This is a genomic window from Thalassoglobus sp. (genome assembly GCF_048270125.1).
GTDB lineage: Bacteria > Planctomycetota > Planctomycetia > Planctomycetales > Planctomycetaceae > Thalassoglobus.
Window position 1 is genome coordinate 1 of record NZ_JBLWTN010000035.1, and the last position, 57671, is coordinate 57671.

General features: G+C 50.4%; 41 protein-coding genes. 19 read left to right on the forward strand and 22 right to left on the reverse strand.

Features of this window, described 5'->3' with window-relative positions; translation table 11 throughout:
• Positions 1 to 121: 121 nt before the first annotated feature.
• Entirely contained in the window at positions 122 to 919 is a 798-nt protein-coding gene (locus ACN0YR_RS22825) for a DUF1559 domain-containing protein (protein WP_417851521.1), read from the reverse strand.
• 74 nt (positions 920 to 993) lie between these two features.
• Between ACN0YR_RS22825 and ACN0YR_RS22830 the strand changes: the two genes are divergently transcribed.
• From ACN0YR_RS22830 to ACN0YR_RS22840, 3 genes are all read left to right on the forward strand, one after another.
• Positions 994 to 2508, forward strand: coding sequence for a sulfatase (locus ACN0YR_RS22830; protein WP_417851522.1), 1515 nt, complete (start codon positions 994 to 996; stop codon positions 2506 to 2508).
• Between the two features lie 256 nt (positions 2509 to 2764).
• The gene (hisD, locus tag ACN0YR_RS22835; RefSeq protein ID WP_417851523.1) at positions 2765 to 4135 is read left to right on the forward strand and encodes a histidinol dehydrogenase; all 1371 of its coding nucleotides are present in this window, start codon (positions 2765 to 2767) and stop codon (positions 4133 to 4135) included.
• Between the two features lie 71 nt (positions 4136 to 4206).
• Complete coding sequence (locus ACN0YR_RS22840) at positions 4207 to 6075, forward strand: biotin/lipoyl-binding protein (RefSeq protein ID WP_417851524.1); 1869 nt, start codon at positions 4207 to 4209, stop codon at positions 6073 to 6075.
• Positions 6076 to 6220: 145 nt separating this feature from the next.
• Here ACN0YR_RS22840 and argF read toward each other — a convergent pair whose 3' ends face one another.
• The 4 genes from argF to ACN0YR_RS22860 form a co-directional block, all read right to left on the reverse strand.
• Entirely contained in the window at positions 6221 to 7138 is a 918-nt protein-coding gene (argF, locus tag ACN0YR_RS22845; RefSeq protein WP_417851525.1) for an ornithine carbamoyltransferase, read from the reverse strand.
• A gap of 171 nt (positions 7139 to 7309) precedes the next feature.
• Positions 7310 to 8278, reverse strand: coding sequence for a 3'-5' exoribonuclease YhaM family protein (locus ACN0YR_RS22850; RefSeq protein ID WP_417851526.1), 969 nt, complete (start codon positions 8276 to 8278; stop codon positions 7310 to 7312).
• 484 nt (positions 8279 to 8762) lie between these two features.
• Complete coding sequence (locus ACN0YR_RS22855) at positions 8763 to 9737, reverse strand: pseudouridine synthase (protein ID WP_417851527.1); 975 nt, start codon at positions 9735 to 9737, stop codon at positions 8763 to 8765.
• A gap of 160 nt (positions 9738 to 9897) precedes the next feature.
• Positions 9898 to 12732 carry an efflux RND transporter permease subunit gene (locus ACN0YR_RS22860; protein ID WP_417851528.1) on the reverse strand — a complete coding sequence of 945 codons (2835 nt, stop codon included), beginning with the start codon at positions 12730 to 12732 and terminating at the stop codon, positions 9898 to 9900.
• A gap of 1202 nt (positions 12733 to 13934) precedes the next feature.
• Here ACN0YR_RS22860 and ACN0YR_RS22865 point away from each other — a divergent pair.
• Positions 13935 to 15674, forward strand: a complete 1740-nt coding sequence (locus ACN0YR_RS22865; RefSeq protein ID WP_417851529.1) for a DUF885 domain-containing protein — start codon at positions 13935 to 13937, stop codon at positions 15672 to 15674.
• A gap of 153 nt (positions 15675 to 15827) precedes the next feature.
• Here the strand turns inward: ACN0YR_RS22865 and ACN0YR_RS22870 are convergent, their stop codons facing one another.
• The 4 genes from ACN0YR_RS22870 to ACN0YR_RS22885 form a co-directional block, all read right to left on the reverse strand.
• Positions 15828 to 16472, reverse strand: coding sequence for a peroxiredoxin family protein (locus ACN0YR_RS22870; protein ID WP_417851530.1), 645 nt, complete (start codon positions 16470 to 16472; stop codon positions 15828 to 15830).
• 373 nt (positions 16473 to 16845) lie between these two features.
• The gene (locus tag ACN0YR_RS22875) at positions 16846 to 19542 is read right to left on the reverse strand and encodes a GDSL-type esterase/lipase family protein (protein WP_417851531.1); all 2697 of its coding nucleotides are present in this window, start codon (positions 19540 to 19542) and stop codon (positions 16846 to 16848) included.
• Between the two features lie 169 nt (positions 19543 to 19711).
• Positions 19712 to 19915 (reverse strand): hypothetical protein, encoded by a 204-nt coding sequence (locus ACN0YR_RS22880; protein ID WP_417851532.1) that lies wholly within the window; start codon positions 19913 to 19915, stop codon positions 19712 to 19714.
• Positions 19916 to 20091: 176 nt separating this feature from the next.
• On the reverse strand, positions 20092 to 21549 hold the full coding sequence (locus tag ACN0YR_RS22885; protein WP_417851533.1) for a sulfatase: 1458 nt from the start codon (positions 21547 to 21549) through the stop codon (positions 20092 to 20094).
• Positions 21550 to 21788: 239 nt separating this feature from the next.
• Here ACN0YR_RS22885 and ACN0YR_RS22890 point away from each other — a divergent pair, with 239 nt between their 5' ends.
• The 4 genes from ACN0YR_RS22890 to ACN0YR_RS22905 all read left to right on the forward strand — a co-directional run bounded on the left by ACN0YR_RS22890 (position 21789) and on the right by ACN0YR_RS22905 (position 27465).
• A complete protein-coding gene (locus tag ACN0YR_RS22890; RefSeq protein ID WP_417851534.1) occupies positions 21789 to 23234 on the forward strand; it encodes a neutral/alkaline non-lysosomal ceramidase N-terminal domain-containing protein in 1446 nt (481 codons plus the stop codon).
• Positions 23235 to 23339: 105 nt separating this feature from the next.
• A complete protein-coding gene (locus tag ACN0YR_RS22895) occupies positions 23340 to 24389 on the forward strand; it encodes a transaldolase family protein (protein WP_417851535.1) in 1050 nt (349 codons plus the stop codon).
• A gap of 290 nt (positions 24390 to 24679) precedes the next feature.
• A complete protein-coding gene (gene rnr / locus ACN0YR_RS22900) occupies positions 24680 to 26968 on the forward strand; it encodes a ribonuclease R (protein ID WP_417851536.1) in 2289 nt (762 codons plus the stop codon).
• Between the two features lie 104 nt (positions 26969 to 27072).
• Complete coding sequence (locus tag ACN0YR_RS22905; RefSeq protein ID WP_417851537.1) at positions 27073 to 27465, forward strand: hypothetical protein; 393 nt, start codon at positions 27073 to 27075, stop codon at positions 27463 to 27465.
• A gap of 165 nt (positions 27466 to 27630) precedes the next feature.
• Here ACN0YR_RS22905 and ACN0YR_RS22910 read toward each other — a convergent pair whose 3' ends face one another.
• Entirely contained in the window at positions 27631 to 28101 is a 471-nt protein-coding gene (locus ACN0YR_RS22910) for a MauE/DoxX family redox-associated membrane protein (RefSeq protein ID WP_417851538.1), read from the reverse strand.
• A gap of 962 nt (positions 28102 to 29063) precedes the next feature.
• On the opposite strand from ACN0YR_RS22910, the gene gdhA reads away from it, so the two are divergent.
• Both gdhA and ACN0YR_RS22920 read left to right on the forward strand, forming a co-directional pair.
• Positions 29064 to 30413: an NADP-specific glutamate dehydrogenase gene (gene gdhA / locus ACN0YR_RS22915; RefSeq protein WP_417851539.1), complete on the forward strand. Its 1350-nt coding sequence runs from the start codon at positions 29064 to 29066 to the stop codon at positions 30411 to 30413.
• A 250-nt stretch (positions 30414 to 30663) separates the two neighbouring features.
• Positions 30664 to 31887, forward strand: coding sequence for a threonine/serine ThrE exporter family protein (locus ACN0YR_RS22920; protein WP_417851540.1), 1224 nt, complete (start codon positions 30664 to 30666; stop codon positions 31885 to 31887).
• An 86-nt stretch (positions 31888 to 31973) separates the two neighbouring features.
• On the opposite strand, the gene ACN0YR_RS22925 is transcribed toward ACN0YR_RS22920, so the two are convergent.
• Together ACN0YR_RS22925 and ACN0YR_RS22930 are read right to left on the reverse strand one after the other, a co-directional pair.
• Positions 31974 to 34811 carry a transporter substrate-binding protein gene (locus tag ACN0YR_RS22925; protein WP_417851541.1) on the reverse strand — a complete coding sequence of 946 codons (2838 nt, stop codon included), beginning with the start codon at positions 34809 to 34811 and terminating at the stop codon, positions 31974 to 31976.
• Between the two features lie 816 nt (positions 34812 to 35627).
• Entirely contained in the window at positions 35628 to 36740 is a 1113-nt protein-coding gene (locus tag ACN0YR_RS22930; RefSeq protein ID WP_417851542.1) for a sialidase family protein, read from the reverse strand.
• Positions 36741 to 37217: 477 nt separating this feature from the next.
• On the opposite strand from ACN0YR_RS22930, the gene ACN0YR_RS22935 reads away from it, so the two are divergent.
• Positions 37218 to 38042 carry a TIGR01457 family HAD-type hydrolase gene (locus ACN0YR_RS22935; RefSeq protein ID WP_417851543.1) on the forward strand — a complete coding sequence of 275 codons (825 nt, stop codon included), beginning with the start codon at positions 37218 to 37220 and terminating at the stop codon, positions 38040 to 38042.
• Positions 38043 to 38534: 492 nt separating this feature from the next.
• Here the strand turns inward: ACN0YR_RS22935 and ACN0YR_RS22940 are convergent, their stop codons facing one another.
• Positions 38535 to 40355, reverse strand: coding sequence for an FAD-dependent oxidoreductase (locus ACN0YR_RS22940; protein ID WP_417851544.1), 1821 nt, complete (start codon positions 40353 to 40355; stop codon positions 38535 to 38537).
• 258 nt (positions 40356 to 40613) lie between these two features.
• Here ACN0YR_RS22940 and ACN0YR_RS22945 point away from each other — a divergent pair, with 258 nt between their 5' ends.
• Positions 40614 to 42653 carry a DUF2079 domain-containing protein gene (locus tag ACN0YR_RS22945; RefSeq protein WP_417851545.1) on the forward strand — a complete coding sequence of 680 codons (2040 nt, stop codon included), beginning with the start codon at positions 40614 to 40616 and terminating at the stop codon, positions 42651 to 42653.
• A 520-nt stretch (positions 42654 to 43173) separates the two neighbouring features.
• On the opposite strand, the gene ACN0YR_RS22950 is transcribed toward ACN0YR_RS22945, so the two are convergent.
• The 5 genes from ACN0YR_RS22950 to ACN0YR_RS22970 form a co-directional block, all read right to left on the reverse strand.
• Positions 43174 to 43803 carry a hypothetical protein gene (locus ACN0YR_RS22950; RefSeq protein ID WP_417851546.1) on the reverse strand — a complete coding sequence of 210 codons (630 nt, stop codon included), beginning with the start codon at positions 43801 to 43803 and terminating at the stop codon, positions 43174 to 43176.
• A 69-nt stretch (positions 43804 to 43872) separates the two neighbouring features.
• Positions 43873 to 44568, reverse strand: coding sequence for an ABC transporter ATP-binding protein (locus tag ACN0YR_RS22955; RefSeq protein WP_417851547.1), 696 nt, complete (start codon positions 44566 to 44568; stop codon positions 43873 to 43875).
• Positions 44568 to 45902: a hypothetical protein gene (locus ACN0YR_RS22960; RefSeq protein WP_417851548.1), complete on the reverse strand. Its 1335-nt coding sequence runs from the start codon at positions 45900 to 45902 to the stop codon at positions 44568 to 44570. The genes ACN0YR_RS22955 and ACN0YR_RS22960 overlap by 1 nt, the downstream gene beginning before the upstream one ends.
• Positions 45889 to 46407, reverse strand: coding sequence for an anti-sigma factor family protein (locus ACN0YR_RS22965; protein WP_417851549.1), 519 nt, complete (start codon positions 46405 to 46407; stop codon positions 45889 to 45891). Before ACN0YR_RS22965 ends, ACN0YR_RS22960 begins: the two co-directional genes overlap by 14 nt.
• 69 nt (positions 46408 to 46476) lie before the next feature.
• Entirely contained in the window at positions 46477 to 47091 is a 615-nt protein-coding gene (locus ACN0YR_RS22970) for an RNA polymerase sigma factor (protein WP_417851550.1), read from the reverse strand.
• Positions 47092 to 47613: 522 nt separating this feature from the next.
• On the opposite strand from ACN0YR_RS22970, the gene eboE reads away from it, so the two are divergent.
• Positions 47614 to 48783: a metabolite traffic protein EboE gene (eboE, locus tag ACN0YR_RS22975; RefSeq protein WP_417851551.1), complete on the forward strand. Its 1170-nt coding sequence runs from the start codon at positions 47614 to 47616 to the stop codon at positions 48781 to 48783.
• A 283-nt stretch (positions 48784 to 49066) separates the two neighbouring features.
• Here the strand turns inward: eboE and ACN0YR_RS22980 are convergent, their stop codons facing one another.
• Both ACN0YR_RS22980 and ACN0YR_RS22985 read right to left on the reverse strand, forming a co-directional pair.
• Positions 49067 to 49267 carry a small basic protein gene (locus ACN0YR_RS22980; protein ID WP_417851552.1) on the reverse strand — a complete coding sequence of 67 codons (201 nt, stop codon included), beginning with the start codon at positions 49265 to 49267 and terminating at the stop codon, positions 49067 to 49069.
• A 188-nt stretch (positions 49268 to 49455) separates the two neighbouring features.
• Positions 49456 to 50349 (reverse strand): esterase/lipase family protein, encoded by an 894-nt coding sequence (locus ACN0YR_RS22985; RefSeq protein ID WP_417851553.1) that lies wholly within the window; start codon positions 50347 to 50349, stop codon positions 49456 to 49458.
• A 321-nt stretch (positions 50350 to 50670) separates the two neighbouring features.
• Between ACN0YR_RS22985 and ACN0YR_RS22990 the strand changes: the two genes are divergently transcribed.
• The 6 genes from ACN0YR_RS22990 to ACN0YR_RS23015 all read left to right on the forward strand — a co-directional run bounded on the left by ACN0YR_RS22990 (position 50671) and on the right by ACN0YR_RS23015 (position 55752).
• Positions 50671 to 51108: a DUF2752 domain-containing protein gene (locus ACN0YR_RS22990; RefSeq protein WP_417851554.1), complete on the forward strand. Its 438-nt coding sequence runs from the start codon at positions 50671 to 50673 to the stop codon at positions 51106 to 51108.
• A 69-nt stretch (positions 51109 to 51177) separates the two neighbouring features.
• Positions 51178 to 51885 carry a hypothetical protein gene (locus ACN0YR_RS22995; RefSeq protein ID WP_417851555.1) on the forward strand — a complete coding sequence of 236 codons (708 nt, stop codon included), beginning with the start codon at positions 51178 to 51180 and terminating at the stop codon, positions 51883 to 51885.
• Positions 51886 to 51921: 36 nt separating this feature from the next.
• Positions 51922 to 52623, forward strand: a complete 702-nt coding sequence (locus tag ACN0YR_RS23000; RefSeq protein WP_417851556.1) for a hypothetical protein — start codon at positions 51922 to 51924, stop codon at positions 52621 to 52623.
• Between the two features lie 486 nt (positions 52624 to 53109).
• On the forward strand, positions 53110 to 53526 hold the full coding sequence (locus ACN0YR_RS23005; protein ID WP_417851557.1) for a hypothetical protein: 417 nt from the start codon (positions 53110 to 53112) through the stop codon (positions 53524 to 53526).
• A 430-nt stretch (positions 53527 to 53956) separates the two neighbouring features.
• Positions 53957 to 54565 (forward strand): hypothetical protein, encoded by a 609-nt coding sequence (locus ACN0YR_RS23010; protein ID WP_417851558.1) that lies wholly within the window; start codon positions 53957 to 53959, stop codon positions 54563 to 54565.
• Positions 54566 to 54624: 59 nt separating this feature from the next.
• Positions 54625 to 55752: an aminotransferase class V-fold PLP-dependent enzyme gene (locus ACN0YR_RS23015; protein ID WP_417851559.1), complete on the forward strand. Its 1128-nt coding sequence runs from the start codon at positions 54625 to 54627 to the stop codon at positions 55750 to 55752.
• A gap of 183 nt (positions 55753 to 55935) precedes the next feature.
• On the opposite strand, the gene ACN0YR_RS23020 is transcribed toward ACN0YR_RS23015, so the two are convergent.
• Together ACN0YR_RS23020 and ACN0YR_RS23025 are read right to left on the reverse strand one after the other, a co-directional pair.
• Positions 55936 to 56238: a hypothetical protein gene (locus tag ACN0YR_RS23020; protein ID WP_417851560.1), complete on the reverse strand. Its 303-nt coding sequence runs from the start codon at positions 56236 to 56238 to the stop codon at positions 55936 to 55938.
• Between the two features lie 298 nt (positions 56239 to 56536).
• Positions 56537 to 57202, reverse strand: coding sequence for a hypothetical protein (locus tag ACN0YR_RS23025; protein ID WP_417851561.1), 666 nt, complete (start codon positions 57200 to 57202; stop codon positions 56537 to 56539).
• Between the last annotated feature and the right edge of the window lie 469 nt (positions 57203 to 57671).

Here is a 57671-nt window from a genome sequence, read left to right on the forward strand (position 1 = left end):
ACAAAACCAGTCGCGACTACCCCAGAAAGAAACAAGAACACCCGCCTGGCAAACCCAAGATCGAAAAAGCCACCCAAAAACAAATCCAAACCGCTCAAAAAATCAAACAATTAAAATACGGTTAACGGCGTTGCCCGCCACCCCCAGATCCACCACCACTTCCACTTCCACCACCAGACCCGCTGGAACCGGACCCGGTATTCATTGCACCACGTGCCCAGCCTCCGAATTCAAAGGCGACTTCGCTGATCGCAATTGTGTTGGATGTTCCATCGGTCACGTCCCGGAACCGGGTTGATGAAAGAGGATACAGCATTCCGTCGTTTGCTCCGGGTGTGGTTCCGGCATTGGCTGCGTAGTGGTTTGTCCCATAAGTGTCGTCGACAGGTTCGTCATTCGGTTGCGATGGGCAGCGATAGACAGCCAATGTTTGCAGGACCACATCTTTATTGTTCGCATGGCTGAAGCGAACGTTGAAGTCGTACTGGTTGTAGAGAGCTGTCTGTTCGACTTGAGGAAGCAAGAGCGCCTGCCACGTTGTCAACACTTGATTCGCGGACGTGCTCCCGGAGTCTCCCAAAACTCCAATCGGGAAGACGTTGTGCGAGGACTGGTAGTTGTGCAACGCCAGTGCTAATTGACGGATATTGTTACGACAGGATGCGCGTCTTGCTGCTTCTCGTGCCTGTTGGACAGCGGGCAGCAGGAGTGCAACCAGAATCGCAATAATGGCAATCACCACGAGAAGTTCAATGAGCGTAAAACCACGTTGCTGGTTTCGGCCGGAAGCTGGATGCGATGGGGGCATTGAAGTCAGAGTTTTGAGGAATTTTTGTGGGGAGGAGGCGATCGTTGCCATGGAAGGCTTCGATACTATTCCATCTTTCGCAGGAAGTGAAGTTGCTGGAAAGTGAGACATGAAGTTCGTTACTCTGTACTCGATTCATGGAAATTCTTAACTGACCCATAAGAACTCAATAGGACCAGAAGCCCATGCGACGGACTGGTTTACTGCTAAGTTGTCTCGTTTTTGCACTGACATTTCAGTGTGATGCCGCCGAGAAGAATATTATCTTTTTCATCACCGATGATGAAAGTCCCACGCTGGGATGCTACGGCGATCCGGTTGCAGTGACGCCAGCTATTGATGAACTCGCTGCCGACGGAACAATGTTTTTGAATGCGTTCGCAACGACTGCGAGTTGCAGTGCGAGTCGGTCCGTGGTGATGTCCGGTCTGCACAATCATAAAAACGGCCAGTATGGGCATCAGCACTCCTATCACAAGTTCGCATCTTTCGACAATGTGGTCAGTCTGTCGCTGCCGCGAGTCCTGGCGAACGCAGGATACCGAACAGCACAGGTTGGGAAGTATCACGTCGCTCCCGAAGCGGTTTATCATTACGAGACCTATCTCAAAGGGAATGGTCGTAACGCTGTGGAAATGGCGGAGAACTGTCGCGAATTCATCAACAACAAAGAAGATGACCGTCCCTTCTTCATCTACTTTGGAACCTCTGATCCACATCGCGGTGGCGGGATCGATAAGACATCCAAGTTAAAATTGAAGCCAGACCTGTTTGGGAATCGCCCGGAGGATGGTTCTTACGAAGGGGTCGACGAGGTCTTCTACAAACCTGAAGATGTGATTATTCCCCCATTCATGACTGACACACCCGAAACCCGCGAAGAGCTGGCTCAGTATTACCAGTCATGCTCTCGTGTTGATCGCGGATTAGCCCGACTCGTTCAGGTTCTGAAAGAGGCGGACCTGTATGACAAAACGATGATTGTGTTCACCGCTGATCATGGAATGGCCTTCTCCGGTGGAAAGACAACTGTCTTCGAAGCTGGGTTGCGCGTCCCTTTCGTGGTCCGCAATCCCTACGAGAAAAACAGAGGTGTAAAATCGACAGCGATGATTTCTCATGTCGACATCACACCGAGTCTCCTTGATTTCGCTGGTGGATTAAATCCAAAGACGAATGGCCCGAAGAAGTGGGTGAATCCCGATCAGTTCTGGAAAGAACGTGGTGAGAATTTGAAAGAGAATCGCGGTCCAAAGTTTCGCAGCTATCACGGGAAGTCATGGATTCCGATCTTGGGAGATGCCGATGCAGAGCACTGGGAGACGATTTTTGCCTCGCATACATTCCATGAGATTCAGATGTATTATCCAATGCGAGTTGTTCGCGACAAAGAATATAAGCTGATTTGGAATATTGCTCACGGACTTCCGTATCCCTTCGCTTCAGACTTGTGGCGAGCTTCATCCTGGCAGGCACAATTTCAGAAAGGGATGACCGCCCCATATGGTCAAAAAACGGTCGGCGATTACATCCATCGTCCACAATTCGAACTCTATCACATTTCTGAAGATCCGAATGAGTCGAACAACCTCGCTGGGAAAACGGAATACGCCGAGATCCTGAAGAAGTACCAGGCGAAGCTCAAAGACTTTCAAAAAGAGATGGATGATCCCTGGATCATGAAATGGGATTACGAGTAAACCCTCGATTTGACTCCAAGTTACTAAGCCCCGGTCATTGAACGGGGCGAAATAATAAAGTTGACCGGGTCTAGAGCAGTTTGCTCTACCGTTTGCCCGTGAAGAACGCATTTCCCCGGTAAAAATGCTGTTCGCCACGAGGCAGAACCTGCAAACCAATTCGAAAGATGCTCTAAGTTGACCGTCAGATCCAAGAGGCGGAACGCGTTTGTCATTTCCGAACTTGCTAGAATCGTTGAACGAAAACGTTTTTAAGATGTCATTAAATATTCCAACAATTGATTGTTCACAGGGTGACGCCCAGCAACTCTTCACTGAACTTCGTGAGAAGCTCAGTCCGGGAGGAGATGTTGTGTCCGAAGCGGGACGACAGAGGACAATCGATCTCTTCGGTGAACCGCTCACGCCTCAACAGGTCGTGGAGAAAATTTGCTCGGACGTGCGAGAAGAGGGGCTCAAAGCTTTATTGCATTACACCGAGAAGCTGGACCGCAAGGAACTGTGCGCAGAAACGATTCGTGTTTCGCAAGACGAGCTTGCAGCGGCGCATGCACAAGCGGGGCCTGAATTTCTCGAAACGGTACGAAACATTCGTGACAATGTCATGGAGTTTCAGCGGGAAATCCTCTCCCAGGATGCCTCGGTGGTTCGGACAAACGGTGCCGCACTGATCGAACTGAGGCAGCGATACCTACCGTTGCGGCGTGTGGGGATTTGCGTACCTGGCGGGGCAGCGGCATATCCATCAACAGTCTTAATGACAGCAGTTCCAGCTCAGGCTGCCGGCGTCAAAGAGATCGCGATTGTTGTCCCACCGACAGAATTCGGCGGTTACAATGTCGACATGCTGGCGACCTGTCACGAGTTGGGAATCACAGAAGTCTATCGTGTTGGCGGGGCTCAGGCTGTTGCTGCTCTGGCTTATGGTGTCGAAGGGATCGAGCGTGTTGATAAGATCGTCGGTCCCGGAAATCTGTTTGTCGCACTCGCGAAACGCCATGTGTTTGGTGAAGTCGATATCGACAGCATTGCCGGACCAAGTGAAGTGATTGTTCTGGCAGACGAAACCGCGAATCCAAAATTTGTCGCCAGCGATTTGATCTCACAAGCAGAACACAGCCCCGGTTCAGGAGTTCTCATTACCTGGCATGCACCGCTGATTGATGCTGTGCGCAAGGAGCTTGAACGACAATTGAATCAGTTGAGTCGCGGTGATCTGGCAAAGCAGTCCCTTGAGGATTATGGAGCACTCATTCTGGCTCGCAGCGAACAGGAAGCAGCTGAACTGACAGATCTGATGGCGACCGAGCATTTGCACATTTCGACAAACGATCCTGAAGCGATGCTCAGCCGCGTCCAAAACGCAGGAGCGATTTTCCTCGGTCATTATACTCCGGTTGCGATAGGAGATTACGTGGCTGGGCCGTCCCATGTTTTACCGACCGGAGGGACAGCCCGTTTTGCGAATGGTCTTTGTGCGAACGACTTTCTAAAACGGTCATCAGTCATCTCTTACAACAAGGCAGCACTGGAAGCAGATGCACACAACGTTCGCGTCATGGCAGATAAAGAAGGACTGACTGCACATCGTTCCAGTGTTGATCTCAGACTTGAAGATGAATCATAAGTGTTGTTGATGCGATATCAGCAACACTCTTTCGCCGGTCACCTGTAGGCTCCGGAAACTGAAAACGGTCCATGGAAAATTCTACCTCACGCCCGGTATCGTCAAGTTCAGCGACTGAACGCTGGGATGTGTTTCTGGAAATGGCAGTCACCGTCTCTCGTGCTTCAGGTGGGGCGATTTGGAATGTTCAGCAACGACAGCCTGTTCTGGTATCACAGCATCAATTGGGCTCGCAACGACTCGATACGGTACACGAGCAGTGGCCTGGTCATGTCGAGAGTCTGGATCGAGTGATTCAAACTGGGAAGTCGCAGTCGCTCGAAGCGAAATTCGAACAGGCGAGTGGCTCCCGAACATTGCGACTGCTGTTGTTTCCAATTTTGGCAGGTCATACAGTCGAGAATATTCTCGAACTCTTCCTGCCTGAGCAAAGTGAACTGACAGATTCACAAATTGAAAGCAGTGTGCAACAGTTGCTGGTTTGGGCAACTCCATCGAGCGAGGCAAGAACGAGTTCTAACGCGATGGAATTTGCGACTTGGCTGGCGCACATCTATCAGCACCTTGATGTCGCTGCAACCTGCTACACGATTACGAACGAAACACGCCTTTGGTCAGGTTGGGATCGGCTCAGCCTGCTGGTCGCTGAAGGGAAATTGTTTCGCCTGAGATCGGTCAGCGGCGTGGATGCTCTTGATCCGAGGTCGACGACGGTCAGCACATTAGAAAGTGTAGCACAACAATCATTGAGTCAGTCTCGCAAAACGATTGTCTCAAACGAGAGTGATCCCAAGTCGTTTCTTCAAGACTATCACGACCGCACCCAAGCGAAGCAAGTTGCCCTGATTCCGCTGTTGGGGGCAGTCCACTCTTCGAATCGAGAAGTGATCGGGCTTCTGGTTTGTGATCGATTTGAAGATTCAAGCGGAAAGGTCCAAACGGTCGAGGACCTGGAAATTTCTTGCCATCATATTGCCGTCGCTTTGGAGCACGCCCTGAGATATGAGAATGTGCAAGTTAGCCCCTTGCGACGAGTCGTACGGCGCGTCTTCTCACGACGATTCGTGAAAAGCAGTTTCGTGATTGCACTATTCGTGCTGGCGGGTATCTTTTTGAGTCTTTGGCCAGCGACATTGACAGTCACTGGAGCTGGATTTCTTGAGCCGCAGCAGGCACGAGATGTCTTCGCAGTTTCAAACGGATTGATCGAAAAACTTCATGTAACACAGGGAGAGACCGTTGCAGAATCTGATGAACTTCTGACTCTCAGAAGTCCAGAACTGGACCTGGAGATCAATCGTATTCAGGGGGAATTGACAACGGTCCGGCAGCAGATTGATGACTTGGTGAAAATCCGGAGCGATCCAAGGCGAGCGAACGAGATGCGACAGTCCTCAGCAGAACTTGCTGCCCGCGGAGAAGAACTCAAAACCGTTGAGACTGGACTCCAGAGGCAGTTGGATTTGATGAAGCGACAAGCGAAAGAACTCATCTTGAGAAGTCCGATGAGTGGGGAAGTGATCAGTTCGAATTTGGAGTCAATTCTCTCATCGAATCGTCCTGTGACCCGGACGGATCGCCTGTTGCGGATCGCTGATCTTACAAGTGACTGGATTGCGAAACTGCACGTCGATCATCGAGACATTGGGCCGGTTCTGGAAGCGTATCGGTCTCAGACTGCGACGGTCACGTTCTTAACGGCGGACGCGGCAGATTCGTCAAAGGAAGCCATTTTACAAAGTGTTGCACCATCTGTTTCGACGGACGCCATCTCTGGGTCGACGCTAGTATTTGACGCTGAAGTCAAACGTTCAGTGATTCCCGATGCGAAACCGGGAACAACGATTCTGTTTCGAATTGACTGCGGAAAGGCTCCGATTGGTTACGTCTGGTTCCGAAGATTGATTGACCGTCTCCACGGATGGTGGACATTACGCTGAGCGATTCACGAAAGACTTTCGCCAGAGACTTAGCCTCTCCCATTAAAAGGGAGAGACAGCTTTTACTAGAGGTGGTCCTGAAACTTGAAATTGCTCTCTCAAACGTTGAGAAAAAGCGACGATTTCAGAGGTTTTCGGACTGGTTCTAGTTCTGCCTGAGCAACCAGAGCATCAAACCTTTGGCTAAATGCATGCGGTTTTCGGCTTGATCGAAGACGATGCTGCGAGGGTCGTTCATCGCTTCATCGGTCACTTCCAGACCCCGTCGAGCCGGCAAGCAGTGCAGGAAGAAAACATCTTTCCCGGCGGCGTCGAGGAGTTCAGTATTCACCTGGAATGCTGCAAACTCGGCAGCACGTTTTTCCTTCTCGCTTTCTTGTCCCATACTGGCCCAAACATCAGTATAGATGACATCTGCATCTTGAACGGCTGCGTGCGGGTCGTTGGTCTGGTTTAACTTCAGCGTCGGGAATTCGGCAGTTGCCTGCTGCACAAATTCTTCTTGCAACCAATAACCTTCAGGGGCAGCAATTGTGATGTTGGCACCCACATGCCCTGCGACGAGTGCGAGAGATTTCGCGACATTATTACCATCTCCAACGTAGACGATATTTTTTCCCTTGGAAGTTCCAAGATGTTCGTTGATCGTCATCACATCGGTGAGGGCCTGGCAGGGATGATAATCGTCAGAGAGAGCGTTGATGACCGAGCAGCCGCTATGTTCAGCGACCGTTTCGATCAGTTTTTGCGAGAACGTTCGCAAGATAATAATATCTGAGTATCCCCCGAGGACCTTCGAAATATCCTCCAGAGTTTCACGGCCATGCAGTCCCGCATCTTTTGCCGAGAGGAAGATGCTTGTTCCACCCAACTGGCTGATCCCGGCTTCGAAACTTACACGTGTCCGGAGCGACGGTTTTTCAAAAACCTGCGTTACGACTCGTCCCGCACAGTATGGATTTCGGGTGCCCGATTTGGTTTCTGCTTTGAGTTCGTTCGCAAGATCCAGAATCTCCTGGACTTCTTGAGAGCTTAAATCAAAAAGTGATGTGAGGTGTCTCATAAGATCGAATTCTCGTCGAAAATATCATTGAAAAAACAAGAGACAGGAACTGCGTGCCCGAGGTTCGTTGTGAAACCAGAAAGCCTCGTAGTGATTCGCCCGACAAATACTGAATCAGCCATCATCCTATCAGTGCATGATCACTGTTTCAGCGGGGAGATGACGTTGGCCTTATTCGATTTCGCCTTTGTACAACTTGCGCTGCATGTTGGGCTGATACGGCGTCCAATTGGAGGAGGCATTGGGGTCGGATTCAATGAGCGAGTGGAACTCGTTCGTTTTGGCATCCAGGTTGTCCAGGTGGTGCAGGGCAATCGCTTCCATGGTCATGGGAAGTTTCGGACTTCCATACTCGTAAACACCGTGATGGCTGAGGAGCATGTGTTTCAAGCGAAGTGAAGTCTCTTCCGGGAACGGACGACCCGTGGTCTCTTCTGTCGCACGAATCTTATCCGAGAGCATCTCAACACCCATGACAAGATGGCCGATCAACTGACCTTCATCAGTGTATTGAAAGGTCGAGTCGTAGCTGAGTTCGCGAATTTTTCCCAAGTCGTGCAGGAAAATTCCGGCGAGCAGAAGATTGATATCGACATTGGGGTACAGGTCGGCGATACGTGTCGCTGTCTCTGCGAGATTCACGATGTGGTCGAGCAACCCGCCATGGTAAGCATGGTGCAACCGGACGCCGGCGGGAGCCGATTTGAGCCCCTCAACGATTTCCTGATCAGCCAGGAATGTTTGCATCAACGATTGAATGTCTGCGTCGGTGATGCCTAGCAGGATTTGGCAAAGTTTCTCGAATTGAGCTTCGACATCAGTGCTGGACTGGGGAATGTAATCCTCAGTGTCGATTTCGTCCCCGGATGCGGAATCAATCCGTGTCAGGATCATTTGCAGGTTCCCCTGGAACTGCTGCACCTTTCCTTTAACTCGAACGTAATCACCAACGTTGATGTGATTGACCGCTGAAGCATTAACGTTCCAGAGCAGGCCGGAAATCTGACCGGTCCGGTCACGGAGTTGAGATAGGAAATAGCTGTCACCGTTACGATTTGCTCGTAATTGACGGTCCGCGAGAAGATACGTCTCTTCGACGTTGTCTCCATCTTCTAATTCATTGACGAACATCCGCGTCATGAGATCACCAAAGGCAGAAGTGGTATGCACCACAAAAAGTCAAACTGAGTCGGGTGACTTTACATCTTTTGATGTGAACGACACACAGACCAGACTGGCAGAAAATAAAAATGCCGATCATAGGACCGGCGCAGGGAAGCGAAAAATGCTAACTGTCTAGCATGAATTACTCAATACCAAACGCCTCGTGTGTAGTGATTTGAGGGAAGAATTCCAAGTTCACCGCGCGGCCTGTCAATCCGACAAATCAAGGAATTTTCAACTGAGATCGCTGATTCGAGTGGCACATGGTGAGAGATCGGGGGGAGAGGGGCAATAACTGGTTCGATACAACTCCTCGTTCAGAATCTCTGCCTGTCGGAACAATTTGGCTTGATGCTTTGCCTCATGGTTTTGATGGGGCACAGCGGCAACGGCTTCTGAAAATGACTGCAAAGTTCGATTTTGACCGGTTTGCAGTGCAGGCTGAGTTGATTACCTGCAGTTACCGTTTTCCTCGCCGAGGTTTCTTCTTGGCGTTTCGGGAATTGCGACCGACCACTTTCTTCTTCGTCGATTTTTTCCCAGCAGATTTGCCTTTCCCCGATGTTGCTGATTTCTTTCCGCTGACGTTCTTACTGCCGACGTTCTTATTGCTGCTGGACTTGCTCCCGGCAGTTTTACTTCCAGTTTTCTTGCGGTCGACGTTTTTCGTCTCGACGTTCCGGCTGCTGGATTTCTTTTTGGGAGCTGATCCGCCAGCTTTATTCCGTTCCAGAATCTCGAAAAGCTTCCCTAATTCTTCACGTCGCAGTTCACGGAACTGACCGATTGGAACGCGACCAATTCGGATCGGGCCGAATCCAATCCGCTCAAGTTTCATGACTTTATGGCCGGTTCGCGCAAGAAGACGGCGAATTTCGCGGTTTTGGCCTTCGGTCATCGTGATCTCAACCCAGGTGCTTTGTCCCTGTTTCTTGATCGGGCGAATGTCGTGAACCTTGAACTTTCCTTCGGTGAAGTAATGGCCTTCTTTCAGCTGATTAAATACTTCTCGGTCTGGGTGTCCAGCAACTTGAGCTTTGTAGAGTCTGTGAATTCGGTGCTTTGGGTGGGCCAGTTTTTGAGAGAGATCCCCATCGTTGGTGACGATGAGCAAGCCGGTCGTCGCCTCATCGAGACGGCCAACGCAAAAGAGTCTTGGCCCCTCTGGAGGGAAGAGGTCGAAAATCGTCCGTCGTCCCTGTGGGTCTTTGGAAGTACAGAGAAATCCCGGAGGTTTGTTCAGCAGGTAATACCGTTTGCGCTCAAACTTGAGGGGTTCGCCATCGAGTGTGACTGTTTGGATTGTCGGTTTGACGTTTGAGCCCAGTTTGTCGACAGTCACGCCATCGATCTCAACACGGCCGTGTTCAATTAACTCTTCGCATTCGCGACGCGATCCCAAACCACATTGCGCGAGATAGCGTTGCAGTCGCATGCTGGGAACTGGAGGAACTTCTGGATCTGGTTTAGACATCAGACAAGCAAAATGTATCTTGAGGAGAATGGACCTGACAGCGGGAAGAGAACATCTTCGCTGCGAGTCGAATACCTCATCATACCAGTGTTAAAGACAAAACGTGAGGAACACCGGTGAATCAATTCTCCGGATTTCGGAGTTCTCGGGCTCTTTGTGATTTTCGTCGTTTCGTGGTATGCAATGAAATGTGAGGCGACGGGACGACGGTGGCCCCGTTGGGTTCCTCCGATTCATCCGCAACTTCAATCTCTCCATTCAATCGAATACGGCGCTCAATTAACCGGCCCAGCGGTCCGACGAGCATGCACGGGAGCAGTACCATGTCCCCGATAAAGGCCGCTCCGATCAGGAGTGCCATCAGCCAGCCAAACCGGCTAATCAGCAAGAGATCCGCAGGAAACAACACCAGCAGCCCAATTCCGACAGCAGCACTCGTTTGCCACATCGCTGGTCCGCAATGCATCAACGCCTGTTTCACTGAGGCCTGACGAGGCATTCCCTTACGTAGGCCGTTTCGAAACCATGTCAGCAAGTGGAGAGTTCCATCGACTGCGATTCCCATTGCAACGGAAGCTGTCACCATTGTTCCGATATCGATTTTTTGACCGAACCAGGAGACCAGGCCGAAGATGGAAATGACTGGAAGGACGTTTGGAATCATGCTCCCGATCCCAGCCAGCGGATCTTTCAAAACCCAAATCATCACAGATGCGATCAACACAAAAGCAGCCACGGAACTCCACACCAAACTGTCGAGGACCGCCAGTTGTGTTCTCAAAAACAGCGGAACTGTCCCCGTAACAGTATGATCGACACCGGCATGGTATCGCGTGATTTTCCCTACGCGATCACTCAATTGTTGAGTCAGTGTGGTGTAGTCTGCATCACTGAGAACCGCTGCCTGAGCGTTGATTCTCCAAAGCTCGTCGCCATTCACCTCTGGCAGTCTGTTCATCACAATGAAGGCACTGCTCTCAGCTGCATGCTCTTCTTTAATGCGTTTCTCGGTTTCGTTTGAGCGTCGATTATAGAAAATCTTTTCTCGCATCGCTGCGTTTTCGCCGGGGCTTGTTCGCTGAGGCAAAAACGACGACATCGAAATCGCTCCGCTCACTTCGGGATGGTTGCGGATTTCTTCTTCAATTTCTCGAACAAGTTCAACACGCTCCAGAAAGCGAAGGTCAGACTGACTTTGCTTATCGAATCTGACGAGAATCTCGACGGGACTGATTCCTGCGAGGTTGTCTTCAATGGTTTGATAATCTTGAACTACCGGCGATGACTCCGGGAAGTACCGAATGACTTTCGTTTCGACATCAAAGTGGCGCAACCCGATTGAGCAAGCGATGGCCAAAACGATCGTTGAGGCTCCAATCGAGAGCCAGTGTCGGCAGATGACGTCACTGTAAGTGGACCATCGTTTCGATTTCACTTCTTCCGGAGCACTTCGGCGAAGTGGAACCATTTGAAGTAACGCAGGGAGACCATAAAGCACCATCGCGACAGAAATCATGCAACCCAATGCAGCATAAATTCCGAATTCGCGAACGGGTGCAAGATCACTGTTGATGAGCGATATCAGCCCTAAAGATGTCGTGAAGGCTGCCATCAGGCATGGCTGCCTCGCCATTTTGGTCGCTTCCGCAACAGCTGTTTTGGGGTTTTCCCAAACTGCATGCTTCCAGTAGTTGGCGATGTGAATGGCTCCTGACAACGCCAGAACCATTAACAGCGTCGGCAACACGACGAGGACCATGTTCATACTTCCGCCGGAAAGCGGGATCAAAGAGACCCCGAGAAACGCGGAGTAGTAGGAAACGAAGATAACAAGTCCACCGAGTCGCAGGCACTTCAAGGAGAAGATTGCAAACAGGATGCCGACCAAACCGGAGAATCCGATCACGGATTTCCCGAGAATGCTGGTCGCATTCGGGTTCCACGCGGCACGGATCACACCGTTATTCAACTCTGCGGCAGCGACCACGCGGCCCCCCACAATGAGTCCGTCATCTGGGATAAACGAGGCGATTGCTGCTTCGCGAATAGCTGCGATGGCCTTCGATTTCTCAGCCCCGCCCGCTTCGGATAACGTCACGACAACGGCGATTGGCGTCCCCGTTTTCTCATAGCAGCTTTCGACAAGTTGGCGTCCATCCGGTTCATCAGATGTCGCAAATGATGCCACATGATTGATGGAATCAATAACGGCTTGTTTGAGTTTTTGATTACTGCCGATCCCGGTCCAGCTGACTTGGAAATCATGCTGACCGAACTCAGAAGGTGTCAGTTCAGTCTCGGTTTCGAGAGCAGATCGATAACGTGAATACAATTTTTGGAAAGCATCTTCGTCGAGTTCTGCAGGCATCCAGGGTGAAACAGGTTCGTGGATGGTCAGTTCAAGCCCAAATTGGGATTGGATTCGCTCTTGGATCAGCTTGATCGTCTTCTCTTTCTGGTCTCGTCCAGCTTCAGTCAGTCGGACCTTCAGATGTCCGGTTCCGATGAAGGTTCCGCTGATTCGGCGAATCGCTTCGTCTTCTTCCACTCCGAACTCGACAAGTTTCGATAGAAGGTCGCCTGCATGCATGACAGAGTCGACATACGGCAAGCCGCCGCGACGTATTCCATCCTCATCAACTTGACCACTCAGCATTCCCGCCAGGACTGGCAGGCGCATATCGTCAGCTGCACTTCCTTCCCATGTCAGGATGACTTTCTCGTCCTCTGGGAAATGAGCTCGACACCACAAGTACTCTTGGGCACTGGGGTCGTTTTCGGGTAGCCAGTTCTCGACATTATTATCAAGACGGACATGTCGCAGCGAAGATCCAGCGAGGGGAGCGACAAATAGGATGAGCACCAAAACCCATATGGCGACACCTTGCCCCCAGGGATCTTGTTTCTGAAAGAAACTTCGTTTTTCTTGTGTCGATGCATCTGGGACGCGACTCACTACTGTCCTCCGACCTTAAGAAGGTGTTATCAAGTGAGCCACGGGCATCGACTGCATCTCATGCAGGCATCAGCTTGGAACACATGAATAGCAACGATACGTCCCGACACAGTGACGCGTTTACAGTGACGCGAATCACGTGTCTCACAAATTGAACTCTCAAACTTCTTGAGAAGACAGAGAGATTTGAGACTCCAAAAACTTAGATCGTCTTCTGAGCGGCTGAAACTTCGAGAACCTCCGAGACATGGCGACATCATTGTCCGAAATCCGGAGTTTTAAGGAACAGGCGGTTACGGCAATTTGCGTTGACTTTGATGCGTCGGTAATTAGCGCGCCTGTTACCCTCGAAATGCAGAGTGACTCTCCGATTTTAGGTGAAGATTTGCCTCCTGATGCACCATTTCGGGTGGCTCAGGAATCGTCGTTGTTTCTTGAAAAACGACAACTCGTTTCAATTTTGTGAGAGCATTTCCAATGCTGGTTCAGCGACTGGGGAGGCAGACTTGTTGCAGTTTCTCGAACTAAAACTGTTTGCTCGACCGAGTGCCCATGAAGAACGCATTTCATCAATCAAATTGCGGTTCGCCACGTGGCGGAACCTGTTCACCAATTCGAACGATGCTCCAGTGATCGGGTTCTGCTTCGTCGAGTACAGTTTTTTCACTGCTTTTCCCTGATGAAAGACGTTCACACGAGTATCGGAAACACGAACGTCATCTAGAGCGAATACGCCCTGAAGATGCTATAAGAACTGGTCCGGAAACCTGCCTGAACTCTCTGAAGCACTCAGTTTTATAGTCAGGGATTCGTCGAAGTTTCCTGGAATCATTGTCTGCAACCCAACTTCATAGTGGTCGACTCAATTTAAGAACGGCGAACTTTGAAAACGAAATCGTTCTGAATCATTGGGATTTCGAGATCAGATTTCGATTTGTTAAAGTCAGTCGGTTCCGTTTGAAGTTCAAGTCATTGGAATTTCGATCCACTTATTTAGAACCAGTCCGAAAACCTCTGGAATCGCCGCTTTCCTCAACGTTTGAGAGAGCAATTTCAAGTTTCAGGACCAGCTCTACTTAGAGCAGTTTGCTCTACCGTGTGCCCGTGAAGAACGTATTTCTCTACTAAAAATGCTGTTCTCCACGAGGCAGAACCTGTAAACCAATTCGAAAGATGCTCTAGTCATCCCCATCGGAGAGAAGATGAATAGCACGTTGCTCTTGGTGACCATGTGTCTCACGACCCAAGCTGTCTCGACGACTCAGACTGATCTGCTTCACGAGATCATTCAGGAAGAATGGGAACGGACAATGCGGGAGAATCCGACCTGGGCCTCCAGCCTCGGAGATCGTCGATACAATACTAAGTGGGCTGACTTGAGCCCGGAAGCGATTGAGCGATCGCACGAGAAAGATGTGCAAGTGTTGAAGAAGCTGGATGCGATTCAGGTCGATCAGCTGCCACCTGAAGAGAAAATCAATTACCGGTTATTTCGTCGAAAATACGACCTCGCTGTAAAGGCTCATCAGTATCAATGGTATCTGGTTCCGCTCAACCAACGTGGTGGAATTCAAGATGAAGGGGCACTTGCCGAAAGTTTGCGATTCGAAACGGTTCAAGACTTCGACGATTGGCTGGCACGCATGAGGGCGTTTCCAGCCTATATGGACCAGACAATCGCTCTGATGCGAGAAGGAGCGAAGTCCGGGGTGATTCACTCGCGTGTTGTGATGGAGCGGGTGAGGAGTCAGATTGACAAGCAACTCGTTGCGGAACCTCGGGCGCAGCAGTTCTTCAAACCGTTCACCCAAATCCCCGATTCGGTGAGTCTTGTCCAGAAAAGGCGTCTGCGTAATGAGGCAGTGGCCTCTGTGCAAAAAGAGATTCTGCCCAGTTACTTGAAGTTCAAAAAGTTCTTTGAGGAGGAGTACCTCCCCGCATGTTATGAGCAGGTTGGGGTCTGGCAAATTCCCAACGGTGGAGAGTTGTACGAGCTAAGGTGCCGCGAATTCACGACAACGAACTTGACTCCAACGCAAATTCATTCCATTGGCTTAGCGGAAGTCGAACGGATTCGTGGTGAGATGGATGCGGTGATTGAAGAGTTGAAATTTACCGGATCGTTTGAAGATTTTCTGGAGTTTCTCCGCACCAATCCAGCCTTTTATTACAAGGATGGTGACGACTTGCTGCGGGCGTATATGTCGGTCTGTAAGCAAATCGATCCACAACTGGTCAAACTCTTCAAAAAGCTACCGAGAGTCCCTTACGGGGTCGAACCGATTCCAACGCAGATCGCACCTGACACCACAACCGCCTACTATCGCTCTCCGTCTGCCGATGGTTCTCGTGCCGGGACATACTTTGTGAACCTGTATCGTCCCGAAGTGCGACCTCGTTATGAAATTGAAGCACTTTCACTTCATGAATCGGTCCCAGGACATCACTTGCAAATTGCACTCGCTCAGGAGCTCGACAATCTGCCTCAATTTAGACGCTACGGTGGAGACACCGTTTACATCGAAGGCTGGGCGCTGTACGCAGAAAGCTTGGGGGATGAATTAGGGATGTATCGCGATCCTTACTCTCGATTCGGCCAGTTGACCTACGAGATGTGGCGCGCAGTCCGACTGGTCGTCGATACCGGAATTCATCATCAGCGTTGGGACCGGCAGCGAGCAATTGATTACTTCGCCGCAAATACTGCGAAGTCGATCCACGATATCGAGAATGAAATTGATCGTTACATCTCCTGGCCCGGACAGGCGCTGGCCTACAAAATCGGTGAACTGAAAATTCAAGAACTTCGCAAGAAAAGTGAACAGCAATTGGGAGAGAAGTTTGACATTCGGGACTTTCACGATGTCGTCTTGCGAAACGGAGCTGTGACGCTGGAGATCTTGGAGGATCAGGTCAATGACTGGATTGAATCGCAAAAGTAGAACCAGCTCGGGATCTGGTGGAATGGTCAGCTTCATCAGTGTCTGAGAGGGTTAACCCGGTTTTCAGTCTCAGTGGATCAGTTCTCGTGAAGCGTCCACGAATCACCTTTGTGCCACGCGGCTGATGTGTGCGGCTCAGGGGTAACAGCGTGACTACTTGAGGCCGGGCCACTTTCCCTCAGCTAGAGTCTTCAAGGCAGCCGCTTCATCTTTGACTGCAATTGGTGTCCCTTCAGTGACGATCGGAAGGGTTCCGTCTCGTTCGATGAGGAAGAGTCCTGTTGACGGCTTTCCTGTCTGAAGGTCAAAGAGTCCGTACTTGCGGTGTGCCGGAGAGGGAGCCGGATCGTTGATGTCGATATCTGTCACGACTGGAAATGGAAGCTCAACCCCTAAACGTTTCTCTGCCTCTTCATTTGCGTAAGGAGTCGCTGTCCCGACAGCGATGATCTCAAATCCGGCTCGGTTGATCGCTTCGAAATTTTCAATCAGCGACTTCGTGCGAGGATCTCGATCAACGCCTAGTTCAGCATCAAAGAAGACCAGTACAACTTGATGTCGGCCGAGCATTCGTTCCAGTTTGACGACATTCCGATTGTGGTCCGCGAGGGTAAAACGCGGAGCAAGTGCTCGAATCGCGACCACCTTCCGGGTTGGATCATGCTCCCACTGCTGAAGCTGGTTCTGCCGCCAAAGTGTGACTGCAAAAATCCCGACTCCAGCTAACAGAAGCAAAATTTCACGTTTTCCCATTCCACCGACTTTCAACCATTTTCCGCGGTATTGTTCAAGCACCACGAAGAGCACCAACGACACAAATCATAGAGCAGCTTGCTCGACCGAGTGCCTGCGTAGCACACGTTTCGCTAGAGTAGTTTGCTCTACCGTGTGCCCGTGAAGTTCACATTTATGACTTCATAGACTGTTCGCCACGAGGCAGAACCCGAACATCAATTAGAAACGTACTATTAGAATAGCGTACCGAACTGTGAGTTCCATCGGTGACGTGCCGGATTCTTGACTTTGGATTTCCTTCCCCACGCTCGGGGGCTCGACAGGTCACCCAGTACAATCCCAAAGCCTCTCTGTGCTCAGTGTGGAGAGTGCGGCTCAAGAAATTCAATTCGAACTAATTCGAGAACCGGCCCAGGATTGTCTGGCACCTGACAGTTTACTCACTTTCAAGAATCATTTGAACCACTTTTTTACCCGTGAGCGGTTCGCTGCTGAGAGTGAGGTTCTCTTTGAAGTGGCTGAGGGTTTTGTTGAAGTCGTCTTTCTTCGAGGCTCCAAAGATCGCGAGTGGAGAGGGGTCGATGAGTCGTGCAAGTCCGGGAAGTCCGCCGAATTTGAGGGCACCGGGGAGGAGGTTAGGGTCGTCGATGGTTGTGACGTCCGAGAATGAGAAGCCGTTGAGGTCGACGATAGTCCTGTCGATTTTATTCGCTGGAATCGCTGACCGTGCCAATAGCTGCCATGTTCCGGCATCTCCGGTTGCAACCAGAATTCGTTTCTTGTCCTGTTGAGAACGATTTTGAATCACGCTCAGAATATCGCGGACTCGCTCAGTCAACAGGGGAGTATTGTAGCAATAAGTATAGCCGGGATAGTTCTCATCGATGGGGTAGTCCTGAGCGGATTGTGTCCGACCTTTGGAGTCTCCAGTCATGAATAAGTCTGCCGATACGACGATGTACCCGGCTTGAATGAGCTGCAGAACTTCGTCTTTGACAGTTCCATCGTTTTTGAACAGGTGCGAATATCCTGCTGAATCGAACCAGAAGACGAAACCAGCAGGTTCTTTGGTTTCACTGGAGAGTGAGACGGTTTTGATATACGCACCATCCGAGTTGGTAACGATCCCATCTGCTCTTGTGATGTTGCTGGTTGGTTCTGAATCCTGTGGGACAGTCGTGTATTCGGCTTCGATGTCAGAGACTTCCGGCTTGAGCATGACCTCGGCAGCCCCGCCAACGATGTTGCGGTAGTCTTCAATGTCTCCTTTCAGCCAGCTTTCAAACTCTTCTTGATCTTCTTTGGTCATCAGCTCTCGAAGAGGTGCAGCGGTGAGTGCGTCGTCCGGGAGTGGGTTTTTGTCATTGAAAATTGTTAGCTGTTCTCTGGTCAGCGGCCAGAAGTCAGATTGTTGAATCGGACCGTCGATTCCGAGGTCAAGGTGCTCGTTGAACCAGTTGTACATTAGCTCTCGGGCGACCTGATTGTAGTTGTGTTTAAATTGTGGGAAAGCCTTGGCTTCGATGCTGTCTGCCTTTCCAAACAGTGAATAAACCTGCTTCAACTCCGGGAGTCCTTTGGTTTCAATCTCAATCGTCCAGTCGTCAGCTCCGCTCATCGCCTGTGGTTTTGGAGCGAACAGGGCAGCGAAGGCGATGTTGTTGACCCCTTGGCGAAGGTAGCTGGCGTTCTCGCAAACACAGCCACCTTGCATTCCTGTCGAGACCATGACGGCCGGGAAGGTGACATCAACACGATCGTCGATGGCGGCCAGAATCATCGTTTGTGTTCCGCCTCCGCTTGCTCCGGTGACCGCAAGTCGATCGGTATCGACTTCTGGAAGAGACTCTAAAAAATCGAGAGATCGAATCGAGTTCCAGGTTTGCAGGCCCATGAGATTGTGCAGACGCAAAGCGGCATCGGCGTCGTTAAATCCGGTGCGATGGTCGAGTGGTTGGCTGTCGGCGTAACCGATCATGTCATAGTGGAAGACGACAGTTCCCATTCGGGCCAGTTGCACCATTCGTGCCTGCAGTGGGGAGTGGGCTCCCGATGCAAACTCTTCCGCTCCTTGATCCAGTTGTGCTTGTGAGCCACCTTCGGCATCGTAAAAACGACCATCTTTCCAGTGACCATGTGGGGAAAGAATTCCCGGAATTTTCCCTTCGATATTCTTCGGGCGATACAAACTTCCGGTAACATAATGCCCGGGTCGGCTGCGGAAGTAGACGCTTTCGACGGTGTAGTCTCCGCGATCGATTTTCTTGGAGATGACCGGTTCGAGCGGAGTTTTTTCCGGTAGAGGCCACAGGCCGTTTGAGACGAGTACTTGTCGTCGAATTCTCTCAGCTTCCTTTTCCCAGGCAGCGAGTGTGGTAGGCGGTGACCAAGGATGGTAAGTATCGCGCAGGTTTCGCAATGTTTTGAAGCGGGCATCCTTGATTGCAGGGATCGCATCGAGATGCGGCTTGAGCAAGTCTGACCAGAGTTTGTAGCCAGCATCGTTGAGGTGCAGTCCATCTTTTGCGAAGAACTCTGCCTTGGGCATTTTATCTTCGCCGATCATTGGTGTGTCGATGTCCAGGAATGTCAGCTGCTTGTCGCCCTCTGCCATCTTGATGATGAGCGAGTTTGCTTCACGGACCTTCTCAATAAGATTCCAGCGTTTGATACTTGGCTTGATGGCAACGAAAATGATCTGCGTGTCCGGGAAATCTTTGTGGACTTTGGTCACAAACTCTTTGAAATCGGCCTGAACTTGAGCGGGAGTTTTTTCTCGTGAAAGATCGTTGTCACCTGCATACATGACAATCGCCCGCGGTGCGTACGGCTTCACGATCCGGTCGTAGAAGTGCAGGGAATCCGCAACTTCCGAGCCACCAAAACCTCGGTTGATCGCGTCCAGTTCCGGAAACCATTTCTCAAGATCCCAAAGGCGGATACTGCTGCTTCCGATAAATAGAACCTGTCCCGGTTCTTTAGGGTGCTCTTTGTCGTCGGCTTCAAATGCCTTGATGTTCGATTCCCAGCGGGCAAATGGATCAGCTGTCTTCTTTTGATCTAGAGCAGAGGCATTGGCCACAATCGAGAAGATGAACCCAACAGCCGTCAGCATATGCAGAAATCGAATCATTCTCAGAGTCCTCTGTTTGTTCGTTGGTTAGCACTCAGGAGTTGTGCCAGCTTGGAGCGAAGCAATGAGTCGCGCATCCACGCGAGAGGACGCGAACATCATTCCCGAAAATGCTGCTCTCTCCAGATTACATTTTGTACGCTGATGAGCGACGAGAAACCTGCCGGTTTCAGCCTTCGTTTTTTTTACTCACATCGCCAGCTTCATTTTCTTTACGCAGGAAGAAATATAGAAAGACGCCAGTCGTGCAGGCATGCAGCAAGATGTAGAACAGCAGCAGTGGACTCTGCAAGACCGCGATACCGAGAATGGCCCAGGCGATGATGGCAATCAGCGCCCATTTTTTCATGACTCCGTCGACGTGATGTTCCACGGTAGCAACTCCTTGGTTGGATATTAATCAGTTAAATATGAAATTGAATGGCTCTAGCAAAATTCGAAAAGATGATCTGTTTCCCAGTCATCACAACGACGTAAATAAAGGAACAATTTCCTTAAGTTGGGTTATCAGGGCAGCTTACTCTTGAGGTTTCATTGGGGCGATAGGGTCTATCGCCATTCGGCGAACAAGTCCTTGGATTCGAGTTGGCTGCGCATTCGCCAATCTCGTAGCACATCGAGCAGTTCTCTTTTTTTGTCGAGATGCTCCACCGAGTTCCATAAGTTGTTGATTTCATCAGGGTCGTGAGCCAAGTCGAAGAGTTGCCCGTCGTCTTCATCGAGGAAGTGGACCAGTTTCCAGTCGCGACTGCGAACCATGGTCATGAAGTCCGTCCCGGTGAGGATTCCGTCTTTGGCTTGCTCTGCGAAAACATATTCCCGCTCTTCCCAAGTCTTTCCTTCGAGTGCTGGCAAGAGTGATTTCGCCTCCATGTTCTCAGGTGGAGTAATCCCGGCGAGTTCGAGGATCATTGGGCCTAGATCAAACTGGCTGCACAGGCCGTCGAACTTTCTGCCTGCTTCAAATCGTCTCGATTCGCCGCCATCAGGAGAACTTTGAGACGGCGACCAGACGATGGTAGGCATTCTGGTAATGATGTCGTACATCGTCCATTTTTGTGAATGCCCATGGTCCGTCAAACAATCACCATGATCGGAAGTGAAGATGACAACGGAGTTCTCCAGGTATCCTTTGTCTTCTAACGCCTGCAAAATCTCGCCAACTTTGGTGTCGATCATCGAGACATTCGCGAGGTAGTACGCCCGTTGACGATGTCGTTGCTCTTCTGTCGGATCAAGATCGAGAACAACGGAGTCGTGGTCGACCTCATTATTGTGCTGCCTCAATTCCTTGAAAGCAGCTGGCTGATTATCGAGTTCTTCCTGTGTCACTTCCAGCAGAGGAAGCTCTTTCTCCATGTACTTCGCAGCGTATTCCGGCGTCGGATCGTACGGTGGGTGCGGACCGGGAAAACCGATTTGAAGGAAGAGGGGCTCCGTTTGTGGGTAAGAGTTGATCCACCATTTTGCCATCTCGCCGACGAACATATCCGAGTGCAAATCTTCTGGCAGTTCCCAATCAAACGCTCCTAAAGCTGTTTGGTAATCATCACGTTGCCGATACTGTTCTCGCTGTTGCTTGACGAGGCCTCTGGCCCGTAGTGCTTTGTCCCATTCGTCGAAGTAGTATCGCTCTTCCAGGTATCGATCTTTGTTTTCAACAACATACCTCTCGTGAAATCCGAGAGGCGTGTGGTACGGGTATGTGTGCATCTTCCCGATATTCACACAACGATAGCCCGATTCATTCAACAGCTCGACCCAGGAATGTCGCCACAAATCCGCATTCTTAAGCACACCAGTCGTATGCGGATAATACCCGGTGAAGAGCGACGCCCGACTCGGAGCGCAACTCGCTGCGGTCACGTGACAGTTTGTGAGCGTTGTCCCTTCGCGTACCAGTCGGTCCAGGTTCGGAGTTTCCATGTAAGGAAATCCAAGTTCCGCAATCGTATCAAACCGCTGTTGGTCGGTGATGATAAAAATGATGTTCGGACGGTCGGACATGCTGGGTCGGTGAGGGGCTGGGGGTGTAGGGCAACGGGCGAGATTGAAATGATGTCGAGTCGACTTGCATTCGTCCAGTCGTAAGAAAGTATTTCACGCAGATCAAGTCGCAACTTCGCTCCGTGGGAATCACCCGAACAAAATGTCAGCATCGAATTTTTTTGCGATCGGATGAACACTCTCGTGCTTGTCGCTATGATCGAAATCAAATGGACATTACGACACATTCGGAGAATTCAATGCTCGCTCGTCTCACACTCTTAGGTGTTTTCGCACTTTCGGTCTTCTTTCAATCAACACTCATTGCACAGGATAAAGTGCTTCGCGCAGGAGCAGCTGCCAGTAATATCACTCCACCACTCGGAGAACTGATTGTCGGAGGCTGGAAACCGATCCCAGCGACGAATATTCATGACGAACTTCATGCTCGTTGTCTGCTGCTGGATGATGGTGAAACTACGATTGGATTCGTGATTTGTGACAATGTCGGGATTCCACGAGAAGTCTTCGAAGCTGCTCGCAAGCTGATTGATGCCGAAACTGATCTCGATGTCAGCAAACTGCTGATGGCATCCACGCATACGCACTCCGCTACAACGGCTCGTGGAGAGAGCAAAATTACTGAAGTTGAGGAACTGTCCGACTATCAAGCCTTTGTCGCCCGACGCATCGCCGATGGTGTCCGACGAGCTCTCAGTAACATGCAACCAGCACGAATCGCATGGGGTTCAGCACAAGAGCCGTCCGAGGTCTTTAACCGTCGCTGGTACACGACTGATCCTAAAATGCTGAGCAATCCATTTGGGGGTGTCGACAAGGTTCGCATGAATCCGCCTCGTCGAAACCCTGCACTGGTCCGCCCCGCCGGGCCTGTCGATCCAGAAGTGTCATTCATTTCAGTGCAATCGATTGAAGGTCAACCGATCGCACTGATGGGGAACTATTCGTTGCACTACGTTGGCGGTGTGAACAGTGGAGATGTTTCCGCCGATTACTTTGGCTATTTCGCGAATATGGTGAAAGACCGCCTGGGAGCGGCCAATCAGGATCCTCCGTTTGTTGGAATTCTGTCGAACGGAACCAGTGGGGACGTCAACAATATTAATTTCAATGGAGAATCTCCTCGTGTGAAAAGATACCAGAAGATGCAAATGGTCGCTGAAAAAGTGACCAACCGAGTGATGGAAGCACACGCCACACTTGAATGGCACGACTGGGTGAAACTCGATTCAGCGATGACCGATCTTGTTCTCAAGGTTCGTAAGCCTTCCAAGGAGATGCTGCAATTCTTCGCAGAACTTGAAAAACGTCCCAAAAAAGAACGACACATCCGCGAAGAGACCTACTCCGCCCGTGTGAAACAGATTCAGGAAGGTCCGGAAGAAGTGACCATCCCGTTGCAAGTGATCCGAATCGGAAGTCTTGCCATTCAGGCGATTCCATTTGAAGTGTTCACCGAAACCGGCTTGGAACTCAAAGACCGCACACCGTTCGAAGATTCCTTCACCATCGAACTCGCAAACGGTTCGTATGGGTACTTACCAACTCCCGAGCAACACAAACTTGGCGGATACGAAACCTGGCTCGGCTCAAACTTTGTGCAACTGGATGCGACCGAAAAAATCGTCGAACAGTTGCTGTATCTGTCACAGAAACTGCATGATGATGATGAAGTTAAGAAGTAATGCTGAGTCATTTTCGCCGGACACCTCAACTGTCCGGCGAATTTTCTCGTGACTTTTTTATTTTTTTGCGGCAGAGAGCAACACGACCAATTTGGGGAACTAACCATGCCGACGCCACTTGAATCACTCGTAAAGACTGGAACGAAACTTTGGCTGGATAGTGTCGATCCCGATTTAGTGAAGGATAACCTCGCCTTCGGTGCGACCGGTGCGACGTCAAATCCAGCCATTGTTTCTGATCTTATTAAATCAGGTCGGTTCGATGATGATATCGCCGAACTGGTTGCCAAAGGTCTCGATGATGAAGAGATTGCGTGGGCGCTGACAGACAGTCTGGTCTGTACCGCACAGAAAGAATTCCATGAGATCAATGAAAAGTCGAACGGTAATGATGGCTACGTGAGCTTTGAACTCGATCCGCTCCTCGAAGCTGCCGATTGCCCGCTAAGCACGGAAGAACGCTCAGCGAAGTATGTCGAACTCGGCAAAAAGTGGGCAGCCGGTCACACCAACCGCATGATCAAAGTTCCTGCAACTCCCGGAGGTTTAGGGGCGTTGGAAGAGCTCACTGCTGCAGGAGTGACTCCCAATGTGACTCTGATCTTCTCGGACCGGCAGTATCAAATTGCTCGCGATAACATCTGGAAAGGTGCGCAGCGACGTGAGGATCCGAAAACTCTGAAGTCGGTGTATAGCATCTTCATCAGCCGTATTGATGCGTACACTTCCAAAAATCTGACGGAACTTTCCAGCGATGCACAAGGCATGGTCGGTATCCTGAACGCAAAGCGGATCTGGCAACGGAATCGAGAATTCTGGAGCGACAAAGGCTTGCCGCTGCAGCAGGAGATGATCTTCGCCAGCATGGGAACGAAGCTTCCGGAAGATCCGAAAGACAAATATGTTGCTGCGCTCGCAGGCTCGGACATCCAAACGAACCCGCCTGAAGTCAACGAGACGATCCAGAAGATGGACGGAAAAACCTTCACCAGTCGCATCGAAGAAATGCCGTCTGAAGCGATTCAAAACGAGATCGACGAGAAGGTCAACTTCGCACAAATGGAATCCGATCTCATGGAAGAAGGTCTCAAAAAGTTCGCAGACCCACAGAATGCGCTGCTGAAATTGATCGCTGAGAAACGAAAGGCTGGCTAGAGCATCTTTCGAATTGGTTTGCAGGTTCTGTCTCGTGGCGAACACCATTTTTCCTGGAGAAATGTGTTCTTCACGGGCACACGGTTGAGCAAGCTGCTTTAAGTCCACTTGTTCTTTCGATCTGAAGCATAACGCACTCTTGAATATCAAACTTTACAGCTCCCGGTGAATCACCGGGAGCTGTCCGGCGACACGCTATTGGAGGTTTCTTCAATGGTGCTCTAGTAACTATTCCCGCTGAACTCGTTACACTCTCTGTACTGTGTAGAACTACAACAGAGGACGCGGTGATGACGAATCTTGCAAAGCGGATTATCGAATTTGTTCAGCGGCCGGGCTATATGCCGATGAAGCCGAAGTCGCTGGCGAAGAAGCTGGGAATTACGAAGAAGAAGCTGGCGAAGTTTGAAGCCGCTTTAGAAGAGGCGAAACTCTCAGGGGAAATTCGCTTTTCTGACGGGGGACGTATTCAGCCAAAAGCACCGCGTGGCTCTCATTTGGGGATCGTACACCGCATCAAAAGTGGGGATGCCTTCATCATTCTGCGTGAGCCAAAACCGATCGGCCTGACGGAAGATATTTTCGTTGAACGGAACGATCTCAAAGATGCTCAAAACGGAGACGAGGTCTTCGTGAAACTTCTGCAACGACGCCGCAGCCGGGGGCAACGCTGTGGGTATGTTGTCGAAGTTGTTGAACGAGCAACGAATGTTTTTGTCGGTACTTATCTGGAAGAAGACGAGTCAGGTTGGGTGCAGATCGACGGGAAGGACTATCCCGATCCGATCTGGGTCGGTGATCCGGGAGCGAAGGGAGTCAAAGAAGGAGACAAGGTTGTCATCGAAATGCTCCGTTTCCCAACTATCGGACAGAATGGGGAAGGTGTACTGACGAAGGTTCTCGGTGCTCGGGGGGAACCAGGTGTTGATACGCAGATGATCATCCATGAGTTCGGGATCCCTGACGAATTCCCGGAGGAAGTCCTCAATGAGGCGCGACTGGAAGCGGAAAACTTCAATGAGAACGATCTCACTGATCGCGAAGACTTAAGCGGGACCACGGTCGTCACCATCGATCCGAAAACAGCTCGAGATTTTGATGATGCGATCTCGCTGAAGAAGATAGAAAAAGGACACTGGCTGCTCGGAGTGCATATCGCAGATGTCTCCCATTTTGTTCAACCGGGAACCCAACTGGATCGTGAAGCAGAAACGCGTGGGACGAGTGTCTATCTCCCGACAAAAGTGATCCCGATGTTGCCGGAGATCATCTCGAACGGGTTGGCGTCACTGCAGGAAGGGCGGACGCGGTTTACGATGTCTGCATTCATTGAGTTCTCCGCAGAGGGAATTCCCATCGAGACACGGTTCTCTCGATCCGCAATCAAAGTGACGCAACGATTCGCCTACGAAGAGGTGATGCCGATCATCAAAGCGAAGCCATCCGAACCGATTGAAGGAGTCAGTGCGGAGATTCGTGAACTGCTGAATAACATGCACGAACTGGCGATGATTCTCCGGAAACGTCGGTTTGCAAAAGGTTCACTTGAACTTGATATGCCGGAAGTCCGGCTGAGCCTTGATGCAGATGGAAAGGTGACCGGAGCTTTCGAAGCTGAGCACGACGAGTCACACGAAATTATCGAAGAGTTTATGCTCGCTGCGAACATTGCAGTCGCTGTCCGTTTGAATGATGAAGGGATTGGCTTCTTACGGCGAGCACATGCAGACCCGGCAGAGGCGAAGCTGAAAGCGTTCAGCGAGTTCGTCACGATTCTGGGATTTGAGTTGGAGAAATACCAAAGCAAGAAGCATTTGCAGGCTCTCCTCCGATCTGTTCGTGGAACTCCGCAGGAGCAGGCAGTCAATTATGCCATGCTGCGAAGTTTGAAACAGGCGGAATATTCGCCGATGGAAGTCGGGCACTATGCCTTGGCTGAAGACCAATATTGCCACTTCACCAGCCCAATTCGCCGTTATCCCGATTTGCACATTCATCGTTTAGTAAGCTCACTGGTCTGCGACAACGTGACATATCGCGGAGCATCGGCGGAAGACTTGATTCGCCTGGGGCATCACTGTTCAACAACCGAACGACGAGCCGAACGAGCTGAACGCGAATTAACAAAAATGAAGCTGCTCACCTATTTTGAAGAACGCGTGGGTGAGAAAATCACAGCTGTGATTACCGGTGTCGAGCGATTCGGGTTTTTCTGTCGAGGTATCGAAATCCCGGCTGAGGGGTTGGTCCACATCAGCAACATCCCGGCAAGCGAGAGTTATGAGTTTGATCGACAGGCCATGGCCCTGGTTGGCCGGCGCACGGGAGACATGATCCGCCTCGGCGATAAGGTGATTGTCGAGATCGCCAGTGTTGACGTCGACCGCCGCGAACTCAATTTCAAACTTCTCACTCACACCGCTTCCAAGCCACCAGCGAAAAAAGGGGCATCTAAAAGCAGACCTTCCACAACAAAAAAAGATTCGAAGAAACCAAATTCCAAGCAAGGTAAACCCAGAAATCAAAAGTCGTCCACGCGGAAAAAGAAGCCAGCACAAAAACGTCGTAAGAAACGATAAGCCGAAGTGATGACCTGAAGTTAACTAGGTGGAAAATCCTCTTGGTCAATGACAGGGAGGTCCCTGTTGGTGTCGTCTAAGCTGGGTGTGGATTGGGAGCGTAGATGTCTGTGTTGAGAGTGTATGGGCAAAGCCTGGATCTTGACGCGGCGATTGCCGAGTGCGGGCTTGCGGTCTGTGCAACTCAGCGTCGAGGAGAGGCGAGAGTCTCCGGTTCCGATCGGGTGTTTTCGCAAAATGCAATCTTTGTTGAGATCAGTGCCGCCGACATCGAAGATTTTGAGCGCCAAGTTGATGACGCACTTTCATTCCTGAGTCAGTACCAAACTGAAATTGCCGATCTTGTTGGCACTCGTGGGGTTGAAGAAGCATACATTGATTTTTGTATTCCTCGACTCGATGGTGCTGCACAATCAGCAATTTTCTCGACCCAACTTGTGCGCGCTGCTGGGCGTCTGAATCTTGGTTTATGTTTGTCGTTATACGAGGTCTCATAAAGCATTTTTATGCTGGTCGTGCCCGTGAAGCTCGCTTTCATGACTTCATAGACCGCTCGCCACGAGGCAGAACGTATTGACCAATATTGGATTTGCTCCGGCCAGTTTCGCTCAAATCGATTCGCGTGCAGATCGAGTTGCGAATGCTTTCAACAGCTGGTTGTATCAGTCTGTCTTGTTTTCCCGTTGAGGAAGATTTCGATTGCCAGAATCCGCCACTGCGAACAACAGAAAAGCGGCGCTGGCAGCGGAGAGGACTGAGTAATCTAACGGCGGCTTTGGGCCGAGAGCACTCATCATCGTTATTGTGAAAATGCTCAAGAGGACTCCAGCTGCAAGCGAAAACCATCGCAACTTCCAACCGATCAGTAATCCAATCGCAATCACGATTTCGGCGATCGTGGCAGCCCATCCCAAGAAAGGAATCAATGAAGCAGGGGCAAACCAGTTCAGAAGTTGAACATATGCCTCATAGTTTTTTATGTTCCCCCAAACTACTCCTTCACTTCCGGGTGGACCCCATAGCCCAAAGCGATCTGCCACAGCTGATAAGAATGCTGCTGCCAATGCAATACGGACGAAGCATTTTGCCAATTGAAGTTGTTTTGATTGCTGGCTATGGTTGCTTGGAGTCATTTTTCTTATCACTTGCGGATTCAATCTGTACAGGGCATTTTAGAGCAAATTCAGGTTTTAGGGTCAGTTTTAAATAGTGTGAAGGAGCTCGAACTGATTTGTGGATAGTGAGTTTTGTAGCGACTCGTTGATGATAGCCGATGAGTCGGGATCGAAGTCAGTCAGAATAAAATTCACCGCTGCATCAGCGAATTGCTTCATCTCGTTATTGAACAAGAGCATTTTTTTGAAAATGCATGGGATATCCCTTGGGTGTGAGTGATTTCTCACGTGAAAGCTCTCTCTACGGAGACCAGGAGCACATTCGTGTTCTAAACAGGTCTTCACTTTATAACGCTTTTCTCTTTAGTGATGACAGGTTTTGATGGAATTCTCGTAATATCAAATACGTATCTGTTGATCTATAGGCGAGGTTTAAGCGAGAAACTCTGATTTCCGTTTTTCGTTACGATTATGGAGAATGTCGATTCTACAGCGGCGTGAGATATTCCCACGAAGAATTTACCATTAAAATCTAACATCAGGATCAGTCCTGAGATTCGCTGAGGGTTCCTTCGGTGTTGAACGCTATTCATACTTTCGCCCCTTCGTGTGGAGCGTGAGTACTGTCGTAGCTCTTCTGAGCAACGACTCCTTCGACGTCGGTTCTCGCGTGGAAACCCGAAAAAATAAACAGAATGATCCTCGACACTTTGAACAAATTCTGGAGACACATCTGACTTTCAATGATGAAATATTGATCTATGGAGACTGCTCTTGAAAGTCTTTGCACAGGTGGAGATCGACGCGCTCTATCGACGCTCTCTATCGACATTGAGTTTTGCAATGAGCGGATGAGAAAGTCAACGATTTGTATCGCAGCCAGCTAGAACGTCACCCACCACGACACCAGCGATTAACTACACCCTTTCTGAAAATCAATCTGGCACTAGCGTTTTAATGACCCCGCATTGAAGAGAATAATGGATAAAAATATGGACGAAAAACTGGAAACAACACTCTGGAACATTCAACAACGCAACCTCGGTGAACCGGAATTTATTCAAGCGGTTAAAGAGGTGTTTGGGTCGATCGGAACTGTGTTGGCGAAGTTCCCAAAGTTCACCGAACAAAAAATCATCGAACGAATCTGTGAACCTGAACGTCAGGTGATCTTTCGCGTGCCGTGGCAGGATGATCGTGGCGAAGTCCACATTAATCGTGGTTTCCGTGTCCAATTCAATAGTGCTTTGGGGCCGTTCAAGGGGGGCTTGCGATTTCATCCTTCCGTCAACTTGTCGATCGTGAAGTTTTTGGGATTTGAACAGATTTTCAAAAACGCTTTGACGGGAATGCCCATTGGCGGAGGCAAGGGGGGAAGTGACTTTGATCCGAAGGGACGCAGCGACAATGAAGTGATGCGTTTCTGCCAGAGTTTCATGATTGAACTGTCGCGTCACCTTGGGGAATACACCGATGTTCCCGCTGGCGATGTCGGTGTTGGTAAGAGAGAAGTTGGTTATCTCTTTGGGCAGTACAAAAGGATCAGCAACCGATACGAGTCAGGAGTCTTGACCGGCAAGGGACTCAGCTACGGCGGAGCATTGGTCCGTACCGAGGCCACTGGTTACGGACTTGGCTACTTTGTTCAAGAGATGCTCGCGGCGAGAGGTGAATCGCTCGAAGGCAAGACTTGTCTGGTCTCCGGAGCAGGAAACGTCGCGATCTATGCGATTGAAAAAGTGACTCAACTGGGTGGCAAAGTCGTCGCCTGTTCCGATTCCAAAGGCGTTGTCTACGATGAAGCAGGTATCGACCTGCCGACGCTGAAACGCATTAAGGAAGTCGAACGGCTCCCGATCGAATCGTATTGCCAGTCGCGAAAGCAATCGCACTATCAGGCAGGCGGGAATCTTTGGGAGATCAAATGCGATGTCGCGTTACCCTGTGCCACACAGAATGAACTCACAGGGAAAGACGCTGATGCGCTTCTTCAAGGTGGTTGCATCGCGGTCGCGGAAGGGGCCAACATGCCGACGACTCCCGAAGGGATCGAAAAGTTTATCAATGCAGGGATTGCCTACGCGCCTGGTAAGGCAGCGAACGCCGGCGGAGTTGCGACCAGTGCGTTGGAGATGCAGCAAAATGCTTCTCGGGATGCTTGGTCATTCGAATTTACTGAGAAAAAACTTGCCCATATCATGAAAGATATTCATGATCGCTGTTTGAAAACCGCTGATGAATTTGGCGTTCCCGGCAACTACGCGCAAGGAGCGAACATCGAAGCGTTCATGCGGGTCGCTGATGCGATGCAGTCGTTAGGATTGATCTGAGTCAGAGACGCAACGTGGGTGGAGTTCGACACTTTCTGCAGTCGATGATATCGCAATGACTTGTTGATGAAAGTCAGCGAGTCTAGATCTCAGTCAGTCAGAACGTCACCCACCGCGCGGAAATTCATCGATGAGTCAATTTCCGTGGGGGAAATCAGCGAAGGAGTCTCGTCACAGACAGTGAACTTGCGATAGAATCTTGTCGGTATGCAACCGCCACGTTTCTACTTAACTTCTTCTGAGGCACCACTTGTCTGATACCCACTCCGAGGAGCTGATTCTGGAGCTTGCACGCAGTCTTCACGCCAGTGGATCTCCCGCGTATGAGCTTGAGAGTCAGATGGAACAGGTTGCTACGGCGCTCGGTCGGCAAGCCACTTTCTTCTCAACGCCGACATCCCTGTTCGTGACGTTTGATGATGAGCGGTACGGAACGCGAATGCTTCGCGTCTATCCGAGTAAGACGAACCTCGGACGGTATGCTGAACTGTTTCGCTTGCAGCAGTCTATTCAGGACGAGAGCGTCACAGTTCAAGACGCTTTGGCTCAATTGCGTTCGATTCTGGCGATGCCAGGCGGGTACGTCACATCTGTGCAAATCGCATCGTACGGAATTGTTGGTGCATGTGTCGCTCTGCTTGTCGGAGGGAACAACACTGTCATTATCTCGGCAGGAGCGATTGGTCTGCTCGTCGGAGCGATGGTTCTTGGTTTGTCACGCCTTCGGTTTCCGTCGCACCTGACGAATGTCATCGCAGGTTTTACAGCCAGTGCAATTGCCTGTGTGGTTCAATCGTGGGTTACTACGAGTAACTTTGAATTGACCGCTCTGTCGGCGCTGATCGTACTCGTGCCCGGTCTGCATCTTACAATCAGTATCAACGAACTGGCGACGAAAAATCTTGCCTCCGGCTCGGCGCGATTTGCCGGAGCGATGACAACACTGCTGACTCTGATTTTTGGCGTCTACATGGGCTATGACTTTGTCGCCGCTTTGCACCCGATTCCCGATTCGGTGGCACCACATACCCCGTCGTTGATTGCATCGGTGTTTGTGGTGATTCCCATCGGGCTGTGTCTGGCGGTTTTATTTCGTACTCGATACCAAGACGTCCCGTGGCTGTTATTTTCGACACTCATTGTCTACGGAGCGCTGAGGCTGGCTGGCGATAATTTCAGTCCGTTTGCAGCGGTCTGGATTGCTTCCGTCGTCGCCGGTGTGACCAGTCGTCTGCTTTCGAACCGTTTAAGGTTACCTGCAGCCGTGATGTTGGTTCCCTCACTCATTCTGCTGGTTCCAGGAACTCTCGGCTTTACGGGTCTGGCACAGATCATGCTTCGAGAAGACCTCCCCAGCGGCCTTCGTCTGCTCACCACAATGTTGATGACCTCCGTCGCGATTGTCGCCGGACAGTTGGTCACGGATGTGATTACTCCCATTCGCAAGATGCGAACAGGAACCGGCCGCCGGTGATTAAGCCGCTTTGAATGCAGACTCACAACATTCGGCAACTGATTGAAAACTGAATCAAAACTGAATCAAACAGGCTCTGTGAAGTCTCAGACAGGAATTTGCTCGGCTGGTTTTCCTCTTCTTGGAACACTCGCGACGAGTGCGAGAACTTCGTTCATGTTCATGGGTTTTGTCAGGCAGCCGTCCATCCCAGCATCGATGCACGCGTCTTGCTCCTCCTTCATGGCATTCCCCGAGAGCGCCATGATTGGCCAGCGCGGCCAGTGATTTTCTTGCTCTCGCTGACGGATTTGTCGGGTGGCCTCCAGACCATCCATGACCGGCATTTGAACATCCATCAGAATAATGTCGAATGCGTCGGGGTGGGTCAGGGCATCGAGTGCCTGTTGCCCATTCTCAGCGATTGTGACTTCGTGTTTTCCTTTGCTCAGCATTGATATAGCAACGGTTTGATTCACCAGACTGTCTTCGGTGACAAGGACGCGACGCGGGGCGACAGGTTCCGTTGGCTGAACGTGATGTTGAGGTTGCCAGCCCGCAACTGAGATCGCAAGTTCTCGAAACAGAGTACTCCTTCTGAGTGGTTTGGGGAGTACAACTGCAAAGTGTTTCGATTCCAGCTGTTCCTCGTTATCAGCGATTGAGGAGGAGGCAAGAATCAGTGGGAGGTCTTTGCCATGCGGTTGATCGCGTATCCAGCTTGCCAGTTGCCAGCCATCAATTCCCGGCATCATTGCGTCTAAAATCATGCCGTCGTAAGTTTGCAGCAAATCCGGGTTGTGCTCGAGTTGCTGCTGTAAGTCTCGTCCGTCCTCTGCGATATCGACATGGATGCCAAAACCTTCGAGCATTCCCATTGCGACACGACGATTGACTTCGTTGTCGTCAACCAGCATCACGCGCTTGCCGACAAGCACGTCTTGAGGTGGCCCAACTTGCTGGCGTGATCGAATGACGTCGTTGCTGGTGGCGGGTGGAAGTGGAATTTTGACATAAAATGAGGTTCCTTTCCCCAGCTCACTTTCCAGAGTGAGACTCCCACCCATGAGTTCAACAAGACGCTTGCAGATCACCAAACCTAAGCCGGTGCCGCCGTACTGTCGAGTCGTTCCTGAATCCGCCTGCATGAAAGGCTTAAAGAGTCGCTGTTGTGCAGCTTCCGAAATTCCGATGCCGGTGTCCCGCACCTCCAGTTCGATGGTCTGTTCTTCCTCCGCGCTTGGCCGTACGATCACGACGATGCGTCCATCTTCAGTGAATTTGATGGCGTTGCTGACGAGATTCATCACGACCTGGCGAATTCGCGTGGGGTCACCTCTGCGTATGTCTGGCATTTCGAGATCAAAGTCCAACTCAATTTCCATCCCTCGGTTGTGTGCTTTGGGCGAGAGCAACTGCAGCGTTTCACTGAGTTGGTCCTGGAGTGAAAATCCGATTTGCTCGAGTTCAACACGCCCAGCTTTGATCTTGGAGAAGTCGAGAATATCGTTGATGATCGTCAGCAAAGATTCTCCCGAGGAGAGAATGATCGAAAGCTGTTCGGACTGCGTTGCCGAGAGTTGACCATCTCCCAAGAGTTGCGCCATTCCCAAAATTCCGTTCATGGGAGTGCGGATCTCGTGGCTCATCGCTGCCAGAAAGTCTGACTTGGCTTCGTTTGCTGCCTCTGCTGCGTCTCGGGCCTCTTCCAATTCGATCTGCTTGGCGTTCAGTTCACGAATCAGTTTCTCTTGAATTTCTTTTTCCCGCCTGAGCGTGCTATGCAAATCGACCACTGTCGGAAAGGCTTCAAGTGCCTGATGTATAATTCGACCACGCTGCAGGGTGTCGACTCCGAACCAAGGCTCGGGGTCGATCATCTCGGGGTACTGCCACGTGATTTCAAAGTCGCCAGTTGTCCGAGCTTTCCCGATAATGGCTCTTTTGCGAACATGCCGATTTTTACGAAGCTCCATCACCCCGCAAGGACCATTCACCAGAATGAAACTGTGGTTCTCTAAGTCAGCGACTTCAAAGCTGCCGACTTGCTCGACAATCGCTTTCCATAAATAGACCTGCGTATACGAATTCGCCATCGGGGATGAAACGGGACAGTTGTAACCGACGTACTCTCGAATTCTCGGCAAGAAGTGTTGATTGACTTCATTCTTGCAAGTTGAGAAATAATCCCAGCAGGCATAGTGACCAACTGCTTCTGGAACGGATGCCAATTCCGTCTCGGAAAAGCTGAATGAAATTACCGGCAGTTGCTCGCTTCCCGGTCCAAGTTTTGCAAGAAGTTGGAAGAAATCGATATTGGCAAACCCGTTGAGGGTGTTATAGATAACATCCGGCTCAGACGCCAAAAGTTGCTCGACGACAGGACGGACATCAAACTCCTCGAGAGGCAAATAACATTCTGCGAGCACTCTTCCGCCACGTTTCTCCATAACACCGTGCATTAACGTGTTCGCTGTGCGTGGGTAGACGTAATCTGATCCCACAATCGCGGCATCTTTCCAACCTTGATCCATCGCCCAGTCAATGGCGGGTTCAATTTGTTGATTGAGAGTGCTGCCAGTGTAAATCACATTGGAGCTTTCTTCGAGTCCTTCGTATTGAAGTGGATAAAACAACAATCCGTTATTACGACTCAATACTGGCAACAGGGCTTTGCGAGAGGCTGATGTCCAACAACCGAAAAGAACTGAAATTCCATCGACCTCGAGAAACTTCTCTGCCTCTCGCGCGAAGATCTCGCCGTTCGATGCTCCATCACGAGTCTTCGTGAGAATCTTTCGTCCGAGCACGCCACCTGTTGCGTTGATCTCCTGGACTGCCAGTTCCGTCGCCTTTGCCACGAGAGTTTCGCAACCCGACATGACTCCAGAAATGGAGTTTAAGATCCCGATGGTATACGTTTGCGAGGAACCCGTCTCAGACATGAAATCGCTTTCGATGTGAGATGAAAAAGTCTCAATTCAAGTCGATCACTTTGGCCAGTGAGAGCACTTTCAATGCTTGTCTCGCTTCTGATGATGACTCCCATGACTTCATAGACTGCTCTCCATCCGGCAGAACCTCATGTTCAACATTGGAATTGCGATAGAGCCCTATAAGTAGATTCTCCAAATGAGAAGCTGGAACTCGTTTCAACTCGCGGAATAATCAGTCCACCTATTCGCTGTTTCCATGTCTCCTCGGTTCGAAACTGTTTTGCTGCACTGGCTGACGGTCGTGCCGACATCTTCGCAGCCAACGAGAACAATGGTTCCGAGCAGTCTACTCTATCCTATGTTCGTACTTCTTTGCCCGCGTCCAAACCCCATTCCATGAGACTGATCACACAAGCTGTTGTTAAGAACGCTCTCGTTCAGCGAGCGCACTTCGAATCGGAACCTAAATTCTCCTTCACACTCTGCGTCGATCCGTCGTAAAGCATTTCTGAACAGCCAAGGTCGTCTCCTGCTTCACCTCTCATTTTCTGATGAACTCAGCTGTGGTCACTTAGCACGACAACTTAATAATAATCATCAGGGAAAACTCACCGATGTCTACTAATAATCCGGAAATTTTGTAGGTAAAAGCGAGCTGACACTGCCGAGAGATTCTCTGACGATTTCATTCGCTCAACCGAGTCGCCCCATCCATCTCTCAAAATTCATGTAGATTTGATGTCACGCATCCTGCTATTTCAGATGTGGCTCTATGTCGGCAAGGGTGAGGTAGAATGATTTGGTTTGCGTCGCGATATGATTGGTCTATGGCTGCTTGCTCTCAATTTTTTCCTCACTCACGAAATCCGCTTCACGGAAACTGGCTCTCACGTTGCCTTGCATGGTGGTGAGCCAGATCTGCCCCGGTGTCGGTTCGAAGGCATAGGGATAGGAGAGCCATTTGCCTTTGTGGCTGGCGATGACGGTCGGGCGTGTCCAGGTTTTTCCGTCATCATTGGAGAAGGCGAGCGAGAGTTCTTCGCGGAAGTTGCTGACGGGAACTTCCGACCACAGCCCGTCGCCGCCGCTCATTTCCCATCTGTCCTGACCTTCGGGAAAAGTGCGGTTCCAAAGCAGAATAAGTCGACCGCTATCGAGACGAGTGAGCATGCCGGGGGCGCTGCTTGCGGGAATTCCTGACGGCTGCAGAGTTTGCCAGTGACGACCACCGTTGTTTGAGTACCCCGACCAGAACTCGCCCCAGTTGGTCCGGATCAGTTGCCAGATGCGACCATCTTCAAGTTCAATCAGGGTCGGTTCGGTGACTCCTCCGTGATGGCCTTGCCCGCCGAGGTCGATCAGATTGCTGGCAGCCCAGGTGAGACCATCGTCGTTTGAAGAGTAAGTCAGAACTGTGTGTCGTCCTGGATTGTGCAGCATTTTCATGGCAGTGAAGATGATGCGTCCCTCTTGAGTTTGAATCATGTCGCGGACGCATCCGCTCCAGTCGTCATGCATCTTCTGAATGTTCTGCCAGGTCTTTCCACTGTCAGTGCTCCGCATGACGTATGTCGGCAGGACCGCTCCGGGGGCGTCGTGAAGTTCGTCTTTCCAGGTCCATTTTCGCTCATCCAGATTCATGAATCCAACAATGATTGTGCCATCCTGTGTGGTGAGAATGGCTCGTTCATTACTGACAGTCATTTTGGTTCCGAGAGCGAAGATCGGTCGCGGCTCTGACCATGTTTTCCCGTTGTCTTTTGAAAGGTAGGTCGCTTTGGCGTCGATGGCGAGAATGTCACCCTCTTTAGTGCGGGTGAACGGCCCCATCAGTTTGAACGAAAGCGGTTGGAGCTTTGGGTGAAGTTCAAGATCCTGAGCATGCAAGGTTTGCAAGCAGGTGGTGAACAAGAGAATCGTTGCGAGTAAAATTTTCATCGGATTTGTGACCTCAAAGTTCTGTCGAATTCGTCTGTTCTCTCGTACGGCGAAACAAGTTTTGGGCTGCACTTGTGGAAACTGGAACAGGTTCGAAACGATCTCAAAACCACTCCGGTCGATTTCATATTTCGATCCACCTGCGCATCGTTTCAGTCTTGCTGCTCTGAATTTGAACAATAGCAGATGTTGTTGCGTTTATCTGTTCTGTTTTTCAGTATTTTCATTCGTGCATTCGTTCGCTGAATGAGACAGTTTTGCCTGCAACTTTAAAGCTGTTTCTGACGTTCCGGCTATCGTGACCGTGATGGCTTGAGACGAAAGGCACAACGTTTGCTTCTTGTTCAATTCACTGTGACGCAGCGATGTGAAAAAACACCTTTAAACTTTCATTTTTCCTTCGCGTTACTTTAACACCTTTCTGCTGAAGTGATGTCTCTCACTTCGAAGAACAAGTTGAAATTTTGGAACACTAAAATGAACCGTACCGTACACAAGAATCACGGTCTTCTGATTGACATGGATGGCGTTATCTACCGCGGGAGTGAACTCATTCCTGGGGCGGATGAGTTTGTTTCTCAACTCATCGACGACGGCATTCCTTTTTCCTTTCTGACAAATAACAGCCAGAGGACTCGTCGGGATGTCGCGACGAAACTGCGACGCATGGGGATGTCGGTTGAAGATGAGCATGTTTACACATGTGCGATGGCGACAGCGAGTTTTCTAGCTGACCAAAAGCCGTTTGGGACGGCCTATGTGATAGGTGAAGGGGGTCTGCACAGCGCATTGCATGATGTTGGTTATTCGATTGTCGACACTCAGCCCGATTATGTCGTCGTTGGTGAAGGACGAACTTTCACCATGGAAATGTTGGAGCGTGCATGCAACATGGTCAAAGGGGGAGCGAAGCTCATCGCAACAAACATGGACCCGAACTGTCCGACGCAACATGGATTGCGACCAGGGTGCGGAGCGATCGTCGCGTTGCTTGAATCGGCAACCGGAGTGAAAGCGTTTAGTGTCGGGAAGCCGAGCCCAATTATGACTCGGGCTGCGAGAAAAGAACTTGGTCTGACCGCTTCAGAAACAACGATCATTGGAGACACAATGGAAACCGACATTCTGGGAGGTGTTCAACTGGGGTATCGCACGATTCTTGTTCTCTCTGGCGGAACTCAACGGGAAGACTTAGCGAACTTTGCTTATCAGCCAGACCGAATTGTGAATTCCGTTGCGGATCTCGATCCCGGTTCGCTATTCGTCCATGAGGAAAAAGTTGTTGCCAATCTCGCGGGTTAGTCCCCACTCGAAATTGCCTTCACCCTGATTTTGAATCCCCTCGGACTTCGGAAAGGTCCGAGGGGATCGTTCTTAGATGGCTGATGACATCTTTCGAATCGGCGTTCGCGTTCTGCCTCGTGGCGAGCAGCCTATGGAGTCATAAAAGTGAACTTCACGGGCACAGAAAGCGTTGGAAATGCTTTCGTGTTGATCCAGTATTGGCTGTTCGCGTTCTGCCTCGTGGCGAGAAGCCTGTGAAGTCATAAAAGTGAACTTCACGGGCACAAAAAGCGTTGGAAATGCTTTCGTGTTGATCCAGTATTGGCCGTTCGCGTTCTGCCTCGTGGCGAGCAGCCTTTGGAGTCATAAAAGTGAACTTCACGGGCACAAAAAGCGTTGGAAATGTTTTCGTGTTGATCCAGTATTGGCTGTTCGCGTTCTGCCTCGTGGCGAGCAGCCTTTGGAGTCATAAAAGTGAACTTCACGGGCACAAAAAACATTGGAAATGTTTTAGTTTGAGGTTTGGTTGGCGTGTCGAATGAAGTCGCCTCGGGTTCCTTTGAAGTTGTCGATATTGATCGGGAGTTCGTATTCGACGCAGATTTCTTTCCATCGCTGGCGTGTTTCTGAATCGAGTGGCTGATCCAGTTTGACATTGTGACCGAGGTAATACTCATAGTACTGGCCGAGTCGATGTTTGCCTCGCGGGCTTCCGGAAGGTTTCTTTTCCAATCCGTGTAAGCCGCCGAGAGAGCCCCACCATTGGACAGCTGCGAAGTCTGGATGATCAGTCGGGACATCGCTGACGTAGATAGTTGCGGTCTGGTGTTGGTGGAGCGTTCTTTGAATGTCGCGTGGCTTGATGCTTTGCACCGGCTGTCCGGTCTTGATCGCCAATGCAGCAGCCGTGCCAGCAGCATCGCCGAGTCCGGTCCAGATCGGTTCCAGACGGAGCGAGCAAAATCCAACGTGTGAGGCAGAGACGGCGACCGGCACGAGCAGGTTCTGCATCTCCTTTGGGCAGATGACTCCATAGGGGACCTGATACGGTGGTGTTGCCATGTAGAACTCGCCGGTATGTTTTCCGCCGATCATCGGACCTTCATGGCCGGTTCCGTGGCAGTTCAAGCTGTATTCGCCGATGGCGATTGAGTTCGGATGGAAGCGTGCGCGGGCATCTTCATTTTCGTTGAGACAGTCTTGTTGTGTGTAAATGTGCTGTCCCACCATACGGCGAGCTTCGCGGATATAGAGTTGTTCGGGGATATGGCCGGTCTGTTGGAATTCATCTTTGCACCAACCCCAAGTATTGGCTTCCTCTTGAAAGACTTTCGGGACGCGCGGGTCGGTTTGGACGAAGTAGAGCAGCCCGATATTGTGCTGGAGATGTTTGTCGAAAATTTCCTGGCGTGTTGCCTCATCACCATCTGGCCAGGCATTGTTGATTTGTGGAAGTGAGAGTCTGACAGCGTTTCGGGAGACGTCGTTAATATCGTGCTTCTGATTGGGCAGGGGAGGGAGATGAGCTTTGTAGAGGCCTCCTTTCCGAGAACAGAAAACTGTCTTGATGGTGCCATCTTTGAGAAGTGGAATCACGGGGGCGAACATCTCTGCGTCATAGCCCTGAGGAGCTTCGAGAGGGACGCGGTTTTCGGGGTTCTGTGTCATCACAAAACGGAAGTTGTAGCCCTGAACTTGATCATCGGCAGATTCCGGAGCGAGCGATTCTCCGAATTCGTTTCGTCCTTCACGTCCCACGCGATATGGGACTTTGGCCGCTGCCATCAAGTCACCTTCATAGGTGGCGTCAATAAAGATCTGGGCTTGAAATTGATGCTTCTGGCCGCTGTGATCGGTGAACTCTGCGAGCTGAATTTTGTTCTTCGCCCGGTTTAGGAGAACCTCAACAAGACGGGTTTGAGTGAGGATAGAAATCGACTTTTCCTCGCTGAGCATCTCGTGGAAAATTTTTCGATTGATATGAGGTTCTCCCCGTGTGCCTCGCAATGCGTTTTTCACATCCTCGTGTTCTTCGCCAAGCTTCTGGACATAGTATTCATGAACGCGATTCGAGAACTGACCGAAGGTCCCGGTGAGACCTTCGAAGGTGTGGAAATCGGTGTTTGAGAGTCCGTTGGTGACCAGACCGCCGATCTGTTGGTATTGCGTGATCATCACGACACTCTGGCCGTCGCGCGCGGCATTCAGAGCCGCTGCAATTCCGGCGGGTGTCGCACCGTAGATGAGAACATCGGTCTTCGTTGGCGAATCTTTCGCGTGAACCTGAACAGTGGTGAGTAGACAGAAGGAGAGAAGAATCAGAGTTCGCATGAAGTCCCTTTCGAGAATGTTCGCCAACACGGCAGCCAGCGTTTCTTTACTTTGTGGTCTCGACCGCTCAATAGAGCTTCGAGCGACTTGCTGTCAACGGCGAGTGCCGCTTCGATGTCGCTGCACAACAATTGCCTCATCCGACAAATAGAGATAGAGGGACCACTACGTTATGATCTTGAATCGACGAACTCAATGCGAGTCAGTTTCTCGTGGCCGACTTCATTTCCCTTCAACCTTTTTCAGTTCAAGAATATCGTGAAACGTCAACTCTCAGATTTTGCTTCTCCGGCGACAGCCATACTCGGGCTGTTCGTGCAGGTGCTTGTGTTGATGGTTTATGCGCTTTTTGTTCTGGAAACAGAAATGCTCTCCTCTGCGTTCGTCAGCGATCAACTTCGGGATTCTCTCGTCCACTTATTAGGGGGATCGGTGCGCGGTCTCCCGGATGGGACTGAAGTCATCGTCTCCTTACCCGGAGCGTTTTTCGCGTCGCTGATTGTTTCGCTTCTCTTGAACGGTTTGAACTGGGGGATGAATCGAATTCGTTCTCGAAAGCAGCGACAAGAATTGTCTCACATTGTTTTGTTGAATGCGTTATGGACATTGCCGATCTTCGTCTGGATTGGCATGTGGCTGGGTCGTTCAATTTCAACTTCCTTCACCATACTCACTGCCGGGGTTGTGAATATCGTCTTGGCGATCACATTGGCTGGCTGGGGAAAGGTTCTGCTCTTGCCGAATGAAGCGGCTCAGGTTGACGTTGATGCGAGCCCGGAACGGAAGCGAAAAGACTGGAGACTTTTGTTGCTGGCGATGTCTCTCTTCACCATCACCTTTGTCTGGATGAACTGGGCACTTTGGTTCAACGTGCGAATTCCGCATGGCGATTCGGTGATGTACGAAGAGCATCTATGGAATCTTACGCATGGCAAAGGATTTCGGAGCTATCTCGATCAGGGGCTGTTTCTGGGTGAGCATATTCAGGTGATTCATGTGTTATTGGTCCCGTTACATTGGTTGTGGCCTTCGCACTTGCTGCTCGAACTTTCAGAGACGGTGGCGTTAGCATTGGGAGCAGTCCCCACTTTCTTGATCGCGCGTCGACGCTCTGGAAGCTCCCATGGAGCATTGCTGATCGCTTGTGCCTATCTGCTTTATTTTCCGGTTCACTATCTGGACATCTCGATCGATCTCAAAACATTCCGGCCGATTTCATTTGGCGTCCCACTGATGTTGTGGGCAATCAATGCGATGGAGCAAAAGCATTGGAAGCAAATGGTCACTGCGTTTGTGCTTGCGCTGGCTTGCAAGGAAGACTATGCCATTGTCATTGCCCCGATGGGGCTGTGGTGCATCTGGAATGAGTGGATGAATTCACGGAAGAGTGGGACTTCGATGGATCGAAAAACACTCGCAATTGGTGCGACGACAGCAGTCGTTTCAACAGCCTACTTATTGTTCGTAGTGAAGCTGGCAATTCCGTGGTTTCGTCATGGAGAGACCGTTCACTATGCCCGGTATTTTGAGGCCTTTGGGGAAACACCGACCGAAATTGTGTTGACGATGATCACCAATCCGCAGCTGTTATTTGTGGAGTTGGTCACGGTGGGCGCGGTGATTTATTTTCTTCGTCTTATCGTCCCGCTCGGGATGCCGATTCGGGGATGGTCGCAACTTCTCGTTGGGGCTCCGGTTTTTATTCTGCTGTGTCTCAACAACCTCGCGATGCAACCGCCCGGACCGTATCACCATTTCCACGCTCCACTGGTTCCGATTCTCGTTTGGGCAAAGTGTGTGGTGATTGGCTCGGTCGTTGAGAGTGCTTCAGCGATGAATCGGCGAACCGTCTGGATTTTTAGTTGTGCATTTTTAACTTCACTCTTGTTCAGTTTCAGTCCGTTGAGCATTCAGTTCTGGGATCCGGGACAGGAGATGTATTGGCGGAACCAGTATGTCCAGGATGAGCGTGCCAGGCAGTTTCGAAAAGTGCTGGAGAAACTACCACAGAGCGCCAGAATTGCTTCGACGGACTATGTCCATTCCTATCTGACTCACTACGAGCGATCTTACGACTACAGCAAGTACCCCCGAGCCGTGGCAGACTACGAAGACAAAGTCCCCGACGATACGGATTACATCGTCATCGATCGTCGCCACAAGTACAGCCGGGGTGAGTACGACGACCTGGGATTGATTCGAGAACTGCAGCGGGAGCCCGAAAAGTGGGACTTGTTGCCAGATGAGACGGATGGCTATTTTGCGATTTTGAAGCGACGCAAGCCAGCTGAAGATTGAGCTTGGTTGGGGAATCGTTGCGACCGTTAGAACCGGGTTTGCGTTGCGATTCACAGGACTGGAATGCGTGGTGTTTTTAGAATTTTACGCTTGACCGTCGTTTCGCATCCTATTGTTAAGTGTGGAAGTCTGGGATGTGATCCCAAAATCTGAATTGGCTCGAACTGACCCTCAAGCACTTTTCGAATTGGTGTTCGGGTTCTGCCTCGTGGCGAACAGCATTTTTAATAGAGAAATGCGTTCTTCAAGGGCACATGGTAGAGCAAACTGCTCTAGAGATGACTCTGAATCCCAGTGGTTCGGAGCGAATTCAAATCGTAGCGTTCGTGATACTGAGTCTCTCCAAGCCTCAGAATCTCTAACGTTTCCGAGGTTGCCGGTTAGGAACTGAATCACGCCGGCTCCAGCGTTCTGTCTCCTCCCTCCATCCGTTCTCCGGGTTCGGATGGTTTTTCGGAATGTTGAGAGCCGGTGCTTCTTCATTTCCTACTTCTGCAGGCCGGTGTTCTTCAGGCCAGTGCTACTGCATCGGATAGGCAGTGATGACGCTGTCCTTTTCGAGGACGAGTCGAATTTTTGTGCAGGCCGGATGACCTTTTCGCTTTCCGGATTCTCCACCCACGTAGCCGATTTTCTTTTTCATGTTGACTGTAATGACAGTTCGGCCTCGTTCGTTTTTCTGTTGAACATCCGGTGGACCTCGCTTTTGAGACATGGTCCAGGCTTCGTCAATCAATGCGAAGATTTCTTCACGATTTCCGTTGAAGACTCCGTGAATCGGTTTCTGGGGATTATCTTCGGCATGCTGCAGGATGTGGTCAATGCGGTGACCGTCGGCGCTCCCTGAGCGATAAATTAAACCCGCAGGAGATTTGAAAGTGTTTCGATCAACCTCAGTGAGGAACTCAGACGATTTCGTTTCTGATTCAGTTTTTGGAATCGGTGAGGATGTTGCATCAACCCGGTTTTCATTTGAAGCGGGAGCGAGAGTGGATTCTGTCTCAGTCGGAGAAAGGCCCTCGGGCGGATTCTCAGCATTTTGCTGATCCTGCCTCATCAGGAAGATAGCGATCGAGATGATCACCACGAGCAAGACAGGCGGAGAAAGCTTCAGAGATGGGGAGCGATTCGGAGCAGGAGGAATATTCATTGGGCAGTGGCCCTTGTTGATGAAAGGTCAAATGAGATGCAACCGATCTATTCAGGTCGCTGTGCGATCTTACTTGATTTCGGTACTTGACGCATCAACAAGTTGCCCGTCGCTGAGCTCGTAGTGTGTCGGAAATCGGCCTGCGAGCTCGCGGCTGTGCGTGACACAAATGAGCATGGCCTGTTGCTCGTTGGCGATTTCAAGAAGCAATGAACCGACCGATTCAGCCGTTTTGGGATCAAGATTTCCCGTCGGCTCGTCAGCGAGCAGAAGCAATGGCTGGTTAATCAGAGCCCGGCAGACTGCAACACGCTGCCGTTCGCCTCCAGAAAGTTGGCTGGGTCGGTGATGCAGTCGCTGAGAAAGACCGACTCGCTCAAGGAGTTGCTCCGCTCGCGATTGGACATCTGAATTTTGTCCCCCGGTGGCGAGTGTGGGGAGAAAGACGTTTTCTAAAACAGTACATTGCGGCAGCAGGTGATGGCCCTGGAAGATGAATCCGATTTTCTGATTCCGAAACCGAGCCTGAGAAGCCTGATCGAATTTCAGAGGGTACTCGCCCGCAATTTCGACATCTCCCGAAGTCGGTTCATCGAGAAGCCCGATGATATAGAGCAGGGTGCTTTTGCCAGATCCTGATGGACCGGTGATGGCGACTGAATCTCCCCGAGTCATCGAAAGGTTTGTCCCGCGAAGGATCTCCAATTCGCCAGCGGACGTGGAAAACGATTTCGAGAGGGACTGAACTCTTAAACTTTCGCTCATTATTGTTTGTCTTCGGTGCTTGGGCTTTGGGAGCGAGCTGCCGAGTCATCAGGACGGGGACTGAAACCCTCGGTCGAGTCGTCGTTGCGTGGCGGTCGGGAACCTTCTCTGAATGGTGGGGGACCGTCACCTCGGTCTAATGGCCCTCGCAGTCTTGGACCTCTGTCGCCTTGGCTTCTCTCACCCCGTCCACGAAGCTCAGGATCACCATTCTCAGAGCCCTGTCCACGAGGACCACCTTCGCCAGGAGATCTTTCACCTCGTGGTCCGCCTGATCGTCCTCTGTCTCCCGGTCTTCTTGAATCGCCACGGTTCGGGTAGAACGTTTCCCAGATCGTACGAAGGTCAATCGATTCCGGGTCTTCTTTGGGATTAATTTGTGTGTTCAAAGCAGTATAAAAATCGATCCCTTCAAGCTCCATCAGTGAATTTTGAGTCTCTTCATCAAGCGAGTTGAAGTAGCTTTCGATTTCTGCCTGGTTCGGAATCTTGGATTGCTTTCGATTTGCAATCGCTTGTTCGATCATGGACTTGATCAAAATTCCCTGAACTCGCAGCGTGGTGATATCTTTGCCATTCCACTCTTTGCCATCGGTCAGGTAATTTTTGACGGTCTCGTTCTCACCTTTTTCCCTGAGGAACGGAGTGAGCGCTTCAAATGTCTGGAACAATTCGGGGACGACATGAGGAGGGATCTTGGAGCGATCCTGCTCTCGAATCCGTGTGTTTTGTTTCAGAAATTTGATCAGGGTCAAATACCGGCTGAGCCCCTCGTTGCGGTTGAGTTCACTTCGATTTTCATCAGAGAGCTTATGGTTTTCGATGGTTTCAATTTTCTCCATGATTCTCGCGAGTTCGTCAGGTCTGAGAGTTGGAGTGCGGTCAAGAGGCGTCCCTCGCCATCGATAGTTTGGCATGGACCGCATCGCCGCAGTCGCTTCACGCTGGCGTTGCCCTTTGCGAATTTCACGAATGAGCTGGATTCGTTGAAGTGGATCAACAGTCTCTTTGAGCTGATCTCGCTGATGTGGTTCGATTGTTGTGAGCCATTCCTCGTAAAGGTCGAGAGCGACTTTGAGATCGCCGGAGGAGTCACTTTCGAGTGAAGTGTGGAAAGCGTTAATGGAGGCGATTTTCTCCGGGCTCATCTGCTGATAAGCTTTGAAGTTTCTGTCGAGCCGTTCTCGCTCGGACGGAGACATTCGAGCAATGGTTTGGCGGTGGTGGTCAAGTTGCTGCTCGACTTCTTGATCGCCGCGCGCTAAGAACGGGGCCAAGCCAAGTGCCAGGAGCATCGAGCAAATGAGCCAGATGCGGACGCTATTTTTGCGCATGACTGGTGGCCTTCCTCATTTCTTCCAACAATGCTTTTTCCGCTGTCAGTTGATTCAAAAACTCGACGCTTTGAACTTCGTCGTACCGGTCCAGGTTTTGAATCACCGGAAGTTCACGAACAAGTTTGTCGCTGCCGTCCGTGACAAATCGGTTGGTGATCAAAAAGCCAGCGACTGCAGCAATGATGAAAGCGACTGTCCAACTCAGCAGAATGCCGACTTTTTGGGTTGTCTGGAACCATGGCTGGTCCGAGAGAGGCGTTTTGATCTGTTCGAGCTTGGCAGTCGCCAAAGTTTTCTCGACGAAATCTTTCGGGGCATCGGGACGTTCAAGTTCGTCCAGCAGGTCATACGTTTTGGAAAGTAACTCAACATCGTTCCGGGCGACAGAATTCTGGACGAGCAGGGACTCAATCCGGCGCGTTTGTGCTTCGTCAAGCTCACCATCCAGATAGGCTGGGAGATTGTCGCGATCTTCGCTCGTGAGTCGGCTGAGTTTTTCCATAATGGTTGACGGAGTCAATTCTCCGCAGTGTAATTTAATTCGAGAAATTCAAGTCGGGTATTTTCATAATCAGGTGATAAAGTTTTCGAGAGCTTCTCGCAGGTTTTCTCTGGCTCTGGAGAGTAAGGACTTAACGGCTTGCGGTGAAAGTTGCATGGATTCGGCAATGTCGGCGTAGCTCATCCCTTCAAAGCGATGAAGCAGAATCGCCATTCTTTGACGTTCATTTAGAACGCTCAGTGCGGATTGCACACATTCCTGAAGTTCGGCTTTGTCGAGTTGCCGTGTCGGCATTAACGCTGATTTCTCGGCAACATTATTCTCGCCTACTTGAACCGGTTGTGATCCGCTCGAGCCGACATGAAACTGAACTTCTTTCTTTCGTCCTTTCGAGCGTCGTGAGTTACTCGCCAGGTTGTTGGCAATTTGAAAGATCCATGTCGACAGTTTTGCTGTCGGTTCGTATCCCTGTTTTGCGCGGTAAATTCTCAGGAAGACTTCCTGAGCAAGGTCTTCAGCGAGTGCGGAGTCCGCAAACATACTGGTGAAAATTCCAATGAGACGGTTTTGGTATCGCTCAACAATTTGCGCAAACGCACCGTCATCGCCATTCTTGACGCGCAACATCAGTTGCACATCAGGATCACGAAGATAGGGGGACGTACTCAATGATGAGGTCACCACGATTGTCTTTACGCTCTACTTTTACTTTTGATATCGATTTCTGATTTGAGTGGGTGTCCCTTGTCTGCTCTTTTCGAAACGCAAAACCATTGTACGGAACAAATGGGAGTGACTAGAACACATTCGTGCTTCCCGCCTTTGTATTATGTCTGTCTGTGTTGTGTCTGATTTCAAGTGATGAAATCCTCTTTTTACAAGACAGAATTAAGGAAACCTGTTTCAAATGTTCTAGCGTAATACAAAGGCTTTCTTGAGTTCGACGCGTGTTGATTCCTGACGTGTCATATTCAAACCCCGGAACGAGGCAAGTGTTTCGGTTCGTTCGTTGCAGACGAGATCACTCTCAGCTAACAATGTTGGCTGAAGCTCGCAGTCTAAGTCTGTGAAAAATCTGACAGGCAGAGCCGCAGGCATCATTAAGATAACGAATTTCGCCTGTCCCTCGCAATCTGGCTGCGACCAATTAGGATTTCGTGAAGAAGCTCACCGAACCGCGAACGAATTTCAGATGATCAGGATCTCATGTCTTTAAGTACACTCCCACTCAGTTATTGCACGAATGTCCACCCCGGACAAACGGTTTCGGAAGTCATTCATGGGCTGACAGAGTACACAATTCCCGCGAGGAAGCAGCTTGGTGAGAGAGTCGCAGCTGGTTTGTGGTTACCAGAGACTGCGATTTCAGAAATCAGAGGAGACCGGGCGAAGCTCGATGAGCTTCAGCAGGTTCTGGCTGAGGGCGATCTTGTCTGTTATACACTGAACACATTTCCCTATGGAAATTTTCATAGTGAACGTGTGAAAGAAAATGTCTACCTGCCTGACTGGTCGACGCAGGAACGATTCGATTTCACCTTTCAGTCTGCTCAAATTTTGGCAGAATTGATGCCTGAAGGAGTCGAAGGAAGCCTTTCTACGGTTCCACTGGGCTTCAAAGGATTCCAGCAAGGTGAAGACTTTCTGCCGGAATGTTTTGACCGGCTCTTGAATCTCGCCGTGAAACTGGACGAATTACATGATGAAACGGGACGAGTGCTGAGGCTGGCAATTGAGCCGGAACCGTTGTGCGTCCTGGAAACTACGGTCGAGACGATCGGGTTTTTCAAGAAGTTGTACGATACAGCCATGACACGCAAACAACTGGACATCGTCCAGCGCCATCTCGGTGTTTGCTACGATGTCTGTCATCAAGCTGTTGAATTCGAAGACGTGAAGCAGTCGATCTCGGATCTCTCGTCGACCGGCATCCGAATCAACAAAGTGCACATCACTTGTGCTTTACGGCTAGAGTCCCCCGGTGAGAACATCGATGCTCGGAATCAACTGGCGCAATTCGTCGAGCCACGCTATCTCCATCAGACGTTTGCTGAAAGCGAAGAGGGGACGATTTCTATTGTGGACTTGTCAAAAGAGTTTTGCAGCGACCCGCCCGAAGAGTTCAGAGAAGCTGACGAGTGGCGAATTCACTATCATGTGCCGGTTCATGAAGAGTCTATCGGAGAGCTGAAAACGACACGAGATGACTTGAAGGCAGCGATTCAAGCAATCGCCAAGTTAGAGTATGCACCTCATTTGGAAGTGGAAACGTACACTTGGAACGTGCTCCCGAATGAGGAGAAACTGAGTCTCGTCGATGGCCTGGTCCGCGAACTCTCAGCGACTCGAGTGTTGCTGGAAGAGGTCACGAATTGAACGATTTCTGAAGCATGTTTCAGTGAGATCTGCAGTCTCCCATTTAGCCCAGTGAGTCACCGGGCTGGAGCATCTTTCGAATTGGTTGGCAGGATCTGCCTCGTGGCGAACAGCATTTTTGCTAGAGAAATGCGTCCTTCACGGGCACACGATAGAGCAAACTGCTTTAGTCTTGCAGAGGCTCAACTTCTCAGAGCTTTGGTCTCGCAGAAGTATAGGCGCCAGCCAAAAAAAACAGCCGAGACATTTGCTCGGCTGTTGCAATTTCGGATCGACGGGTGATTTAGTCGTCGTCGTCGGTCTTCTTCTTTTTCTTTTTCCCGGTGGCAACCTTCAAAATACGGACTTTAGGCAGTCCGTAGGGGCTTTGGTTGTCGATCCAACGGTCGAGTTCCATTAATTTTTCGATACGTTCTGCGCGTTTCAGGACATTTCGAGAACGAGCGAGGCGTCCGCCACCTTTGAGACTTTTGTCGACACTCATCGTAAGTTCCGTCTGTACTTTATCTTAGGAAGAACCGGTCAAACCGTGTTCGTAAGCAATTCAAGTGAGCGGGGGAGTTTACGAGCTTTTGGCTCATACTTCAAGTGTGGAGTCACGCCAGAAAGGTGGTTGTTTCCGGGCAATTCTCAGTTCAGCCAGCGACTTGCACTCTTTGATATCGATTTTCACTACTCTATTGGATTGCAGATCCCGTTTTCTCGGAAGCAGCCCGTTTTCAGAAATCGGCGTACACCCTCAATCCCCTCAGAGTCGTCAGTGACGAATGAATGAAGCGATGAAACTGTCATAAAGTCTTTAGCTCCAGAGAGTTTCGCGCTTTCAACAGAGACCGTTCCATCGTCATCTCCGGGAACCAATGGATTCCAGCCATCTTCGGTGTTGCGAGCACCTGCCACGATACCGAATTCGAAGTCTGGAACCGGAAGTGACGCAATCACACCTTGTTCGTTCTTTTTGAGTTCTTTTCCGGCAGGCCCGAAGATCCACTGGTAGGCGAGATTGTTCTCAACGAGGTTTGCCATCTGAGCACCCTGATTGGGTGTCCCCATCATCACCAGGCGGTGAATTCTGGGGTCGCGATCTTTTCCGTTCTCCTTCAAATATGTCCGAACGAGCAGTCCGCCCATGCTGTGGCAGACGAGGTCGATCTGTTGAATGCCGTGAAGTGAGGCAATCGTTTTCGTCAAAAAATCGGCAGATTCTGCCATTGTCATGCGAGTACTGGGATAATCAAAACCGACGACGGTGTAGCCATCTTTCTCCAATGCGACCTGCATTTTTGAGAACGATTTGGAAGAACGAACGATTCCGTGAATGAGGATGACCGCCTTGCCTGACATCGCTGGAAGTTTCTTTTCGTCAATGATTTTCTGGAGGGCCTGAGTGCATTCCTGTTCGGTTCCCCATTCGCGACGAATATCTTCCGGGTCGAGTAATCGATAATGTTGAGTGAGAACATTTTGCTGAATGCGATAGCCTCGAAAAAAGAGAACGTCCCCCCAAAACTGGCGTCCTCCCATGGTTTTCATGTCAATTTGTAGCTTTGGGATCTTGTTTGGCATGAGCGAAAATGAATCTTCTTCGGCCTCGGATGTTGTGTCTTGAGCGGATGTCCTGGCGAGAAATGTGGATGGCAGGCAGAGAGTCAAAAAGAGGCCGAGCATTAGTGGGGAAGTTCTCAATGGAAGCCTCTCTGCAAAAAAACAAGGCGAAGAAATTGTTCAGATGACACGACATTTTCTCAACAATTCCCAACAACAGACTCGTTTCAATGAACGGAGTCATCGTACAATTTGGCAGCTTTTCATCATCCATGCAACTAAAAATTGGACTTGTCCGGTTCGCTTTTGACGGATAAGACGCAACTCCCTTCCTTCTCTCTCATGTCCCTGAATTCAATACGTTCCTATCCCATAACTCGCTCGATTCGCTGGCTTTTGCTGGCAGGGTCTGTTTGTGTTTTGGGTGGATATTATACAGCTTCAACCGTTGATCCCGATCCGCGAGGGTTTGGAACACATCAACAGTTTGGCTTCCCCCCTTGTAGTTTTCGAGTTTTTATTGGAGTTCCCTGCCCAAGTTGTGGTGGGACCACGAGTGTCGCCTACTTTGTGCGCGGTCAATGGATCGATTCATTGAAATCAAACACAGCTGTGTTTGTACTCGCGTTTCTCGGTCTGGTGTACTTACCGTGGTCGCTGCTCAGCCTGAAAGCAGGACGACTTCTCGGAGTTGTGACTCCTTCCCACTTTGTGGTGACGATCCTGGTCACCCTGAGTGTGATTGCCGTTGTGCAGTGGGGGTGGCGACTTTTGACTTGAAGCAAAATTTAACTATATGACCGGCCATCGTGAAACAGGATGTTTCAATACGATGTGAGGGATCACACTATGTCATCGGTAAGAGTGATTAAACGTCGCACCAGGTCAACGGCGCTCTGCGCTGGTGGCTGCTTTCTCATGCTGACCCTGCTGGCCCTTTCTCAGAGCGGCTGTTTAAATTCGCTTGTCATGGCAGGCAAAGTGATCCTGGGCGATCCCAAGCAGCCCTCAGGGTTTGAAGTCGCCACAGGAAAGTCGTTGGTTGAGGAACAAAAGCAAATCCTCATTCACTGTTCAGCTCCATCTTACATCAGCAGCGAACATGATACGCTCACTTCTGATTTGCAGTTAGAACTGATCAGTCGGATGCGTCGCAATGGGCTCTTGGTCATGTCGCCCGACGCAGCTGCAGATGTCCTCGACAATTATTCGGGGCAATTCGATCCCAAAATCCTCGCAATGCAGCTGGAGGATGTGGGTTACATCTTCCACATTCAGGTCGACAGCTTTTCTTATCGCGAAGACAACAGCCCGAACCTGTTCCGTGGTCGCACGAAAGGTCGGGTCCTCGGTTACGAAGTACGTGGTGAAGCGGGCGGCCGACACTCGGTGCAGGTTTACGACCAGCAGTTCAGCACTCAACACCCGGGGACTCATCCGATTCCTTCGGATCAAATGCCGAAGAGCGTCTTTATTCGACGCTTCATCGACAAGCTTGCTGACGACCTCGGCCATTCGTTCTACAGCGTTCACACTGGCGAACTTTTTGCTCAATAACAACTTTTGAAACAGATTCCTTTGCGGAAGTTTTAGATGATTCGTTCAATCCCATCTCGGTCAACAATATTCACTCCTCGATTCTCAAATCGATTTCGTGTTTTGCTGACAGCACTGCTCGTAAGTGTCTCGCTTTCGGGATGCCAGCAATTCGTGATCATTAGCTACCTGCTGCACGGGCCACCAACGATCGAGCCTGATTTCGACGCCGAAACTGGTGAGTCGATGAGCAATCCCGGGGTTACGGTTGCAGTCGTTTGCTATGCTCCGACGAAGCTCAAGTGGAAGTTCCCACAGCTCGACGAACAAGTTGCGACACACCTTGCTTTTCGGTTGGGGCAAAACCACATTACGATGATCCATCCTGATTATGTGAAAGCGTGGCTGGACGAACATCCTGATTGGGAGAAGGCTTCAGAGATCGGCAAAGCGTTCAAGGCAGACTATGTCATTGAAGTGGAACTCGCTGACTTCACTCTTCATGAAGGATCGAGCACAACGCTGTTCCGGGGCCGCACCGAAGCGTATGTCAACGTGATCAAAGTTGATGAAGAAGGCTACGGAGACCGAATCTTCACCAAGGAAATTGATTTCGCTTACCCAACTCGTGTTCCGCGAACCTCAAGTGATGTTTCTCTGGGTGAGTTTCAAAAAGAGTATTTATCAATGCTCAGCGAAAGAATCGGCTGGCTCTTCTACGAACGATTCCATGGCGACATGATCGGCTGGGCAAGCTAGAACCAGTCCGAAAACCTCTGGAATCGTCGCTTTACTCAACGTCTGAGAGAGCGATTTCAAGTTTCAGGACCAGTTCTAGAAATCCCTTTCACAATCGATGCAAAGACTTCACAAGCAAGTCCTTTCACTCAAGTCGACTTCTGTACGCGATCTTGAATCTGTGCATCCCGTACTTGTTCTCAAACATTGAGAACTCGGCGTAGGGAATGTGCTCACCATTTTTGTGTGGTGAGAAAATCTTCTGCTGTCCCTTTCCCCATGTTTCCTGACTGGCAGAACCGTTAAAGTCTCACTCGTAATCCGGTTCGAATTGTGATTCAAGCTCTTGCCGACCAGCCTTGTTGAGCCGAAGAATCTGGATACAAAGGAATTTTGGAGGAGTTAAGTCAGGGGTTGATCAACAATTGTTGATCAGCAGACTTACAGTCGACAGGGATTTTGAGACGGACGAGCTTTCTCAAGATGCCGCACAAGGAGGGGACGACGATGATGAAGGATCTCTACCAGCCAGTCTTCTGGTGTGGTTTTGCGCTGTCGCTTTCTGCGTTGTATTACAGTAGTGAGCAGGCTGCTAAGGAAGCGAATTCTCCCACACGCAAGCCGGTCCTCATGCGGATTTCTTTTGATGAATTCAAAAATCGGAACGTTCAGTTGGGAACTTCGCAGGCACAGCCGGCAGAAAACAAAGAAGAGTCCGCTGAACAACCTGCTTCGACAGTTGATTCCGTCGGAGTGAACATCGACCTCGGTCAGTCCGAAGATCCATTTCTTTCAAGCACGCCTTCTGTCGAGCCGCATGACATCCCAACCGGACCATCAACGCCAGCGACAAAGCCAACTTCAGCACCCACTTCGAACTCGTCATTCTTGTCCGCTGCCAGGAAAGCTTTAGAAGCACCCTGATCTACAGCACTTGTGGACTTGTGGAAGAGGTGAGCCGTCGTGAAATAGATGTACGCGACCTGTCTCGTGAATCTGAGTGATTTATCACATGGACAACTCTCTTCACAGAGACCGGAATCGTGAAAGTCAGATAAAGACTCATCTATAAAAAGCCTCATTAATGCTTGCCATGTCTGTGAAGCTCGCATGAATGCCTTTGTAGATCTTTCAGATAAGCCAGCGCGCGAAGATCGAAGGCCAGGGTGGGGCGTTGCTGGAAGAGTTGTCGCTTCGCACCGGTCGTACCGTCAACGAAAGACTCTGTCACGATCATCCGAGAGTCAGTCGATATGGATGAATATGTCGTGATGGTCACAATGTTGGGATCATCATTCTCCTCGAAGATTCACAATGTGTCGTTTAGCTTGAAGCAATGAGGCAGGGACGCCTGATGTCAGAAAATCCTCACTCTCATTCAAAACATGAAATCATCTCTATCCGAGAGATGATTGGCCTGTTCGAGCCCGAGGTTTGGAAGAAAATCATCGTCTGGGGATTCGTCTCAATCCTGACGACTGGACTTCCAGCCTCATTTGAGTCTGCTCTCAGCCAATTCGTCAGCGACTCTATCGCCCTCGGCTTTGATGAATTGTTCGCTCAAACGGCTCCGCTGATCTGGTCAGTGATCTTGGTCTCTTTTGCCTGCCACCGAGGTTGGCTCGATGAGGCAGGACTCATTCCCTCTGCGGCGTTGATCCTGTTTGGGGGCTGGTTGGGGCATGCCTTTCAACATGGAGCCGTTGTCGCTGCGGTCGAGTGGCTTCCAAGTGACCGTTTTGGATTACTCGGCTCGGTGGTCTTCGCAGCTTTGAATTTGATGATTGCGTACCTGATTTCTTATGGAATTGGTGCATTCCTCGCCTCGATTCTGGTCGGTTCGGTCATCGGAGTCGGCTGGAGCAAGGGGGCTTATAAGCTGCAACGAAAGTTCAGTGAAGATGTCTCGGAGAAAATTCTGACCGTACCCGATCAGCAGGACCAGCAACGCAGGGCAGCCTGATGGGGTGAGAGAAATCGTGATCGAGATTGAGGCTCAAATGAAGTTGGTGGATTGATCTGTTGGATACCATCTATCTGAACCATGCGGGGACAAGCTGGCCGAAGCCGTCAGTCGTGACAGAAGCGGTAGCGGCAGCGATGCAGACTTCGCCGCGTCATTGGCCTTCTCTTTTTGATCGGGCACATCATTCCGTTTGTCGTTATTTTGGTGTCTCAAATCCCGGTCAGTTGTTGCTGACCCCCGGTTGTACTTCTGCGATCTCGGTGGCAATTTCCGATTTCAATTGGGAGCCAAACGACAGAATTCTGACAAGCAGTTGGGAACACCATGCGCTCTCTCGCCCATTGCGGAAACTGCAGGGCGACGGAATTGAACTCGCTGTTGTCCCTCCAGATTCAGCGAGTCCGTTTGACCTCGATTTTTTTGAATCGTCGCTCGCTGAGGGGAGTGTGAAACTGGTCGCGATCACGGCAGCTTGTAACGTGACCGGTCAACTCCTGCCCATGAGGCGGATCATAGAACTGGCTCACAATTACAATGCGTTCGTCCTTGTTGATGCTGCACAGGTGGTCGGTTGGCTGCAATTGAACTTCTCGGAGCTTGGGGCAGACCTGGTCGCCTTCGGTGGTCACAAGGGATTGCAATCACCTTGGGGAATCGGTGGGCTCTACATCGCTGATCATGTTCCCATGAAATGTGTGACAGCCAGTTGCGGGTTGTCATCAAGCAACGAAGAATCTCTTCTCAGCCCGCGACCCGGCTACTGTGACGTCGGCTCGGTCGATCAGTTCTCATTGGCAGGTTTGGAAGTCGCAATTGAGTGGTTGGAAGAAGAGGCACGAGCAGATCGTCTCGCAATTGGAAGAGGATACGTGCAGCGTTTTCGTGATCTCCTCTCAGCTTTCGCAAACGTGACATTGTTCGGTGCTGACGATCTTTCTCAGCAACTTCCCACAGTGGCGTTTTCCGTTGCAGGGATTTCAAGTGCCACGATTTCAGATCATCTGAAAGTTCGCGGAATTGTCGTTGCCTCAGGGTTTCAATGTGCTCCGCAGGCGCATGAAACGTTGGGGACGGCAGAGTCCGGAGTTGTTCGCCTGAGTTTTGGAATCGGGCAGAGCGAAAAAAGCATCGCGAAGGCTCTCGAACAGACATCAGAAGTCATTCGATCGCTCACCGAATCCTGAAGAGCTTTCGGCGATGAGCTCCTCATCAGTCTCGCATTGTTCAGAGAATTCCCTTGATGGGAAATTATCTTACCGAGGCAACTTGCCTGAAAGTCGAAAGAGGAGGGGAGTGGTCAGCGCAAGAATGCCACTGTCAGACTGATCCAACAGTGGCGTTCGGAAATTCAATCTTGCGGCAAATTCTTATTTGAATCGGCTGCTTCCCAGGTCCAGGCCAGAGACCCCTTTAATTCGTCCGCTTCCCAAATCTAATCCAGCGAGTCCTTTGACATCTGTCTGCACGTTGCTTGAGGAGTAAGATTTTGAGGTTTGGTTCTTGGCTGGGACCTCATCCATCGGTGCGAAGTCTTCGACAATCACGCCAATGCTTACCAGAAAATAGTATTCTTCTTCGGACATGCCAGATCCAAAATCACCAGCCGTGGCGATGGAACTGAAAGCGGTGAAGAGACAAACAAACATGATTTTTGTGGTGAAACTGGTCATTGCTTTGTCCTTGATTTGAGGGAAACAGTGTTGTGCACTCTTCTCAGCGGAAACCTGCCGCAGTTGTGACAAACATTCTGCAAAGAAATTTGCAATGACCCTTTTTTGATCTGCTTCGTCTCAAATCAGTATCGACAGTGGGTGAGTAGCGACTGTCCTGACGGGCACAGGCGTGGCTCCCAATTCCCCACTCATCCAATCGGGCAGCAGCCAAAAAGTAAGAGGCACGATCTCAAGTTGGAACCGTGCCTCTCGTGTTGTATTTAACTCAATTTCATTGGGAGAAATTATGAGTTGATTATTTGCGATTCCGGCGAAGCTTTCTTCGATATGCTCCTATCGATAAGCAGGAGATGAGTCCCATTGCTAGCACTGTGCTGGACGGCTCTGGCACAGCGTTAAGAGAGATATCATCCAAAGCAAAGTTATTCCCGAAAGTCCCTGATGTTAAATTCACAATTCTAAAAATGAAATTCCCAGAGGCAGATGCGGTGTATCCGCTTGTGAATTCGACCCATGCCGTTGTGCTAGAGACTTGAATACTCCCCAAATCGACAAAGCCGCTGCCTTCATTGACTTCGAGTTGTAGCACTGACTCGTTCCCAAGGCCGTTTAGCTTTCTTACCCAATGTCCAAATTCGTACTGTTGCCCATTTACGATCCCATTGACAGTTTGTTGCCAGACCATCAGTTGTTCGCTGTCCGCAACGAACATTAAGCCTGATCCACTTGTGTGATCGCCAAATGAATCAGCGGCACTCCATGATGTGTTTGGATCATTGATCACTTCATAACGTCCTCCACCGGGGATAGAGGCGTTGGAATGTGCACTTGAGAAACCAGTGTTTCCAGCCTCGAAGTCACCATTGATGATCAGTGAACCGTGAGTGACTCCCGAGGTACTTAGGAATAGAGCAGTTAAAACGGCAGTGGATATGCTGCGAACACGAAATTGGTCAATCATAGAATTCAATCAGGCCTTTAGTCTTGTAATGTGTTGTCATGAGCGGAGATTGATGCGTCAGCCTAGCAATCAAAACCGAAGCAGTGCAATGGAGTAGGCCAGATCTGGGGGGCGAGTGGAATGCGTCAAAGCAGGTGAATGGTGGGTTGCGCAACAAGCTGCGAGTGGCAATTGACCAGGCTTGCCCGGAGGAATCAAACCACCGTAGATCTTCGATCCCCCAAAAAAACTTCTGATGTCGTCCATCAAAGGCGACTCGCGCGGTTCACATCCCCCAGCATTTCGGTGGTTCAGTATTTTTGGGCGGAAGCAAACTCAATTCGGTCTGAACAGCGAATCCTGCTTGGCTCACAGCCTGAGCACCAATCATCAAATGCATCCAAGTTCAAATAATTGTTGATTCAACCTTGAATTCTGATTCGCAGATGAAAATACTACCTGATGTATTCTTGAATTCTGTTTCGCAGAA

What these genes read in the sequence shown, in the direction of transcription:
- ACN0YR_RS22825 (WP_417851521.1), bottom strand. Translation starts at nt 919, where the DNA reads ATGTCTCACTTTCCAGCAACTTCACTTCCTGCGAAAGATGGAATAGTA.
- ACN0YR_RS22830 (WP_417851522.1), top strand. Translation starts at nt 994, where the DNA reads ATGCGACGGACTGGTTTACTGCTAAGTTGTCTCGTTTTTGCACTGACA.
- hisD (WP_417851523.1), top strand. Translation starts at nt 2,765, where the DNA reads ATGTCATTAAATATTCCAACAATTGATTGTTCACAGGGTGACGCCCAG.
- ACN0YR_RS22840 (WP_417851524.1), top strand. Translation starts at nt 4,207, where the DNA reads ATGGAAAATTCTACCTCACGCCCGGTATCGTCAAGTTCAGCGACTGAA.
- argF (WP_417851525.1), bottom strand. Translation starts at nt 7,138, where the DNA reads ATGAGACACCTCACATCACTTTTTGATTTAAGCTCTCAAGAAGTCCAG.
- ACN0YR_RS22850 (WP_417851526.1), bottom strand. Translation starts at nt 8,278, where the DNA reads ATGACGCGGATGTTCGTCAATGAATTAGAAGATGGAGACAACGTCGAA.
- ACN0YR_RS22855 (WP_417851527.1), bottom strand. Translation starts at nt 9,737, where the DNA reads ATGCGACTGCAACGCTATCTCGCGCAATGTGGTTTGGGATCGCGTCGC.
- ACN0YR_RS22865 (WP_417851529.1), top strand. Translation starts at nt 13,935, where the DNA reads ATGAATAGCACGTTGCTCTTGGTGACCATGTGTCTCACGACCCAAGCT.
- ACN0YR_RS22875 (WP_417851531.1), bottom strand. Translation starts at nt 19,542, where the DNA reads ATGATTCGATTTCTGCATATGCTGACGGCTGTTGGGTTCATCTTCTCG.
- ACN0YR_RS22885 (WP_417851533.1), bottom strand. Translation starts at nt 21,549, where the DNA reads ATGTCCGACCGTCCGAACATCATTTTTATCATCACCGACCAACAGCGG.
- ACN0YR_RS22890 (WP_417851534.1), top strand. Translation starts at nt 21,789, where the DNA reads ATGCTCGCTCGTCTCACACTCTTAGGTGTTTTCGCACTTTCGGTCTTC.
- ACN0YR_RS22895 (WP_417851535.1), top strand. Translation starts at nt 23,340, where the DNA reads ATGCCGACGCCACTTGAATCACTCGTAAAGACTGGAACGAAACTTTGG.
- rnr (WP_417851536.1), top strand. Translation starts at nt 24,680, where the DNA reads ATGACGAATCTTGCAAAGCGGATTATCGAATTTGTTCAGCGGCCGGGC.
- ACN0YR_RS22905 (WP_417851537.1), top strand. Translation starts at nt 27,073, where the DNA reads ATGTCTGTGTTGAGAGTGTATGGGCAAAGCCTGGATCTTGACGCGGCG.
- ACN0YR_RS22910 (WP_417851538.1), bottom strand. Translation starts at nt 28,101, where the DNA reads ATGACTCCAAGCAACCATAGCCAGCAATCAAAACAACTTCAATTGGCA.
- gdhA (WP_417851539.1), top strand. Translation starts at nt 29,064, where the DNA reads ATGGATAAAAATATGGACGAAAAACTGGAAACAACACTCTGGAACATT.
- ACN0YR_RS22925 (WP_417851541.1), bottom strand. Translation starts at nt 34,811, where the DNA reads ATGTCTGAGACGGGTTCCTCGCAAACGTATACCATCGGGATCTTAAAC.
- ACN0YR_RS22930 (WP_417851542.1), bottom strand. Translation starts at nt 36,740, where the DNA reads ATGAAAATTTTACTCGCAACGATTCTCTTGTTCACCACCTGCTTGCAA.
- ACN0YR_RS22935 (WP_417851543.1), top strand. Translation starts at nt 37,218, where the DNA reads ATGAACCGTACCGTACACAAGAATCACGGTCTTCTGATTGACATGGAT.
- ACN0YR_RS22940 (WP_417851544.1), bottom strand. Translation starts at nt 40,355, where the DNA reads ATGCGAACTCTGATTCTTCTCTCCTTCTGTCTACTCACCACTGTTCAG.
- ACN0YR_RS22950 (WP_417851546.1), bottom strand. Translation starts at nt 43,803, where the DNA reads ATGAATATTCCTCCTGCTCCGAATCGCTCCCCATCTCTGAAGCTTTCT.
- ACN0YR_RS22955 (WP_417851547.1), bottom strand. Translation starts at nt 44,568, where the DNA reads ATGAGCGAAAGTTTAAGAGTTCAGTCCCTCTCGAAATCGTTTTCCACG.
- ACN0YR_RS22960 (WP_417851548.1), bottom strand. Translation starts at nt 45,902, where the DNA reads ATGCGCAAAAATAGCGTCCGCATCTGGCTCATTTGCTCGATGCTCCTG.
- ACN0YR_RS22965 (WP_417851549.1), bottom strand. Translation starts at nt 46,407, where the DNA reads ATGGAAAAACTCAGCCGACTCACGAGCGAAGATCGCGACAATCTCCCA.
- eboE (WP_417851551.1), top strand. Translation starts at nt 47,614, where the DNA reads ATGTCTTTAAGTACACTCCCACTCAGTTATTGCACGAATGTCCACCCC.
- ACN0YR_RS22980 (WP_417851552.1), bottom strand. Translation starts at nt 49,267, where the DNA reads ATGAGTGTCGACAAAAGTCTCAAAGGTGGCGGACGCCTCGCTCGTTCT.
- ACN0YR_RS22985 (WP_417851553.1), bottom strand. Translation starts at nt 50,349, where the DNA reads ATGCCAAACAAGATCCCAAAGCTACAAATTGACATGAAAACCATGGGA.
- ACN0YR_RS22990 (WP_417851554.1), top strand. Translation starts at nt 50,671, where the DNA reads ATGTCCCTGAATTCAATACGTTCCTATCCCATAACTCGCTCGATTCGC.
- ACN0YR_RS22995 (WP_417851555.1), top strand. Translation starts at nt 51,178, where the DNA reads ATGTCATCGGTAAGAGTGATTAAACGTCGCACCAGGTCAACGGCGCTC.
- ACN0YR_RS23000 (WP_417851556.1), top strand. Translation starts at nt 51,922, where the DNA reads ATGATTCGTTCAATCCCATCTCGGTCAACAATATTCACTCCTCGATTC.
- ACN0YR_RS23005 (WP_417851557.1), top strand. Translation starts at nt 53,110, where the DNA reads ATGATGAAGGATCTCTACCAGCCAGTCTTCTGGTGTGGTTTTGCGCTG.
- ACN0YR_RS23010 (WP_417851558.1), top strand. Translation starts at nt 53,957, where the DNA reads ATGTCAGAAAATCCTCACTCTCATTCAAAACATGAAATCATCTCTATC.
- ACN0YR_RS23020 (WP_417851560.1), bottom strand. Translation starts at nt 56,238, where the DNA reads ATGACCAGTTTCACCACAAAAATCATGTTTGTTTGTCTCTTCACCGCT.
- ACN0YR_RS23025 (WP_417851561.1), bottom strand. Translation starts at nt 57,202, where the DNA reads ATGATTGACCAATTTCGTGTTCGCAGCATATCCACTGCCGTTTTAACT.